The sequence below is a fragment of the Enterococcus ratti genome, assembly GCF_001886195.1.
GTDB lineage: Bacteria > Bacillota > Bacilli > Lactobacillales > Enterococcaceae > Enterococcus_B > Enterococcus_B ratti.
On sequence record NZ_JXLB01000009.1, the window covers coordinates 1 to 57,671 of the forward strand.

Here is a 57,671-nt window from a genome sequence, read left to right on the forward strand (position 1 = left end):
GCCGGCGTGGCGGAATTGGCAGACGCGCTGGACTCAAAATCCAGTGATCTTTCGATCGTGCCGGTTCGACCCCGGCCGCCGGTATTAACTAAGATGAATTCATCTTAGTTTTTTATTGGAAAATAAAATAACGTATTTTAGAATGGCGAATGTGGCGAAGTGGTTAACGCACCGGATTGTGGCTCCGGCATTCGTGGGTTCGATTCCCATCATTCGCCCTTTTTATTGGGGTATAGCCAAGCGGTAAGGCAAGGGACTTTGACTCCCTCATGCGTTGGTTCGAATCCAGCTACCCCAGTTTTTTAACGCCGGCGTGGCGGAATTGGCAGACGCGCTGGACTCAAAATCCAGTGATCTTTCGATCGTGCCGGTTCGACCCCGGCCGCCGGTATCACGCTCAAACGCAGACTTGCGTTTGGGTTTTTCTGTCTTTTTGTCAATAAAGATTGATGAGCTGGACAAAATCAAATCTGGGTCAGAATGCCCCCATTCTGTCTCAGATTTTTTTGTTATTTCAATTTGATTAATTAATTGATCAAAAGGATTCTGTTTTTCATGTTCTCAAATGATTTAAAACTGTAGGATATACGTTTCATTGTCTTTATAATTGAAACGTATATTTTATATGGTTATCCAAAAACGGTCGGAATTTACAAAAATAGCTGACGTATTTTTGCAAATTTAGGCTTATTTTGCAGAAGCTATTTTTGATTGGGTGACGGTGAAAAAGGGGATGCTTTGATCTATCTTTGTCAAAGCTATGAACGAGTAGTAAGAATGATCTGAGAGATAGTTCCTATTTTTTCTATTTGTAGCTTAATGAGAAAATAAGTTAAATAAAAGTACGTCTAGAAAAGGCTACTGTATAGATATAAATAAAAGAGTGTTAACACGATAAAATATTAAAAGACAATAAGTAGAGAGAACCAAAAATAGGGAGAGCCTCAAAAATAAACTGTGATTTACGAGAGTGTTCACTAAGATTTATTTACAGAAGCTGCTTTTGCTATTTTTTTAAAAAGAGAAAAGCAGCTTCTTATATATATTTTCCTATTCTTGGATAGCTTGTTGCTATTTTTTACGTAAAAAATGTGGAAACGTTAAAATAAGAATGTCTAAAATGAATACATGATTTATCTTATGCGTTTTTATAAAATTGGTGAAAATAATCGAGAAATTTGTTGCTTGAATAACAACCAATTAGACATGGCTTTGATTGTTTCAGTTGTCATGGGCATACATTGTTTTTCATCTAATAAAAATTGATTGGCTAATTTTTCTAAAAATACGTGATCGTAAATTACTGTACTTGTTTCGAAATTTAAACGATAACTACGGATATCTTGGTTTGCAGAGCCTATCATACAAATTTCATCATCCATGACCAAAGTCTTAGCGTGTAAAAAACCTTGTTCATAGACCAAGATTTGGACATTTTCTTTAATTAATTGTCGTGCGTAATATTGGGTTGCACGATAAATAAATGGATGATCAGGTTTATTTGGAATCATGATTTTTACTTCAACACCTGAAGAAGCAGCTATTTTTAAAGCAGCAATAACACTTTCATCGGGAACAAGGTAAGGCGTTTGAATCCATACTCTTTTTTTTGCAGCAGTAATCAGTTTGATGAAAGACAATTTAATTTGTTCACGTTCATTATTTGGACCGCTTGATACCAATTGAATGGAGGTATTCTCAGAGCTTAAGTCTTTGCTATGCTCTTTTTGAAAGAAATAATCAAGATGATATCCAACTTTTTTTTGTTCGGGAACAGATACGTTCCAATCAGTTAAAAAACGTAATTGTAATAAGGAAGCCGCGGCTCCATGGATTCGAATATGTGTGTCTCGCCAATAGCCAAATTTTTTTGTTCGATTGACGTATTGATTAGCGATGTTAAAGCCACCAGTATAGCCAATTTTTCCGTCGATTACTACGATTTTTCGATGGTCGTGGTAATTTAAACGAAAGCGAAGTAACGCTCTTTGAGAAGTTACAAAGGTGTGAACGTGCCCACCGTTTTTGATGAGCCGATTAAAATCTTTTGCTTTTGTGCCGTGAGAACCAAAAGCGTCATATAAGAGACGTACTTCTACGCCTTCAGCGGCTTTTTTTTCAAGCAGCGCCAAAACTTGTTGTCCAATATTATCTGTTACAAATGCGTAATATTCAAAATGAATGGAATGTTTTGCTTGTCGAATATCACTTAATAAAGAAGTCAATTTTTGTTGTCCATCTGTTAATAATGTTACTGAGTTGCGGCGGGTTAGCGGCATTCGATTTAAGGAAGAAAAAAAATCAACAAATTGTTGATGTTCTTGATTTTCCATGATTGGATCATAATGCTCAATTGTATCCTCTTTAAAATCTTGAAAATTTTCGAGTTCTTTTAAGTCGCTTTGTCTTAAGTAGAATTTTTTTTTGTCAGTGAGACCGCGACCAAAGAAGAGATAAAGAATAAAACCGAGTCCTGGAAGTGCAAATAGGACAAGCAGCCATGCCCAGATGGCTGCTACATCACGGGGTTTAATTAAAATTGTGACTAAAGCAATTAGTGCATTAATTATATAAAGACTAGTTAGGATAGTTGTGACCAAAATAGAATCCTCCTTAGATAGAATAACAATAGCTATTATAGCATGATAAATCCAAGAAACCTAAATTTAAGAGAACATAAATAAAAAATAAATTTGAAGATGTGCTTATTCTTAAAGTAAAATGGTTGCAATTTTTTATGTCTTCCTGTAGGATAATAATAGAATTGAATATCTCCTTAGGGGAGTAACCGACAACAGTCGTTGTGATAATATCAACAGTAAGTTAACCAATGGTTTTCTGGTATTGTATGAAATGGTGAGACCTAAGACAAATCTGTATTTGTCTTAGGTCTCTTTTTTCAGTTGGTAAGCTATTGGAACGAAAAAAATGGGGGATGGAATTTGGAAAATAAGAAACAAGCTCAGACTGCTGTCTATAAAGAATCAATTGACTCTTTAATGCAAAAAACACAGAGTTCAGTAGAAGGATTGAGTACGTCACTGGCGAAAGAAAAGCTTGAAAAAAACGGATTAAATCAACTAAAAGAAGCGCCTAAAAAGCCAACGTGGAAATTATTTTTAGAAACATTTAAAGATGCAATGGTTATTGTCTTATTGGTTGTTGCTCTGATTCAAATGGTTATGGGGGATTACATTGAATTTATTGTTATCTTTGCTGTGTTGATATTAAATGCTGTCATCAGTGTAATCCAAACAAAAAAAGCAGAAGGTTCTTTAGAAGCATTAAAAAATCTATCTGCTCCTGATGCGCGCGTGATTCGTGACGGAAAAGAAAAAACAATTCCTGCTAATAAACTAGTAGTAGGAGATATTGTTTTGTTAGACGCAGGAGATTATGTACCTGCCGATGGTCGTTTATTAGAAGCTGGTTCGTTGAAAGTAGATGAAGGAATGCTTACTGGAGAATCAACAGCATCAGAAAAAGAAGTCATAGATATTACACAAACTGTGCCAATTGGTGATCGTTTGAATATGGTTTTTAGCGGAACCATCATCACCTATGGTCGTGGGAAATTTTTAGTAACGGCTACAGGAAATAATACAGAAATCGGTGAAGTAGCAGGCTTGCTTGAATCAACAACTGAACAAGCTACGCCATTACAGCGAGGGTTAGATAAATTTAGTAAGAAATTAAGTTTAGCTATTTTGGCTTTGTCTTTAGTTATTCTTGCTATCCAGTTGTTCCGGATTTATTCAGGTGAAGGAACGGGGGATCTAACGGCAGATATTGTAAGTGCAGTTATGTTTGCAGTAGCAGTAGCGGTAGCAGCTATCCCTGAAGCTTTGCAGTCCATTGTGACCATTGTTTTATCTTTGGGAACCAATAAAATGGCCAAACGCCATGCTATTATTCGTAAATTACCAGCTGTTGAAACGCTCGGTTCTACAAGTATTATTTGTACCGATAAAACCGGCACGCTGACACAAAATAAAATGACGGTCGTCGACTATTATTTAGCAAATGGTTCTACAGGCGATTTTACAAATGAACCAGCTAAATGGACAGATGATGAAAGACGTTTAATAGAAATTAGCGTCTTAGCAAATGATGCTTCCATAAGCGAAGACGGAACGAAGTTGGGAGATCCGACAGAAGTTGCTTTTATTGATTTTAGTGAAAAATTGAATCAGCCTTACCAAGAAATTCGGAGTAATTATCCAAGGCAAGCGGAGTTGCCTTTTGATTCTGATCGAAAACTGATGTCAACTGCGCATACTATTAATCAAAAACAATATCTTTTTGTTAAAGGCGGACCAGATATTGTATTTGCACGCAGTAAAAAAGTATTGATAAATGGTGAAGTGGTGCCGATGACGGATGAATTAATGAAAAAATTCAAAGAACAAAATGAAGCTTTTTCAAACAAGGCGTTGCGTGTGTTGGCTTTTGCTTATCGTCCAATTGAAAATACAGAGTTATCCTTTGAAGATGAAAATGAGTTGATTTTAGTGGGCTTGCTGGCGATGATTGATCCGCCAAGAGCAGAAGTGACACGAGCAGTAAAAGAAGCTAAAAGTGCTGGGATTAAAACCATCATGATTACAGGGGATCATAAAACAACTGCGGTTGCGATTGCAAAGGAAATCGGTATTTTTGAAGAAGGAAATCAAGCATTGACAGGAACGGAATTAGACGAATTGACAGAAGATCAACTAAATGAAGTGTTAGAAAAAGTGACGGTCTATGCGCGAGTGTCTCCCGAAAATAAGATTCGCATTGTTCGTTCTTGGCAAAACAAGGGGCATATTTCAGCTATGACTGGTGATGGGGTAAATGATGCGCCGGCTTTGAAACAAGCCGATATTGGAATAGCCATGGGAACGGGAACGGATGTTGCAAAAGATGCAGCAGCGATGGTTTTAACCGATGATAATTTTGCTTCGATCGTTAGTGCCGTAGAAGTAGGAAGAAATGTTTTTGATAATATTAAAAAAGCTATCTCTTATTTATTTTCCGGTAACTTAGGAGCAATCATTGCGATCATTTTTGCTTTAGTTGCTGATTGGTCGAATCCGTTTACCGCTTTACAGTTGTTATTTATTAATTTAGTAAATGATTCACTGCCAGCGATTGCTTTAGGGACAGAAAAAGCGGAACCTGCAACTATGAATAGACCGCCAAGAGATCCAAATTCCGGTATTTTTACCGATAAAACATTAATTTCTGTCACCTATCGTGGCGTATTGATCGGTGTTGCAGTTATTTTTGCTCAATGGTTGGGGATGCAGCATTCATCAGAATTTGGTGTAGCTATGTCTTTTTCTACTTTAATTTGGTGTCGGACGCTGCAAACATTTCCTGCTCGTTCAAATACACAAACAGCCATTCAAGCCGGCTTTTTCTCTAATAGAAGTGTTTTACTAGCAGTTGTTGTATGTAGCGCATTGTATTGTTTAACGATCATTCCCGGTTTGAAAGAAGTCTTTTCCATTCCCGCAGCATTTGGTTTAACAGAAATTTTAACATGTATGGGTATTGCTTTAGTGACGATTATTTTGATGGAAGTCACAAAATTAATTCTTATTCAAGTGCAAAAAAATAAATGATTGGTGCAATTAAGTGAAAAACGATATTTTTTAGGAGTGAAGAAATTCACTCTTTATTTTGTATATTGTCAAAAGCAAAATGATGTAGGTAATGGTTAGTGTTCTTTTTTAAGAATTTGTTTTGTAATAAAATAGGGTACAAGTAGAGCCATCTATAGAAAAGTTAATAGTTTTAAAAAGTGAAAAAAGAATGAAAAGTGAATGAAGGAATCGTGGATAAATTTGGTTTTGAATAATAAATGAGAAAGATTGAAAAATTTTTTATTTTAAATAAAAAGCAGGTCATGGCAATGAATGGATTCATTAATTATAAAATACTTGATATATTTATTGATTCTAAAAAGTAATAAAAGGTAAAAAATTATAAGGAGTTTTAAAATGAATGAAGAAGATTGGAATGCATTTGCAGCTGAGTATTATCTGAATCAAAGAGAAGGAAAAACGACGATTGTCAAGGATGTCATTGACTATCTAAAAAGAGAAGATATTTTACCGACTGAACAAATAGTAGATGTAGCTGGTGGTTCTGGGCGTTACTTAGCCATGGCAAAAGAAGCAAAGATGTATGAATTAATTGATTTTTCAAGTGAAATGCTGAAGTTTGCTGCAAAAGAAGTAGTAAATTTAAGTATTGAAAATATTTGTTTGACGAAAAAAACTTTTTTAAGTTTTTTAGAAAATGCCAAAAAGTATGATCTTATTTTTTCGGCTTCAAATCCAGCGTTAGATCATCCAATAAAATTGGAAAAAATATACAGGAAAATGAAAAAAGCTTGTGTAATTATAAGGGTTGTCTATTCTAAAGATGATCTATTTGCACCACTGGAAGAACAGCTAGATATTCTAGAGGAGGATTATATAGTTTCATCAGAGATCATGAAGCTGTTTGAAACTTATTTGAAGGAGGAAGAAATTCCCTATAAAAGCAAAAAATTTACGTATTTATTAAAAGAAAAAATTACTGAATCATTTATGAAAGATTATTATGAAGAATATCTCGAAGATGCACGTTTTAATGAATACGTTAAGAAGTATTTTGATCAAAAAGAGCAAGTAATTAGCACAACAAAATTGACTTATCAACTATTGTTAATTTTACCGCAAGAACGATAAAGTGAGGAAAGAATGTTTTTCATTTCTTAAAATTGAACATTTCTAATTTGAATATCCATATTCTTGTAATGATCTTTTTTGTGTGAAGAGTACATTTTTGAAAAAGGTGGAACAATCAGTTATAAAACTGATTGTTCCACTTCTTGTTTTTGAAATTTTTTGTTGTTACAAAAGAAGCTTTCATTTTAAATAGATATTTTAGACTGTGATTATTTGAAGTGAATCAGGGGTTTTTTGATGAAGGAAAAGAAAACTTGTCTTGATTATTATTTATAGTAGCGAATGCCTTTTTCTACTTTAGTGATTGAAAAAGGTACATTTGAAGAATATTCTGCTTTTTTTCCTTGTTCAGGCAGCTTTTCACTAAATATTTCTTCGTACTGATCGATTGTGACGGCTTGTCTTGCATTTAGCATTTTTTGATGTTCTTTTATAAATAAGAAATCTTGATAGCCTTTTTCTAAATAACCAGTGAAAAATTCACTAACCGCCCCTGAGCCATAACTGAATAATCCGATTCGGTCTCCAGCTTTTAATTCTTGCGTATTTTCTAAAAGAGAAGTCAGACCAAGATAAAGAGAGCCAGTATAAAGATTGCCGATTCGACGGCTGTAACGAATGCTTTCTTCATAACGAGTGAGCAGGCGGGCTTGTGTTTTTTTATCTGTTTGATCTAAGATACTTTGTAAGGCTTTTTTCCCCATTTTTGTATAAGGAATATGAAAGCTTAAAGCATCGTAGTCTTCCAGTTTAAGACCCGTTATCTCTTTATGATGATTCCATACTTTTTGGAAAGATTCGATATAAGTGGCATTAGATAATGGTCCGTCAACCACTGGAAATTGACAATAAGTAGGACGCCAAAAATCATAGATGTCTTCTGTTAAAAAGACGCTATCGTCTTCAATCGAAAGAATATGCGGATCTTTTGTCACCATCATTGCTACTGCGCCTGCGCCTTGAGTGACTTCACCGCTACTGGCTAGGCCATAGCGAGCCATATCGCTTGCAATGACTAAAACTTTACGTTTTGGGTGGTTTTTGATATATTCTTTTGCCATGTGTAAGGCAGCGGTGCCGCCGTAACAGGCTTCTTTTACTTCAAATGCTCGAGCAAATGCTTGAATTTTTAATAAACGATGGATGATTACCGCACTGGCTTTTGAATAATCGATTCCTGATTCTGTTGCAACGATCACCATGTCAATTAATTCACGGTCTTTACTGGTTACAAGTTTACTGGCAGCATTTGCTCCGAATGTGACAATGTCTTCTGATACACGATGGATAGCCATTTGGTCTTGGCCGATTCCAATATGATACTTGGCTGGATCTGCTCCTCGTCTTTTAGCTAGTTCTGTCATATCTAGATATAGATTTGGAATAAAAAAGGAAAGACGGTCAATCCCTACTTTCATTTCAACACCTCTTTAATTAGGATAAAAGCTTACTTTATTAAGTTAACATAAAAATGTTAAAAGAAATATAAAAAAACAAATATTTAAGGATTGTTAAAATTTATTCTTAGTTTTTTTGAAGCTGTAACAGACTATTTGTTTTTAGTAAAAACAATGGTATATTTTTCTAGGAGGTGGCTGACTTGAAGGAAGTCGTAATTATAGATGCTGTGAGAACACCAATTGGAAAATATCGAGGAAGTTTAAGTTCATTGACAGCAGTTGAATTAGGAACCATTCTTACAAAAGAGCTGTTAAAAAAAACAAGGATTCCCAAAGAGATGATTGATCAAGTCATATTTGGAAATGTTTTACAAGCTGGAAATGGGCAAAATGTTGCTAGACAAATTTCTGTTAAAAGTAAAATTCCTGTGAGCGTTCCTGCTATGACGATTAATGAAGTCTGCGGCTCAGGGATGAAAGCAGTGATTTTGGCTCGTCAATTGATCCAGCTAGGAGAAGCTAAATTGGTTGTAGCTGGTGGAACGGAAAGCATGTCTCGTGCTCCGCTGCTTCAACAATACGAAGCGCAAACAGCGACTTATCAAGAAGAAATATCGAGTATGGTTAACGATGGTTTGACAGATGCTTTTTCCAATGCGCACATGGGGTTGACGGCTGAAAAAGTAGCAGATAAATTTTCAGTTACAAGACAAGAACAAGATCGCTATGCACTGGAATCACAAATAAAAGCAGCAAGAGCCAGTGAAAGTGGCGCATTTAAAGAAGAAATTATTCCTATTTCTTTGCCTGATCAAACAACGATCGAAAAAGATGAAGCGATTCGAGGAAATAGTACTTTAGAAAAATTAGCGACGTTGAAGACGGTGTTTTCAGAAAAAGGAACAGTAACAGCTGGTAATGCTTCGCCTTTAAATGATGGGGCTGCTGTTTTAATTTTAGCTTCTAAAGAATATGCGATTGAAAATAACTTACCTTATTTAGCGACGATTAAAGAAGTGTCAGAAATTGGTATTGATCCTAGTATAATGGGAATTTCACCAATTTTAGCAATCCAAACAGTATTAAAAAAAGCAGGTTTGTCAGTAGAAGAAGTGGATCGCTTTGAAATTAATGAAGCGTTTGCAGCTTCATCTATCGTTGTGAATCGGCATTTACAGCTTGATGTAAAAAAAGTAAACGTTGATGGCGGCGCAATTGCTTTAGGTCATCCAATTGGTGCAAGTGGTGCAAGAATTTTAACGACGTTAAGTTATGGACTAAAACGAATGAAGAAAAAATATGGAGTAGCTTCATTATGTATTGGCGGTGGTCTTGGATTAGCTGTTTTGCTTGAATCAACTCAAGAAATAGAAAAACAAAATGAGTTAAAAAAAAAATTTTATCAACTGACGCCTGAACAACGTCGAAAACAGTTGGTTCGTGAAGATCATATCAGTCAAGAACAAGCAGATAGTTTAAAAAACCGAGGATTATCTGAAGAAATAGCTAATCATTTGATTGAAAATCAAATCAGTCAAGTGGAAATTCCTTTGGGAGTAGCTCAAAATTTCCAAATTAATGGAATAAAAAGACAAGTTCCAATGGCTACAGAAGAGCCGTCTGTCATTGCAGCTGCTAGCAACGGTGCAAAAATTTGTGGAAATATTTTAGCAAAAACACCGCAACGATTGATGAGAGGACAAATTGTTTTGACTGGACAAATGCAATATCAAGAGGTTATCGAAACCATAAAAACAAGAAAAAACGAACTGATCGCTTGTGCCAACGAGAGTTATCCTTCGATTGTAAAACGTGGAGGCGGCGTAAAAGAAATGAATACTAGAGAATTTATGGGAAGTGACCACGTGTATCTTTCGATTGATTTTTTAATTGATGTCAAAGATGCAATGGGCGCAAACATTATTAATGCCATTTTAGAGGGAGTGACTCATCGATTACAAGAGTGGTTTTCCCAAAAAGAAATTTTGTTTAGTATTTTAAGCAATTTTGCAACGGAATCTCTGTCAACTGCTTGCTGTGAAATTCCTTTTGAACGCTTGGGGAAAACACAAGAAGAGGGAAAGAAAGTAGCAGAAAAAATCCAGCAAGCTTCAGAATATGCAAAATTAGATATTTATCGTGCTGTTACTCACAATAAAGGGATTATGAATGGTGTGGAAGCAGTGATTCTGGCTACCGGAAATGATACGCGCGCTTGTTCTGCTGCAATTCATGCTTATGCTTCAAAAGATGGCTTTTATCAAGGATTATCAGATTGGCAAATAAATGATCACAAGCTAATAGGAAAATTAAGTGTACCTTTAGCAGTGGCTACAGTTGGTGGAGCCTCAAGAGTTCTACCTAAAGCAAAAATAGCTCTTGAAATGTTGAAAGTAGCATCGGCAACAGAATTGGCACAAATTATTGCAGCTGTCGGCTTAGCGCAAAACTTGGCTGCTTTGCGAGCATTAGTTACAGAGGGAATCCAAAAAGGTCATATGTCATTGCAAGCAAGAGCATTAGCTATTACAGTTGGCGCACAAGGAAGTGAGATTGAACAAGTTGCAGCGTATCTGAGAAAGTCGACCCACGTGAATCAAGACACGGCTAAAAAATATTTAATGAAAATTCGTCGCTAAACGATGGTTTCAAAAAAAGCCAAGAAGTAAACGAACGACAAAGAACAACTTGGCATTCATGCAATAAAATCTCTGTTTAAAAAGAGAATAAGTTGTTAATGATTAGTTGAGTTTAGCGTTGATAAAAAGGCGTAGTTCCTTACTGTTGTGTGTAAAGTCAAATAAAAACGGAGTGAACGATAGTCACTCCGTTTTTATTTGTAACGCTTTTACTTAAAAAAGATATTATCTTTCTTTTAAAGAAGTTGCAGCAAACTGCTCGATTAATGGGATCAGTGTTAGCTTAATTTTGTACTTACGTTCTAAAGCTTTTTCAATTGTAAATTCGTTTTCTACTTTCATAGAAATTTCAGCTAGCTTACGTGGTTCAGCTGTTGTTTTTTCATAAATAACTACTGAATCCGTTTCTTTTGCTGTGTAAAATTTTGGATATTCAGCTATTGCATTTGAAAAATCAGTGAAAGACAAAGTAATAGGCTCAGTTATACGCTGTTTTTCAGTAATATTTTCTATTGTTGCATCTATTGAACCGGCAGGTGTTGTTTCATTTACTGCTGGTATAGCAGTTGTTGAAGCTAGTTGAGCTGTTGGTTCATTGTTTTTCAGACGTTGATCGTTCCAATACGAAACGATTTCAATCAATAAATTATCACGGAAACGTTCAAAAATCCCTTTTTCTCCTGAACGAATTCGTTTTAAGACAGTTGTAAAATTATCATCAATTGGCACATTGATACGCGTGCTTTGATTTGTTTGTCCCGCTAAGCCAATTGTTAAGACTTTACGATCTTTTGAATCAAGCATGACTTGTAACGGTAAGCCATAGCGACGTAAACTTTCATCTTCCAATGAATGGAATAGTTGATTTCTGATTCCATCTAAAGAAGGACGGAATTGGTTGAGTAATTTTTGTTTTTGTTTTTTCTTCATATATTCTCTCCTTCGCTCATCCCCTTACGATTATAAGAAAAAAAAGAAGAAATGAAAAGGATTAAATGAAAAAAACTTACATAGTATATGTATTGTCCTCTTAAAAAATGGTAATTTTTTTAAGAGGACAATAGAATAGTTTTAACTTTACAAATGAAAAAAGCTAACCGTTTCTTGCAAAATAAGCCTGCAAGTTTCAAGAAACATTACTTGAAACTTGCAGGCAAAAGCAAATGTCATTTTTCATTTTTTATTTATGTTTTTTGGAATCAATGCAAAAACGGGTAATTCAGGTGAATAAATTACTTCATGTTCTTGCCATGTCGTGACCATAAGTGAATGATCAAAACGTTTGGTTAGCTCTTGCAGCTTTTGTTCATGAGTCCAATGACGTACAGGAAAATGTTGAATATTATCCGGTCCAATCAAAAAAAGAAAATCAGAATGAAAGGTACGGGTAATTTCTTCGGGCAGCGCATTTAAGCGTTCAAGCGGATTCATCATCAGCAAATTCCTTCAATCAAAATTGCGTGGTATCTGGATCTTTTGCTTTGCCGACTACCCCATTGAATTGGTCGATTTGTTTCATTTCGTCTTCAGAAAGTTCAAAATCAAAGAGTTTTGTATTTTCTTTGATGCGACTAGGAGTAACTGACTTAGGAAGCGGTAAAAAGCCATGCTGCAAAGACCAACGTAAAGCAACTTGTGCAATGCTTTTATTGTATGCTTTAGCAATTTTCTGCATTTCTGGTACTTCAAAGATTTTTCCTGTTCCTAAAGGACTGTAAGCTTCAAGAATCATCTCATGCTTTTGCGCATAGTCCACTACTTTAGGTTGTAGCTCACCTGGCGCTAAGAAAATTTGGTTGACCATCGGCATGATTTTCGCTGTTTTTGCTAATTCATCCAAATGATGCGGCAAGAAATTGCTGACGCCGATAGCTTTTATTTTACCGGCTTTGTATAGTTCTTCAAAAGCACGCCAAGTTTGTGCATTTGCTTCTTGCCAGTTTTCACGAAAAGCAATGGGGTTCGGCCAATGGATCAAGAAAAGGTCTACATAATCTGTCTGCAATTTTTTTAAAGATTCTTCAAAAGAAGCCATAGCTAACTCATAACTGTGATTGGCATTCCATAGTTTAGTGGTTAAAAAAATCTCTTCTCTTGGGATTCCGCTTTCTTTGATGGCTTGGCCGACACTTTCTTCGTTTTTGTATCCTTGGGCTGTATCGATGTGACGATAACCAACGGCTAAAGCTTCTTTAACAGAAGAAACAGCGACATCGCCGTCTGGCGTTTGCCAAGTACCAAAGCCTACAACAGGAATTTCATAACCATTTGATAAACGATAGGTGTTTGTTAGTGAATCCATACGCTCAACTCCTTAATTTTTAATTCATTCTAAGTGTAGCGCATTTAAAAAAAAAAGAAACCTATTTTGTTTAAAAAGGGAACATTTTTATTCAAAAAGAAAAAAGCTGTTTTTCCTTCTGGCATTTTTTAGATATTTTCCGTAAACTAGATCAGAAAGGAATGAGCGTATGGACATTTATTTAAAAAAAGCAATTTTGCATATTATTGATCGTGAAACGGGGACGCCAGTTTTTTCACAAAAAGAGTTAGATCTGACAAAGGAGTTTATTCGAGAATTTTTGCAAAAGAAAATCCAAAAAATTTCTTCTGTGCAAACGAAAACAGGTCAATTGGCCTCAGATGGCATAGTGGTTAAACAATTGCGCCAATGTCAAGAAAATTTTATTGAAGCAAGCAAAGCAATCGTTCAACGTTGGTTTGAGGTTTACCAAGAAAGCGAGGAAGCTCCGAGTGCTGACGTATTTATCGTTTTGTATGAAATAGATACAATTATGTACTTAGCGTTGTTGAAAGTCAATTATCGCGAGTCTTATACTCATTTTGTAGAAGCAGATGAAGCAGGAATTGATAATCGACTGATTTTAAATCGTGCAATTTTAGGGTCAAAAACTCAAAAGGCAGATGAGGCATTTGCGGTTGATTTAACGAATCTTACGTATGAATTGATTGAAAAAAAATATAAGTTTTCTGGTAAAAAAGAATTTTACTTTTCTAATAAAGTTATCGAAAGTGTTCCTGCGCCTTCTCTTGAAGAGAACGTCAAGGTGATTCAAAAAGTAGCGAAAAGTTTAGGAAAAAAATTTGAAACAGAAGAATTTGATCTTGTGGCTGATTTGAAAGAAGCGGTTTATGATACGATTGAAGAAAAAGGTAGATTGGATCATGAAATGATTGCTGAAAAAGTTTTCAAGGAAAATGTCACAGCAAAATTGGCTTTTCAAGAAGAAGTTCAAGAACAAGGCTTTGTAGCAGAAGCCTTGCCTGTCAAAGAAGTACAAGAAATTTCTGAAAAAAAATTTGGGAAACAAAAATTTAAGTTATCTAATGGGATAGAATTAATTGTGCCGGTTGATGTTTATCGAAATCCCAATTTGATTGAATTTGCAAATAATCCAGATGGTACTATTTCAGTGCTGATTAAAAATGTAGAGGAGATATTGAATCGCTTGTAACAAATAAAGGGGACTTGTTGAAACGAACAATAAGCTACTTAGTTAAATAATTATTGCTATCTAAAGAACAGGCTAAAAAACAAGAGAGTAAAAAGAGAATTTTACAAAAATATTTGTCTTGAAAATAATGTGAGGTTCTTTTTTAAAATTCAACTACTTTTTTCAAAGTGATTATTTTAGCTTTCACCGTTACTTGATGGAAGGGTTCTACATTCTACTCGTCTCGTTTTTTTGTAACTGTAGCTGTAAAAAAACGTGAATGAAGGATTAAGAGGAATTAAAAAGTATACTTTTCATTTTATTTTATGCGACTTTTTTCTTTGTCTAATTGATTAATTGCCTTTTTTGGTACCTCAGATTTAGAAATTTCTATCCAGCTGATGACGCCTTTTCTAGGATTGACTTTCAGTTTTAAATAAGCATTTAATTTTAGTGGTTTTATTCGAGTTTCCTTTAAAATCACCCGTTTATATTTGCCTTTTTTTGTATAAGCTGATTGCACGTACGTGTAACGTTTCACGTCACGAGTATCGTAGTTTTTTTCGGTTGTTTTATCTCCAAGTGTAATGATTTTTGTATAATAAATTGTTCCTCCGTAAAAATAATGATATGCAGCAAAACTTCCACTAATGAAGACAACGAGTATAACGAGCAAGGTGATAAGTTTTTTCATTTTTCTTTTCCCTCTTCCCTCTTTTCTTTTTTCTCTATTATTTCTTATTTTTTTTGCTTCGTCTATAAAACAAATAAATTTTTATAAATAATTTTTTTCTTTACTTTTTATTTCTTAAGTGTGTTTTGAAAACAGTAGTGAGAGGTAAAATCATACGATGTCTTGTAAAGCGAGGCGGAAAAAAAGAGCTAAAATTTACAAGAGATTGATTAAAAGTTGAATGAGATAACTTTCGTAAATGTTAAAGAGAAATCTACGTGCATTGGAGAAAAGGAGTGCAGTATTAAAAATAGCATGTGTAAGGAATGAAAAAAACTCTAAGTAAGTGTCAGCTAAGCCATTTAGCTGCGTTAATTTTGAGGAGAGTCAGTGATGAACATTAAAAAAATAGTACGCAATGGATTAAAACGCTTAGGAAAAATGCATGTTTTTCATTATTGAGCATGAAATTTTATTTGAAAGGAAAAAAGGGGAATGAAATTTAGTGAAGAACTAAAAATTGATTCAGAGGCTCTATGGAACTTATATGCTTTTCTGTGGGATGGTCTGCGTATACGGATGAATTTCAGCGATTAGTAAAGGGAATTTTTCAGTCACTAAAAGTGATTACTGTCTGGCACGACCAAGAGTTGATTGGAATTATTCGTAGTGTAGGGGAGGAGAAACTATTGGTTCGACAAAAAGTTTTATTAACGTAAGGAAGGACCAAATAATTTGATTTTGTTTCGATTGATTGTCATAAAATTGTTTGCTGCTATAAAGAGTATTAATTCTTAAATGAACTGTTTGAATTTATTATTGTTTAGGGGCTTGTTTTTCGATAGAGGAGATATTTTTACAATAAGAGCTCTGAGTTGACTTTGACCAACTTTGACGTATAATATAAGTTGTTCAGTACTTACAAAAAGTAAGTTGAACAGATTTTTTTTGAAATGTAACAAAAGAGTCTATAATAAATATTAATGAGCGTTATAAAGCTCTAAATTATTAGGAGGTTTGTTAATTATGGCAAAAGAACACTATGACAGAAGTAAACCACACGTAAACATTGGAACCATTGGACACGTCGATCATGGTAAAACTACGTTGACTGCTGCAATTACTACAGTATTAGGTAAAAAAGGCTTAGCAAATCCTCAAGATTATGCCAGTATTGATGCAGCCCCAGAAGAACGTGAACGTGGAATTACAATTAACACTGCCCATGTAGAATATGAAACAGATAAACGCCATTATGCGCATATCGATGCACCGGGACATGCTGATTATGTAAAAAATATGATTACTGGTGCTGCACAAATGGATGGGGCAATCTTAGTTGTTTCTGCAACAGACGGGCCAATGCCGCAAACGCGTGAACATATTTTATTATCTCGTCAAGTTGGGGTAAAATACTTGATTGTATTCTTGAATAAAATAGATTTAGTTGATGACGAAGAACTAATTGATCTTGTAGAAATGGAAGTGCGCGAATTATTAAGTGAATATGGTTTTCCAGGTGACGATACACCTGTTATTAAAGGTTCTGCATTAAAAGCATTGCAAGGTGATGCAGAGGCTGAGGCTGCAATTATGGAATTGATGGATACGGTGGATGACTATATTCCAACACCTGAACGTGATACAGATAAGCCATTATTGTTACCGGTAGAAGATGTCTTTTCAATTACTGGACGGGGGACGGTAGCTTCTGGGCGTATTGATCGAGGGGCTGTTCGAGTGGGAGATGAAATTGAAATTGTTGGGATCAAACCAGAGACACAAAAAGCAGTTGTGACTGGAGTAGAAATGTTCCGTAAAACGTTAGATTATGGAGAAGCAGGAGATAACGTGGGTGTATTATTGCGTGGAATCCAGCGAGATGATATTGAACGTGGACAAGTGATTGCTAAACCGGGTTCTATTACACCGCATACGAAATTTAAAGCAGAAGTTTATGTGTTGACGAAAGAAGAAGGTGGACGGCACACGCCGTTCTTCAATAACTATCGTCCGCAATTTTATTTCCGTACAACAGACGTTACGGGAACGATTACCTTACCAGAAGATACAGAAATGGTTATGCCGGGCGATAATGTAACGATCGAAGTAGAATTGATCCATCCAATCGCTGTTGAAAATGGAACGACGTTTTCGATTCGTGAAGGCGGACGTACTGTTGGTTCAGGTATCGTTACGCAAATCGAAGCATAAAAAAGCGCTCTAAAATATAGGGTACTATCAGATTGCTATAAACGATGGACTTATTAATTAGAAAGTGTGGACAATTCTTTATTTTTAAGAATTGTCCACACTTGTTTGTTGCTAAAAAAAGAGGAGGGGGCATTAAACTTTAAATCAGCAGATAGTTATTGACTAGTGAAAACCATCTATCAATTAAAATTTTTATTTTTGAAGAGACGGCTACCATCAAGAATTGTATTTTTTGTTTAACTAATAGTAAGGTAAGATATATATAAATAGTTTGAATAGTTTCAACAATTTTAAAAGACATAAAGAAAATTGTCCATTTTTTTAAACATCCATCGTGTGTTTCAACAGTTCTTTCTTTTAAAAGCAATGAAAAATATATGCAAAAAAATCTACTTTGTCACTTTTACTTTTAAAAAGACTACATGACCAAGAACAAAATGTTTTCTTAAACTTGAGTCTTCAATTGTGTAGTCAATTTTACGCACGAAAAAGAAAGTTTTGGTTCCTATTTTCTTCTTATCCATCTTTTTAAACCACGTCTTTTATTTGATGAAGGTTCCACAGACGCATTGTCAATAATTAGCAATGCAATCATAACGTAGGCAATCCAGCTGCTTCTAGAATATAAAGTATAACGTGAAACCCAATTCGTAGCATATTTGCTTTTGTATTCTCTAAGTCCATGAAAAGAGTAAAAATGTGAGCCAAATTCATAAACGAGATAAGCAATTCTCTCTTGTAAAAAACTTTTTCTGGAAGTTCCTACATTGGATAAAGGAGCCATGCCAAGGTTGAACCAATGTATTTTTTTTTCTTTCATATAGTTAAATAAATGTAAGAATAAGAAATCCATACTACCAGAAGGAGCTTTTTTAGGATCATAGCGCATTAAATCGATTGTTCCTATTTGATTGTTGGTATAAGTAGGCATAATCGTAGCAAAGGCAACAATTTCTTCTTGATCGTTTTTTACGACTGCAATTGGTGCTCGCTGTAAATAATCTTCAGAGAAAAAGCCTAATGAAAAGCCTTTTTCTTTTCGTGAACCTAGCCAATTGTCAGAAATAGTTTTAAATATAACCATTTGTTCAGCAGAAAACGGTGGTTGTAAGACATCAAAAGTAAAACCTTCTCGTTCGATCCGATTTAAGACTGCACGAGTACCTTTCATTTTTTTTCCTGAAGTTGTGAAATGATTTAAGTTTACATAGGCTTCTTCTCCCATTTTAATAAAGTCATAGCCAAATTCATGTAAGATCATCACCATTTCTTCGCTGGTCTCATAAAAGACTGGTAAGTAACATAAACGATCCGTTTCTTCAATGAATGCTTCAATTGCTGCCGGAAAATCTTCTTTTTTTCCGGAAGGATCTCCCATTACGATGCACTTGTTGTTATAACAAGAAAACTGTAACATCACCGTTTCAACTTGGTCTTTTTCATAAATAAACATTCGTTTATCTTTTAAGAAAATCAACTGACTATCTGAATTTCCCCCAAATGTATTTAGCAGCGTGGACGCTTTTTCCTCGTTAAAAGTTTCACCGACTTGCTGTTTTTTTCCTTGTAAAAAGCGGACAAAAAGGATGATGATAAAACTTACTGCAATGATGGCCAGTAAACCAGACAACCAAATCTTTTCAGAGGGAAATAAAAAGAATGAAATAAAATAATGCTTTCGATGAGGAAAAGTAGGCAAATTATAGACACCAATGATGATATAAAGTAGCGATAGGGCCCCGATGATTCCTCCGTCGATTGTCAGCCATTCCCAAGAATAAATGATTTGTTCGCGAAAAAGTTCGTTTTTAGAAGCGAAGACGATTAACAAAAGCACCAACAAAAATATAATTGCTGTAATGCTAAAATCAATGATTGTTACATATGCACATGCAAGAAAAATCAATGAAATGGTTGGCCAATAAGCTCTTTTGACTCTAGCAGCAATTCCGCGTCCCATGATCACAAATAAAAAACCTAATAAAATACTCGGAAATTGCATAATAAGATGGAGTCTCAATGGATTTAGACTGTGCAGCCAGCGAAATTCTGTAAAAGCTTGCGGGATAGTCGCGGAAAGAACCAGCATGATCCCTGAAAAATATAAAAGGATGACAACGATTTTATGAGCTAGCTCGGTGGCAAGTTGTTTTGGAATTCCAGAGTAGCGTTGGTCGAAAGTTGAACCAATCGTTTTAAAGAAAAAGATAATTCCGATCAAAAATGGAATAATATAATAAAATACACGATATAGCAAAATCCAAACGACTACTGTTTCTTTTGGAACACCGATGGCGGATAACCCAATGATCATCATAATATCAAAACTTCCAATTTCACCGGGAATCATTGATACAATTCCGATAACTGAAGCAGCAATAAACAACGGAATGGTTTGCCACAAATCGACGTTAATATCCATAAGCGAACCTACTGCAAGAAAAGTAAATAAGACGCCAGACCATTCTAAAACTGAAACAAAAAGTAATTGACATTGTGTTTTTAAAGAAAGTCCGCCAATATATCCATCTTTTTTCAACGTAGTAACAAGAAAGACAATGGGAAAGTATAAGCCACCGCCAATTAACCAAATCCAATATTGTTTAATAAAAGGCGAAACAGGAGTAAAAAAAACCATAAAAAAGGAAATTAAGCTGTAGATAGAAAGACCAGCCATTAAAAATAAAAATATTTTGGATAAAGCCTGCATGAGCTGTTTGCTGTTTTTTTTATGGCCGTATAATTCAGATCGCAAACCGATACTGACAAAGCCACCGAATCCTGCGACGTTATTGATGGTATTGATCAACCAACTTGTTTCAAATAGATAATTTTTTTTAGGTTTTTGACCCAATAACTGATTGAGGATGATGTCATAACCAATCATTGGCAAAACTGATAATAAACCGATAAGCAGCATCAAAACTGTCTTCCACACGGGAATTGTTTCAAATGTTGCGGCTAATTGTTCTGCCGATAATGTTTTTCCTATTCGAATCAATTCGCTTATGATAATCACGATTACTGAAATTAAAAATATCGTTTTAAAGAGACCGAGATGGTTCTTTACCCATTGCAAGGTTTGCTTTAACAAAAAATCACCTACTATTCTTTTTTATTCAGACAAAAAATCAAGAACTTCTTGATTGAAACGTCGTGGATCTTTTCTGGCTAATTGATGTCCTTGTTCTTTTACGAGAACAAAAGAAGCATTAGGAATCGTTTTTGCCAAATATAGAGAGTGTTTCAATTTGATAACATCTTTTTTTCCTACAATGATCAGCGTTTTGCATTGAATTTTTTCTAAATCAGCAGTCGAAAGACCAATATCTGTTAGTAATAATTTGATCACCAATAAATTTTTTTTAAAGGAAGGGCAAACTAAAGAGAATAGCCACATGCCCATGTAATGCAAATAACTAAGAAATCTAGCAGAAAACAATACTCCCTTAACTAAGGTATTCCCTGAATTTAGTATCAGTCGTTGTACTTTTTCAGGATAATAACTTGAAAAGACTAAGGCGAGATTTGCTCCATCACTAAAGCCAAGAATGTTCGCTTTTTTAATCCTTTCTATTCGCATGATGGTGTAAAGGTCTTGTGCCATTAAACGAAAAGACAGCGTATTGGCTTGATTCGTTGAGCGACCATGACCACGACTATCAATGAGATAAACGGTATAAAATTGTTTAAAGACAGGTACTTGTTCTGAAAAAAAGCGACTGCTGCCATCATTTCCATGAAGCAAAAAAAGTGGTGCGCCGCTCCCAATTTTTTCATAATAAATTTGTGTTCCATCAGTCATTTTTGCATATTTCTTTTCTTTTTTCACATAATCACCTACTGCTTAAAGTATAACGATAATTCTCCTATAAGAGCAATTGTTTTTCTCAAAAAACAGCGATCAATTTCGTAAGATAGCAAAAATATTTAAAAATTTCATTTTTTATTAAGGAAAGTAGTAAAAACTTACTAAGAAATAGCCAAGAGCGGCAATACATAGTAAGATAAAAAAAGACGTCAAAATAACTAGGTGAATGTTTATGAAGAAAAAAAGAAAATCTGTTTTTCAGAAAATACTCTCTGTATTCGTTGTGATTGTGACTGCCGGGCTATTAATTTTTCTAGGAAAGACCTATCAATCCATCAAACGTGTAGAAAAATATCAACCAGAAATAACAGCAGCTGTTAAAAAATATCAGATGGAGAAGTATGAATCGTTAGTAAAGGCAATTATTCTGACTGAGTCAAAAGGAAAAGGTGTAGATTTGATGCAAAGTTCAGAAAGTACCTATGGAAAAGCAAGTATGATTGATCAACCGAAAAACAGCATCAATCAAGGCGTAAAATATTTAGCAGAAATGATTAAAGAAGCGAAAAAACAAGGATGTGATCTCAGTACGGCCATTCAATCCTATAATTTTGGTAAAGATTATATTGTGTATGTTAAGAAACGCGGTGGAATAAATACATTGGAAATAGCAGAGGAATATTCAAAAGATGTATTAAGTCCATTATTAGGAAATGAAGAAAAAACAACTTATCGCTATTGGCGAATTCAATCGCTGCTTTATAATGGTGGATATCTCTATCATAATGGCGGCAACATGTTTTATTCAAAAGTAGTAAGTGTGAATGAAGATTTCATTGATTTATACGAGAAAATATGGAAATAAGGTTTGAACAAGTAAACTGAACAGATTTAAGCGTTCTTTGCGGATTCTAAGTGTTAAAACCAATGAAAAAAAGAGCTCTCTTTGTTACATGTTTTCTTTTTTCCTCAATTAGTTGATAGTACAAAATAGGATGAATGGTAGGAAAAATAGACCAAATTACGCGCTCTTTTTTTAAGAATGTGCTACTCTTTCATAGAATTTTACAACCTTTCGTGTATCAGAGCTTTGAACGAGTGAGCAATAAAAAACATGGTTCAAAGAAATTCGGTTAAAAAAGAGTCGAACTAGCATCAGAATTTTTTAAGCAGTATAAATTTATAAAAAATGTGTTGTTTTTAACGGTAGAAGAAGCTAGACTTAAAGATGTTGATTATTTTTTGAAAGTTGGCGAAAAATGGAGAATAAAGAAATAAAAGGACTTACTCAGAAAGAAGTGAATCAAAAAATTGCTTATGGTCAACAAAATGACTATCAAGAGGATGCCTCGAAAAGTACGAAGCAAATCTTTAGCGATAACATCCTAACATTATTTAATTTTTTGAATTTTGGTATCGGAGTATGTTTGCTATTTGTAGGTGCTTACTCCAATATGGCTTATCTTGCTATAATTGTAGTAAATATTGTTATTGGTATTTACCAAGAAGTACATGCAAGAAATCTAGTAAGAAAACTGTCAATTGTTTCGCAATCAGAAGTTCGAGTCATTCGTGATGGTAAAGAACAGTCAATTGCAACAAAAGAATTAGTTTTGGATGATATTGTTAAAATTGGAGCTGGAGAACAGATACCGTCTGATCTACAAGTGATTTCGGGGCGTGCCGAAGCAAATGAAGCATTATTAACAGGTGAATCAGATTTAATCGTAAAAACAGCCGGCGACGAATTACTCTCTGGTAGTTTTTTAACAAGCGGATTAGTCTTTGCAAAAACAATTCGTGTTGGGGCAGATAATTATGCGGTTCAATTGACTAGTGAAGCAAAAACGCATAAAGCAATTCACTCAGAACTGGTGGATTCGATTCGAAAAGTTTCAAAATTTACTAGTTTTGTTATCATTCCGCTAGGAATTATTTTATTTTTAGAAGCGCTGTTTATTCGAGACGCTTCTATTAAGGTTTCTGTCATTGCTTCAGCAGCGGCTTTACTAGGAATGCTTCCTAAAGGGTTGGTTCTTTTGATTAGTATTGCACTGACTACTGGTGTGACTAAATTAGCCAAAAAAAGGATTTTAGTACAAGATATGTATTCTATTGAAACTCTCGCTCACGTAGACACCCTTTGTTTAGATAAAACAGGGACAATTACGGAAGGAAAAATGAGTATTCAACATGTAGAAGCACTTCATTCAGAATATGAAAAAGCAATTCCGGAAATTATGGGTACTTATCTGGCAGAAAGCAGTGACAATAATCTTACGATGCAAGCGCTCAGAGAGTATTTTGATTTATCCAATCGCTATAACGTCACGAAAAAATTAGCTTTTTCTTCGGATCGAAAGTGGGGAGCAATGGAATTTCCTGAATTAGGTGTGATCTATATTGGAGCGCCTGAACGCTTAGTTGAAACAAAACGATTGCCAGAAAGTTTAAGAGCAGCTCAAGCGAAAGGATATCGCGTATTAATGTTAGGAGTCGCTGCTGGCCAACCATTAACTGAAGAAGCCCCTCAAGGAGTCGAACCCATTGCTTTATTTGAAATTGATGATCCTATTCGTAAAAATGCAGAAGAAACTTTGACTTATTTGCATGCAGAAGGGGTGGACTTAAAAGTCATTTCAGGTGACAATCCGTTTACTGTTTCAAATATTGCTCGACGTGCGGGGTTGCCCAATTATGATGCCTACATCGATCTTTCAACTGTGACGCAAGAAGAAGACGTTCGCAAATCTGCACATCAATATACGGTATTTGGTCGAGTTAGTCCTCAACAAAAAAAAATCCTAGTAAATGAATTAAGAAAAAGCGGGCGTACAGTCGCGATGACAGGTGATGGTGTCAATGATGTTTTGGCATTACGAGAAGCAGATTGTAGTATTGCAATGGCTGAAGGAGATGGAGCAACACGACAAATTGCCAATTTAGTATTGCTGGATTCTGATTTTACTACTTTGCCAGAAGTCCTATTTGAAGGACGACGTGTAGTCAACAATGTCACGAAAGTGTCAGGAGTTTTCTTCATTAAGACGATTTATTCCTTCGTTTTATCCATTTTATGTGCGATAACTGCAATAGGATTTCCATTTATTCCTATCCAAATCACTTTGATTGATTTAGCGATTGAAGGATATCCTTCTTTCTTCTTATCATTTGAACAAGATAAAAGGAAAATTACCTATCGTTATCTTCCAACTGCTTTAATTAATGCTTTACCAAATGCTTTATTAGTTGTATTGAATATTGCAGTTGTTTATATGTTAGGAAAAGTTTTGCCTTTTACGTTCTTACAAACAACGACTTTAATGTATTATTTATTAATTGGAATTAGTTGTATGGCAGTAATCAAGGCTTGTTATCCTTTTAATTCGTTACGTATTTTTTTGGCAATTACGACTGTTATCGGTATCTATGTAGCCGCTATGCTTTTTTATCATTTATTAGAAGTTAATCTCGGATTAGGAACAGCATGGCCATACTTTATAGGAATTATGTTCATGAACATTTTGCTGCGACTCCTTTATTGGAAAGCTAACATTCAAGATTATCTATTAGATAAGTTTGCAACAGCGAGATGATCCGTGAGCATAGAAGAAGTAGGAGAAGAAAAAGGATTATACTTGAAAAAAGACAGAATTATGATAAAATGAAATACGTATAATTGTGTCCTTTAAAATCGCACTGATATCCGTTAGTGCGATTTTTTACCGGTTATTCTCCTGAGGCCTCTTTCAAACAGATGCCAATTAGTTCTTACGGGGGGTGAAAGAATGGCTCGGCGAATTCCTCAAGAAGTTATCGAAAATATTCGTGGTCAAACGAATATCGTTGGAGTAATTGGACAATACGTTCAATTAAAAAAGTCTGGCAAGAACTATTTAGGCTTGTGTCCGTTTCACGAAGAGCGAACGCCTTCTTTTTCAGTTGCTGAAGATAAACAGATTTTTCATTGCTTTGGTTGTGGAAAAGGAGGGAATGTTTTTACATTTCTTCAAGAATTAGAAGGACTTAGTTTCCCAGAAGCGGTAGTAAAAGTGGCTGATTTTGAGCAAATTCCATTAGAAGAACAGTGGCGAAAACAAACTTTCCCTTTAGAGATGAGTGATTCCATCAATGGGAAGTTGATGGCGGCGCATGAAAAAGCTGAAGATATTTATCATCACATGCTACTTCATACAAAAGTAGGAGAGCAAGCGTTAAATTATTTATTGCAACGAGGATTAACGCTAGAAGTAATTGAAGAATTTAAGATAGGGTTTGCGCCAAATGAACGAGCATTTTTGAAACAAGTATTTCAACAAGAACCGTACGACCAAAAAGTTTTGGAACGCTCGGGTCTGTTTATTTTACATGAAGATGGTAAACTATCTGATCGTTTTTATCAACGAGTGATGTTTCCGATTCATAATCCTCAAGGAAGGACGATTGGTTTTTCTGGACGATGGCTTGCGTCGAAAAATGGAAGAGAAAAAGATCAACCCAAATATTTGAATAGTCCTGAAACGGAGTTGTTCAATAAAAGACAGCTGTTGTTTAATTTAGATAAGGCGCGGAGTGCGATTCGAAAAAGCGGTGAGATGCTGTTATTTGAAGGATTTATGGATGTGATTGCAGCTTGGCAAGCGGGCATAAAAAATGGCATAGCTTCCATGGGAACAAGCTTAACGAATCAACAGATCCAGCATATTGAGCGATTAACGAAAGAACTGGTTTTTTGTTATGATGGCGATAAAGCGGGTTTTGAGGCGACAAACAGAGGAATTGAGTTGCTCAGACAAACGAGTCGACTGCCGTTGTCGATTATTATTTTTCCAGAAAGACTTGATCCGGATGAATATTTACGCAAGTATGGAAATGATTCGTTTCATGAATTGATTTCTCATGGTCGTGAAACAGTCTTTACTTTTAAGTGCCGTTATTTGAAACAAGAAAAAAATTTAGAAAATGAAAAAGATAAAATTGAATATTTAGAAGAAGTAATAAAGGAACTTAGTCAGGTAGTTTCACCGATTGAACAAGATATGTATCTTTCACAGTTGTCTGTTGAATTTCACGTTAGTCGAGAAACCATGCAAAAACAATTACGTGAACTTCGCAGAAAAAATCAAACGAAGCAATTCGAACACTCAAGGGTAGTAAAACCACAGATTTCACGATCTATAGTAACAAAAAAAAGACCGTTAACGCAGGTGGAAAAAGCAGAGCAAATGCTTTTATATCGTGTGTTTAAGGAAATTTCTGTTCGCAATTTTCTTAAAGAACAGCAGTTTCAGTTTGCTCATGATACATACGCAGAAATTTATTTTTTATTTGATGCGTTTGTATCCCAACAGGAAGAATTTAAACTTGCAGATTTTTTAGACTTTTTGCAGGATGATAATTTAAGGCGTTTAGTGGTGGAAATTGAGTACTTGCGTGTAGCAGAAGAAAGCTCGCCAAGAGAAATCCAAGATTTGTTGCGTGTAATTGGTCATTCTAGTTTAGCTGAGGAAATAGCAATAAAAAAGCAACAGCAGCAAGAAGCCAGAAGGACTGGCAACAAACAATTAGAATTGGAATTGACAATTGAAATCATGAATTTAATAAAACAGTTAAAACAAGCCGAGTAGCTACTCAAGGGGGGCCTTCTTTTATGGCAAATGTAACAGAAAATAAAAAGTACGAAGCAGCACTAGCAGCTTTTATCAAAGAAAATAAACCAAAAAGGCAAGTAGTATATGATGATCTTTCAAATAAACTGGCAACACCATTCACATTGAATGCAGACGAAATGGATAAATTGATTCAACAAGTGGAAGATGCGGGGATCAGTGTGGTTGATGAAAATGGTGATCCATCCATCTATAGTTTAAGAAATGCAGAAAAAAAAGCAGAGCAAGCTAAAACAGATGATTTATCTGCGCCAACTGGAGTAAAAATCAACGATCCAGTTCGTATGTATTTAAAAGAGATTGGCCGTGTGTCCCTTTTAACTGCGGAAGAAGAAGTAGCGTTAGCTTTAAAAATCGAAGAAGGTGATCAAGAGGCAAAACAACGTTTAGCTGAAGCAAACCTTCGTTTGGTGGTTAGCATTGCGAAAAGATATGTCGGTCGTGGCATGCAGTTTCTTGATTTAATCCAAGAAGGAAATATGGGACTAATGAAGGCTGTTGAAAAATTTGATTATCGTAAAGGGTTTAAATTCTCTACTTATGCAACGTGGTGGATCAGACAGGCAATCACGCGTGCGATTGCTGACCAAGCTCGTACAATTCGTATTCCTGTACACATGGTAGAGACGATCAACAAATTGATTCGCATTCAACGTCAGTTGTTGCAAGATTTAGGAAGAGAACCGACACCAGAAGAAATTGGTGCAGAAATGGATCTTCCTACAGAAAAAGTACGAGAAATACTAAAAATTGCGCAAGAACCAGTTTCTTTGGAAACTCCTATCGGTGAAGAAGATGATTCTCATCTTGGAGATTTTATTGAAGATCAGGAAGCAACAAGTCCGGCAGAACATGCAGCCTATGAATTATTGAAAGAGCAATTAGAAGACGTGTTAGATACGCTAACTGATCGTGAAGAAAATGTTCTTCGCTTGCGTTTTGGATTAGATGATGGACGCACAAGAACTCTTGAAGAAGTAGGAAAAGTTTTTGGGGTGACTCGCGAACGTATCCGACAGATTGAAGCAAAAGCATTAAGAAAGCTACGTCATCCATCACGTTCCAAACAGTTAAAAGATTTCTTAGAGTAAACTAAAAGGGTTGTCTGAAGAGTTTTTTATTGTTGAAAAGTTGGAGATAAAATATCCTCAAAAAATGTATGCTCAAAGATTATAAAGTTTTCAATTGAACGGGTATAAGCCGAGATTTACGAAAATTGTTTTTCAAATTTTTGTGAATTTTGGCTTATTTTTGAAGCAAACTTAAGAAAAAAGTGTATTTTTATTCTACTTTATATAAAAAGTAAAAGAATAGGGAAAGCATTTACTTTTTTGTAAATAGCGAGTTGTGGAAGAAACAATTAAACGAAACGTTCTGAAAATCTTAGGGCAATTGATTTATTTTTAGAAATTTCTTTTGAATGGATAATTTGATGGCAATAGCCTATTGGCGAAAGTTTCAGAATATGGTAGATTAAAGGGTAGCGTAAACCTAACAAAAGGAGCCGATCACTAAGTGATAAAAAAATGTCCAACGTGTGGATCGGAAAAAATTCAAGGAGAGTTAATCTGCCCCGATTGTGGTCATCAAATCCAAGAAGACGATCAACACACGAGTGAAGAAAAAAAGAATCTTGATCAAATGGATTCTTCAAAAGAAGTTTTTCCAGATACGGAATTAAATGATCCAATTGAATGGTCAGAATTAACTGATTTGCCATTGGAGTCGGTGATGGAGTTGTTTAAAGAGGATTCAACTGTTAATGAAGAGCAAAAAACAGATCAGAAAAGTATTAGCGAGACAAATACAATTGCAAATCAAAAGCATGTAAGTAAAATTGAAGAAACAAATTTGAAGGAATCAGTTGAAGCGCCGCCTGAAAATGAAATAAAAACGAAACAGCAAAAGCAAGTCGCAGATTTGAAAGAGTTTGTTGATCAAGAAAACGAAAATTCTATTTTATCTGCATACATTAAGGCACATAGAGAGGATACAACTGAAGAGCATGCAGAAGAATTAATGCGGATGATCAAAGAAGAGCTTGTTTCTAAAGCTTCAAAAGAAGCACATTCTCAACAGATAAAACTAGCAGTGAATCGGACAGAATCGAATTCTGAGCAAGAAAAAAAGGTGGGATCAAAAGCACGACGTGACTTACTCAAACCGTCTTCTCAAGTTGATAAAGATACAAGAAGTAACAAAACGGAAAAACTCGTAGAGCCAAATGATACAGTGGAGTCAACTGATAAAAAGAGAAACAGCTTAACCAAAGAATCGCAAATAAAGATAGAAGAAGCTGAAAATTTTTCTTCAGTAGAAAGAAAAAGCGAGAAGGCTGCTCCTATTTTGGAAAAGGACTATTCGCAAACGGACTCAAAGAAATTCTCTGATGAAGCAAGTTGTGGCGGAAATTTATCTTCTGAGGAAGAACACTCAGACGAGCCAAACAATGATTTATTGATGAAAGAAACGAAGCCAACGGAATATGTTGCGTCAGAAATATTGCCGAAGAAGTCAAAAAAAGGGCTGTATATTACTTTAGGGGTTGCCTTATTGTTTGGGCTTGGGGGATGGGCTTATTATGATCATTATCAGAATGTTCAAGCTCAAATTGTCGCTCAAGAAGAGGCACAAAAACGAAAAGTGACAAAGTTAAGTCAAGCGTTGGCTGCTTTTTATACGGACGATTCTCGTCAGTTTATTTATACTTCTATGATCAATCAAGATTTATCTAAGCTCCGAATTTCTTTAAATGAAGTAAAAAAGGCAAAAGAATATACTGAACTAGTAAAAATTTATCAGGATATCCAAACAAAAATCAAAGAGATTCAACGAATCAATGAGTTGTTTACCGCTCCTGTTATTTTAGACGATCATTTGGCTAAAGAACCTAAGCTAAAAGAAGATAGAAAAGTTCAATCAATGACAACAGTTGATACTGCTTTTGGTCAACTGATTAAACAAGCAGAAGAAGAGGCCGATAAACAATACAAGCAGCTACAAGTAGCTAAGGAAAAACTAAAAACTATCTACAATAATAAAGTAGACAACGTCACTAGAAAACAGTATGATGAAGTAAAAAATGAAGTAGCAAAAGTTAAAAACGAAAAATTAGCTGTTTCTTTAAACGATTCATTAAAAAAAGTAGAGGAACAGTTGACTGCAAAAGAAAAAAAGGAAGCACAACAAAAGGAAGAAGCAAGAAAAGCCAAAAAAGCGGTTGAAGAAGCTCGAAAAAAAGAAGAGGCTGTTCCACAAGCAGACGCACAGATTTTACAACAAACAAGAACTCCTTCTACTGTAAATTCAGGGAACCAACCCATTTTGTCAACTAGAGAAAGTGATGTCTCAGATACCGGAAATCCTGCTTGGAATTGGGCACCGGGAGTGAAACAACGTGTGATTGACACTTGTATTCAACGCGGGTATATCGTTGAAGGAGACTATACACTTGAAAAAGCTAGAATTGAAAATGGAGAAGGTTATTATAACCTTTATGCTACATCTACAAAATCTGCTTTAATGAATGGAATTGGCGAAAGTGCTTTGCCATTTTACATCGTGACAATTAATTGTAAAACGGGTTGGTTTGCTGGAAATGGGAGTCAATAACTTGTGTTTGTGTCGTATTTTTCTTAATACTCAGGCATAGTCTATTGGATATTTTGAATCAGAGGAGCGCCTAGTATGTTCCTTTGAATAAAATAGACATAAGCCTGAGTTTTTATTGTTGGCATAGAGCTTCATCTACTAATCAAAATAGACATTATGTTATGATAGCAAAGAAATCATCTTTCCTAAAAAAGGAGAAATAAAATGAATGAGTTATTAGCAACGATATTTACCGGCATGGTAATTGATGAAAATGAAAAAAATTATTTTGTTCAAAAAAACGGACAAACGTTTGGTCTAAGTAAAACAGAAGGTATACGTAAAATTGGAGAAGCTGTTGAAGGGTTTGGCTATCAAAATCAAAAACACGAAAACCGATTTACTACGATCCTTCCTAAAAGTCGAAGAGGTCATTACGCTTTTGGTACAGTCACTTCATCAAGAAAGGATTTAGGTGTTTTTGTCAATATTGGATTGACGGACAAAGACTTTGTGGTTTCGTTAGATGAATTACCAACAATGACAGAACTTTGGCCTAAAAAAGGTGATCGGTTGATGGTGTCTTTAAGAGTAGACGGGAAAAATCGTGTTTGGGGAAGTTTAGCAGATGAGAAAATTTTTCAATCGCTAAGTAAACGTGGCACGGAAGAATTGAAAAATAAAGAGATTTCTGGGATTGCTTATCGTTTGAAATTAACGGGAACGTATGTTTTAACGACAGATTTTTACATTGGATTTATTCATCCTTCTGAGCGTTATAAAGAGCCTAGATTGGGCGAACAAATAAATGGTCGAGTCATTGGAGTAAGAGCAGATGGCGTATTGAATCTTTCTTTAAAACCAAGAGCTCATGAAACAATTACAGAGGATGCCCAAATGATTTTAACGTTTATTGAACGTTCGGAAGATAAGCAAATTCCTTTCACAGATAAATCTGCTCCAGAAGAAATTATGAATGCGTTTGGTATTAGTAAAGGTGCTTTTAAACGTGCAATCGGTAATTTGCTGAAACAAGGGCTGATTGTACAAGAAGCAGGTGTAACCAGACGAATAAGAAAATCTAATTGAGAATGGCTTGCAAGTTTTCTTTTGCTCGTTTATAATAATTATAATTAAAAAAGAGATTTCTAGTTATTTAATTGTAATTATTATAAATTGTTGGGACTGAAAATATGGTTATGAATGCGATGGCAGTAATGAAAAAAACGAAGCAGCAGTTACATGAATCGGGATTTAAATTGACACCGCAAAGAGAAGCGACTTTACTTGTACTGTTAGAAAATGAAAAAGAACACTTATCTGCAGAAGAAGTATTCTTTTTAGTGAAAAAAAAGAGTCCGGAAATTGGTCTTGCCACCGTTTATCGTACGTTAGAGATATTAACTGATTTAAAGGTTGTTGATAAGGTAAATTTTAATGATGGTGTTGCACGCTACGATTTGAGAAAAGAAGGTGCAAAGCATTTTCATCACCATTTGTTGTGTTTAAAGTGTGGAACGATTGAAGAAGTTGAAGAAGACTTATTAGGCGAAGTCGAAGAGGTAGTAGAAAAAAGGTATCATTTTTTAGTTAAGGATCATCGTTTGACATTTCATGGTATTTGTAAGGAATGCTATATGAAAGAAAAAGAAAGTAAAACCGTCTGATTGATAGACGGCTTTTTCTTTGCTATCTGTAAAATAGACTATCGAAAATGAAAGTGATCTGATATGATAGAAGAACACGAGGTGGATTATTATGAAAGAAGAGATTGATGATTATCTTCACTATTTGACGATTGAACGTGGACTGTCACTAAATACTAGGAAAAGTTATGAACGAGATTTAGCGCAATACCTTCAATATTTAGAAGAAAATCACATTTCTTCTTGGCAGGCGGTTGATCGCTATGTCGTCATTCATTATTTAGAAAAACTGCATGGTGAAAATAAAGCACCGGCAACAGTCACAAGGATGATTACTAGCTTAAGAAGATTCCATCAATTCTTACGTCAAGAGCGAGTAACGGATCATGATCCGATGCAATACATTGATACACCAAAAAAAAGACAAAAATTACCAAGCACGTTGACGCTATCTGAAGTTGAGAGACTTATTGAAACACCAGATGTCACTAAAAATTTAGGACTCAGGGATCGAGCAATTCTTGAAGTGATGTATGCGACAGGGATGCGAGTGAGTGAATTGATCGGGTTAAAGTTAAGTGATCTTCATCTATCTCTTGGATTAGTGCAAACGGTCGGTAAAGGAGATAAAGAAAGAATCATTCCTTTAGGGGATTATGCGATTAGATGGGTGAAACGATATTTAGAAGAAGCAAGACCACTTCTTGTGAAAAATCCGAATGAAACGCATTTGTTTGTGAATCATCACGGAGCTGGATTGTCGCGGCAAGGTATTTGGAAGAATCTTAAGCAATTGGTACGTGAAGCAGGAATTAATAAAGAAGTGACGCCGCATACTTTAAGGCATAGCTTTGCAACGCATTTACTAGAAAACGGGGCGGATCTTCGCACGGTTCAAGAATTATTAGGACATGCTGATATATCTACTACTCAGATTTATACGCATATTACAAAGAAAAGAATGACGGATGTTTATAAGCAACATTTTCCAAGGGCGTAGTTATAGGAAGGTGAAAGAATGTTAACACATTATCGAAAAGAAAATCGTAAAATTGCAATGGGATTATTGAGTTTTCATAAGAAATTAACAGATAAAACTGATCTGCTCAAAGAAATTAATACGTATGAAACAGAAGAAGGATATGAACTTTTTTTCTTTACTCCAGAAGGTTCTACAAACATTCAAGGAATCATTGGAGTTTATTGGGGAGAAGACAAGAAATTAATTGTTCATGATGTTGCCTTAAATCCTTCTTATCGTGGGGATCAGATGGGTTTTCAAATGCTTGATGAACTTCAAGAAAAATATCCAGATTTTTTAATACAATCAACAGAAATTACCCAATCCTATTTAACAAAATGGAGCAATAGGAACAACAAGAAAGAGTGAGTAAGTTGATAGAAATTAGCATCAAATTAGATATATTTGAAGGACCGTTAGATTTACTTCTTCACTTAATTCAGCAGATGGAAATTGATATTTACGATATTCCTATTGCAGCGATTACCGAGCAATATATGAATTACATTCATACAATGAAAAAATTTGAGCTTGCTGTGGCGGGAGAATATTTTGTTATGGCGGCAACATTAATGGCGATTAAAAGTAAAACTTTATTACCTGTTCAAGAAATTTTAGTGGAAGAGGATGAGTATTGGGAAGAAGATCCTCGTGAGGAATTAGTGAATCAACTATTAGAATACCGAAAATATAAATATGCAGCCGAACAATTAATTGAAAAAGCGCAAGAAAGAAGCTTATACTACACAAAGGAACCTGTTTCATTAGCTAATTTCATAGGAAAAGAAAAAACTTTAAAGCGAGGACAAGTAAAAAAACTAGATTTATTTCAAGCAATGGAAAGAATTTTAGAACGAAAAAAATTTTCTAAAAAAGTAGAAAAGACTATTACACCAGATAATACGACGATTGAAGAGCGAATACTTTTTATTGAGGAGCGCCTCAATAAAAATGTTAAGGGATGCTCTTTTGATTCTTTCTTTGATGCTCCGACAAAAATAGAAGTTGTAACGACGTTTATGGCATTACTAGAAATGATGAAAAACGGTCGAATTATTGCACAGCAAAAAGGAAATTATGAATCAATTATGCTTTATCTAGTAGCAGGAGATACCAAAGATGATAAAACTAAGTGAACTTGAAGCGATTCTTTTTATCGTTGGCGAAGAAGGAATTAAACGGGAAGAAATCTGCTATCTTTTATCGATTGATAAAGAAGAAACACTGGCAGTATTAACGAGACTGAAAGAAAAATATGAAAATGATCCTTCCAGTGCTTTGCATGTTTTAGAAACAGAAGAACGGGTCATTTTGACGACGAAAAAAGAGTTAGCTCCCTTATTAAAACGTTATGCGCAAGGAACATCAAATATTTTATCGCAAGCGGCAGTTGAGACGTTAGCAATCATCGCATATAAGCAACCAATTACCCGTGTAGAAATCGAACAAATCCGTGGAGTTCAAGTTTCAGGGGCTGTGCAGCGGCTGACTGCTTATCGTTTAATTGAAGAAAAGGGTAGAGTAGATGGCCCTGGACGTCCGATTTTATATGGAACGACTCCTTATTTTTTAGATTATTTTGGACTTAAATCATTAAAAGATTTACCAGATATACAAGAAATGGAATATTCATCAGATGAAGAAGCTCCACTAGACTTATTCTTTGATGAAATGAATGAAAAGGAGTGATTATAGTGGAACGACTGCAAAAAGTAATAGCGCATGCAGGCGTTACTTCAAGACGTAAAGCAGAAGAATTTATTTTAGCTGGACGAGTGAAAGTCAATGGAAAAGTGGTCAAAGAATTAGGAATGAAGGTCGGAAAACATGATGTGATTGAAGTCGATGAAGTGCCAATTTATCAAGAAAAATCTGTTTATTACTTATTGTATAAACCTAAAGGAGTCATTTCATCAGTGATGGATGATAAAGGACGTAAAGTGGTGACAGACTTGCTTCCTACGGTTAAAGAACGTATTTATCCAGTGGGGCGTCTTGACTATGATACTTCTGGTATTCTTCTTTTAACAAATGACGGTGATTTTGCCCAACGTCTAACTCATCCTAAGCATGAAGTCGATAAAGTGTATGTAGCAAAAGTAAAAGGACTTGCAACTAAAGCATTGCTAGCTCCGTTAACGAAAGGAATTAAAATTGAAGGCAAATGGACTTCGTCGGCAAAATATCAAATTGTGTCTGTTAACCCAAAGACAAATCATAGCTTAGTGGAATTAACAATTCATGAAGGTAGAAATCATCAAGTGAAAAATATGCTTCAAGCAGTCGGACTGCCAGTTCAAAAATTAAAACGAGAAAAATACGGTGATTTGACACTTCAAGGACTACATCCTGGCGAATATCGTGAATTAAATAAGAAAGAAATCAATCAGTTGTTAAATCGTTCGAAATGATTACTTACTTATTATAAGAATAAATGATTGCATTTTTTTTTAAGCGATGTATAATGAAAAGGAAAACAAAATAATAAATGGTTCGTCTTCAGGGGCAGGGTGTAATTCCCGACCGGTGGTGATAGTCCACGAACTACTTGTTAAGTAGCTGAATCGGTGAAATTCCGATACCGACAGTATAGTCTGGATAAAGAAGATAGAGCTTATTTGACGCTGCTTTTTTGCCAAATAACTCTGACTCTCCCTGTAATACTGGAGAGTTTTTTTATTTGTAAAAAGCCGTTGAATAGTTCGCTGAAGAGGAGTCCTAACAGGAGGATTTCAAATGAAGAACACCCGTGTACAAAAAATGGTTGCTGTGGCATTGTTTGCAGCGATCGGATTGGTTTTGCAATACGTTGCATTTCCTATTATGCCGACTTTTGGCTTTTTGAAGATTGATTTTAGTGATATTCCGGTACTACTTAGTATGTTTTTATTTGGACCGATATCAGGAGTAATGACAGCATTTTTACGTTCACTTCTCCATTTAATCACAACTGGTTTTTCTCCAGATAATTTGGTGGGGGATACAGCGAGCTTTTTAGCAACGACCATTTTTACTTTACCTATTTTTTATTTCTTCCATAAAAAAATAAATGTTGGAAAAAATAAAGTTTTCGGAATGATTGTTGGCACATTTGCCATGACTTTATTCATGAGTATAGCGAATTATTTTGTTATTACGCCATTGTATCTCATGTTTTTAGGATTAACAGCTAGTCAGATGCTAGGAATGTCGTTAACGAGCTATGTATTGATAGGAATTGTACCTTTCAATCTAATCAAAGGATTTATTGTAAGTATTGCTTTTTTGGTACTGCATGCAAAGCTATTACCTTGGTTAAGTCGCAAACAGCATCAATTAGCAAAGCGTCATACAGCAATAAATAATAAATAATGAGAAGAAGCAAGGCAGTTCTAGTAGAGGACATCTAAGAAATGATGTCAAAATAAACTAAAATAGACGGGACAAAAGAGTGGCGAGAAAAAGAGATTCACTTATTTTTGTGAGTCTTGGTAAATGTTTTTGAAAAAACTGCTTTTGTTCCTGCCAGTTGGCTGTGTGTTTTATTTATAGAGAGTAGAAGATACAAATATTTTCTTCTCTTTTTTTATGAAAAAAATTCATTTATTTTCGATTTGTAAACGTTTTATTAAACGTATCTGAGTATTTCATTTTTTTATGTATAAAAATGTATTTTTTTTATTAAAATGTGATGTTTTTAGCTTTTTAAATGATAAATAGGTTGATTAACGGAAAGAAAGAAAACGCTACAATTATCTTGAAAAAAATTTTCTAATAAAATTAATAGAAAAAGGAGTGAAAATAGCATTTTTTGAATAAAATTTTTCGAATAATAGGTTATTGTTTTAGTTATTCCGTTCTTTTTGATAAAATAACTAGTGGAATCAATCATAAAAGATTCTAATGAAACAAGGAAGGAAGACGAACATGGAACAAACAAAAAAGAAGAATTTTCAAATGCCTTCAGCGTATACGGTCTTATTCATTATTATTGCAATTATCGCTGTATTAACTTGGTTTATACCAGCTGGACATTACAGTGTCGATGATGCAGGCAACATCATTGCTGGATCATATGAACGAGTGAAACAAAATCCTCAAGGGTTATGGGATATTTTTATGGCGCCAATCAACGGCATGCTCGGTGTACCAGCCGGAGAATTAACGAAAGAAACTCCCGCTGCTATCCCGATTTCTTTCTTTATTTTAGTCGTTGGTGGATTTTTAGGTATTATTAATAAAACAGGGGCGTTAGACGCTGGCATTGCTTCTGTTGTTAAACGATTTAAAGGCAAAGAAAAAATGTTGATTCCAGTATTGATGCTATTGTTTGCATTAGGTGGATCCACTTATGGGATGGCAGAAGAAACAATTCCATTTTATGCACTATTGATTCCTGTTATGATGGCAGTAGGGTTTGATACCGTTGTGGCTGTGGCAATCGTTTTAGTCGGTTCACAAGTTGGCTGCCTTGCTTCAACAGTCAATCCGTTTGCGACAGGTGTTGCTTCTCAAGCTGTTGGAATTTCCATGGGTCAAGGAATCGGGTTGCGATTTTTGATGTTTGTTGTGTTACTAGCTATTTCCATTTTTTATGTTTATCGTTATGCTTCTAAGATTGAAAAAGATCCAACTAAATCACTTGTTTATACTCAAAGAGAAGAAGATATCAAGCATTTTGATATTGATTCAATCAGTCGTCAAGAAACAATCACAAAAAGGCAAAAACACGTCAATGTCTTATTCTTTATTACGTTTGGTATTATGATCATTAGTTTGATTCCTTGGACAACTTTGAATGCCAATTTTACGATTTTTGAATCTTTGACAAAATGGTTAACGGGATTACCAGTAGTTGGAACCGTATTAGGTAAAAACATGCTTCCGCTCGGTGAATGGTATTTCCCAGAGATCACTATGTTATTTTTAGTGATGTCAATTGTTGTTGCCATTACTTATGGGATGAAAGAGTCAGATTTTATTTCAGAATTTTTAGCGGGTGCTTCAGATTTGATCGGAGTAGCAATCGTCGTAGCCGTTGCTCGTGGAATTCAAGTTGTGATGAACAATGGATTAATTACAGATACGATTCTTCACTGGGGAGAACAAGGCTTAAGTTCATTGGCGTCAAGTGTATTCTTAATTCTTACATTTATTTTTTACATTCCAATGTCTTTCTTGATTCCTTCAACTTCTGGATTAGCAGCTGCTACGATGGGAATCATGGGACCAATGGGCGAATTTGCTGGTGTAAGTAAAGACTTGGTTATTACCGCTTATCAATCAGCATCCGGTTTGGTAAATTTGATTACCCCAACTTCAGCAATCGTTATGGGTGCTGTAGCCATCGCTCGTTTTGATATCTCTGTATGGTGGAAATTTATAGGAAAATTAATCGCTATTTTATTTATTGCAATTTGTGTAATCTTAGGAATAGCAGCGATGTTTTGACCAAGGTCAACGAAAGGAATCTACCAAATAAACACTGTTGAGGTTCACGGTTGACTGTTTTACAGGATTCAAGCTCTTGTATCTTTATTATTGGGTGAAAACTAAGGTTGTGTCTGTTGTTTTGACATGACCTTTTTATTACATTAGGAGGGTGAGAACATGAAACAATTTGTAACAAAGCAACATCATGAACAAGCATTAGAATCTTTAGGTGAACTGATTCGGATTCCTTCAGTTTTAGACGAATCAGATACAGGAAAAGGGCATCCTTTTGGAACAAAAGTCATTGAAGCTTTGGACAAAGTTTTAGAAATTTGTGAACGTTTAGGGTTTAAAACATTTAAGGATCCAGAAGGGTATTATGGTTATGCAGAAGTAGGAACGGGCGAGGAACTGTTTGGGATTTTATGCCATATGGATGTGGTACCGGCTGGTGATGAAACCAATTGGGATTCTAATCCCTTTGAACCAACAGTAAAAGATGGTTGGTTGATTGGAAGAGGATCCCAAGATGACAAAGGACCTTCGATTGCTGCAATGTATGCGGTAAAAGCCTTAATAGATGCGGGTGTTGAGTTTAATACGCGTATACGCTTTATATTTGGAACAGATGAAGAAAATCTATGGCGTTGTTTAGATAAATACAATGAAAAAGAAGAAGGTATCACACAAGGATTTGCTCCCGATGCGGAATTTCCATTGATTTATGCTGAAAAAGGGCTATTACAAGCTTATTTAATTGGTCCCGGAACGACAGATTTTTCAGTAAAAGCTGGTGGCGCGTTGAACGTTGTTCCAGATGCAGCCCCTTACGCTGGTGAAAAATTGGCGGAAGTAAAAGAAGCATTGAAAAAACATGGCTTTGATTTTGAAGATAAAGGTGAATCCATTGTCGTTCTTGGAAAAAGTATTCATGCAAAAGATGCAGCAGAAGGGGTAAATGCGATTTCACGTTTAGCCATCGCACTTTCCGAAGTATTCGATTTTGCACCTATCAATTTTTTAGGTCAATTGGTTCAAGAAAATGCAACTGGTGAAAAAGTAGTAGGAAAAACAATTGATGAACAATCTGGCGAATTAACTATGAACTTTGCAAGTTTAGAAATTACGCCGGAACAAACAAAAATAGGTGTAGATATGCGTATTCCAGTAACCTTTAAAAAAGATGAGTTAGTGGAAAAATTAGCAGCAGTCGTTAAGAACTATGAATTAACTTATGAAGAATTTGACTTTTTAGATTCACTTTATGTACCATTAGATAGTGAACTAGTGAAAAATCTTTTAGGTACCTATCGTGAGATCACAGGTGATATGACTGAGCCATTTGTCTCAGGAGGAGCTACTTTTGCACGTACGATGAATCAATGTGTTGCATTTGGAGCAATGTTTCCAGATACGCCAGACTTTATGCATCAAGCAAATGAACGGTGGGAATTAAGTAGTATGTATAAAGCCATGGAAATCTATGCAGAAGCGGTTTATCATTTGTGCAGTAAATAAGGATTTGTTTCATACGCTTGTCTTGTTTAATCTGTGAGTAGGAAAATCGTTAGACGAAAATACGCCGATAAACAAACTGAAGGTTTTTAAAAGCAACACTTGGATGGCTTTTAAAAAACCTTCAGTTTTTTTGATGAATGTTATAAGCATGAAACTAATTTCTCCACTTCTAATCGTACATCTTTCTTGATTTTATATTAAAGAAAAAAGTTGCAATTTTATCGTAGTTTATTTAGTGTAGAGTAATTAGATGGGAAATGAGAAGAAAAGTGTGTAAAAAAAGAAAAAGATACGAGGAAACGCTATTTTTAGATCAAGCGGTAGCGTCAGGATAAAAAGTTGACTCGTTTTTAAAAAGAGAGTACTAGTTTCAACAAACGAAAGTCAAAGAAAACCATGTTTGTTTTAGTAATTGCAAAAAAACAGAGACAGGCAACTGTTGACAAGCAAGTGAATAGGAGAAATAAAATGAGAAAGTTAGACTATGGATTTATTTAACTGCTAGTTCATGCAGTTTTTTAAGCGACTATGGGAATTTTCTTATGATGAGAATAAGAAAAAAACAGATTTAATTTGTTCAAAGTCCCTAGCTTTTTCATAACCGTTCGAATAAAATTGCTCTTACTGGACATTTTTGATAAGCTTTTTGTAAAACTGCTTCTTCTTTTTCAGAAATAAACTGTTGACGTGCTTCAGTTTCTTGAGCAAATAAAACGATTCCTTCTTCATCATAATCAAAGATATCAGGTGCTTCAATTTGGCAAAGGCCACAAGCAATACAGCGTTCGGACACTAGTTTACATAGTAGAGACATTTTTAACCATCCTATTCTTAAGGGGAGTAACATGACTGAATTTATTTTATCCTTATTTTCAACAAGAAACAAGTTGAGAATATCAGTACTTTATATCAAATACTTCATGGGAAACGTACGAGTTCAATATTAATCTATAGTTTTTTGAACCATCTATTGTTTGTCCATGGTAGCTTGCCTGAATTAAAACAAGAAGAGTTTTCAAGAGTAATGAATCAATTAGTAAACGAAAAGTTACTCAGTATATCAAAAAACTATGGGAGAATTACGGCTTTAGGAAACAAGAAACATCTTCAATCAGAAATAAACTTGAATGGTCTTTGTTTTAGTCGATACGGAAGAACAGCGAGTACTTGTTGGCGTTTAATCAAATTTGCTGTACAAGTTGTTTCTTATTTAACTTATAGCTGTTCTGACTATTTGCCGATAGAGACAAGCCCTTACTATACTTTTCAAGTTAAAAGATGGATTGTCGATATGAAGTTAGACCGATTTGAACTGGCAAGCAAGTTAAGCCGAGAGCTTGAGGAATTATTTTTAGATATGCCGACAGAAATGGCCGACTTTCTAGCAAACCAATTTTCCGGCGTACAAGCACCGGGATTATTGTCTTACCAACTAACAGAAATAAAGGATGAAATGCAGCTTAAATTATACGAAGCCAAAAATATACATTCTTTATTAAAAAAAATTGAAGAAAAGAAACCATTGGTTCTTTTTTATCTTATTCAACCTTTACTTATACAAAACTATAATCAAAGTATGTTAATTACAAGAAAACTTGTTTTAGAAGGACATTCTTTGGAAGAAATTATGAAAATTCGCCACTTAAAAAAAGGAACAGTGACAGATCATCTAATTGAATGGCAACTTTATTTTGATGATTTTCCTTATAAAACAATGATTTCAAAAAAAACGTTGAACCGATTAAGTCAGTTTACAAATGTACAGACATTGGAATATCGTCAACTAAACGAACAAGCATCTTTAGATTATGGCGAGTTTCGATTTTATCAAATAGGAGTATTGAAAGGGGAACTGTTGGATGGAATTGAAGGATGAACTGAAAAAACATTTTGGATTTTCTTCGTTTCGTCCCGGACAAGAAAAAATTATCTGTTCGTTATTAAATAAGCAAGATGTCTTAGCTGTGTTGCCTACGGGAAATGGAAAAAGTCTTTGTTATCAATTAACAGGATATTTATGTGAGGGAATGGTCATTGTGGTTTCACCTTTACTGTCATTGATGGAAGATCAAGTCATTCAACTTCAAAAACGAGGCGAAAAGCGAGTGATAGCATATAATAGTTTATTATCCAAAGCAGAACGATATGATGTTTTGAATCATTTATCTGACTATAAATTTTTATTTTTGAGTCCGGAAATGTTGGTACAACAAACGTTGTTGGAGCTGTTGAAAAAACAAAAAATTGGATTATATGTGATTGATGAAGCTCATTGTGTTTCACAATGGGGGATTGATTTTCGTCCAGAATATCAACAATTAGGAGAGATAAGAAAACAATTGGGTTTGCCAGTTACGCTGGCTTTAACTGCTACAGCTACAACAGTCGTTCAAAAAGATATTGAAAAAGTACTATTCCAAACGCCACCCGTTTGCGTGACACATCCTATTAACCGAAAAAATATTGCTTTATATGTAAAAAAAACATCACATAAAGAAGAAGCATTAGAAAATTTAATGAAACAAGCGCAAGGAGCCATGATTATTTATTGTGCTACCAAAAAAGAAGTGGAACGCTTGTACCAATTGTTTCGTTTTCGATTTGCTGTTGGTTACTATCATGGTGATTTGGAAGCCTCTCAAAGACGGCAGCTGCAACAACAATTTAGTCAAAATAAACTCCAATTTTTGATAGCAACGAATGCGTTTGGTATGGGGATTGATAAACCAGATGTCCGTTATATCGTTCACTATGATTTACCTGCCAGTCTTGAAAATTATATGCAGGAAATTGGACGTGCCGGTAGAGATCAAAGACTTAGTGAAGCCCTTCTTCTATATAAAGAGGGGGATGAATGGATCCATTATTTTTTTAATCAGATTTCCAAAGAACAGCGTCAAAGTTTTGAACTTTATTTACAGTCTAATATCGCAGAGCTAAAGCCCTTTGATGAAATTCAGCAAAAATGGTTAGAAATGATTGAAAAAAAACATAATTCTAAAGAGTGGTTGGAGCAATTAAAATTACAAGAAAGAAAAAAGAATGAACGTCTACAGCAAATGCTTTACTATATCCACGCAACTACTTGTCGAAGAGTCATGCTTCTTGATTATTTTGGCGAAAAACTGCTTGAAAAGCCTGAGAAATGCTGTGATGTGGATGGTGCTGTATTAAGTATTCAAACAACAAAAGAGAGAAACAAAATAGAACAAAAAAATTGGTCCGATATTTTACTAAATTTATTTAAAAAAAATAATGGATGATAACTTTTTAAGACAATAAAGTTTGGGCTATGGTATAATATTTACGATAGAAATTAGGAGGTAATAAGGTGAGTAGAAAAGATAGACATCGTTCATCAGAAAATAATGAAGTACAAGAACCATGGGAACAACCAATTTATGATACGGAAGATGAAACTGCTTCAAGAAGTTCTCAACGTCAACAAAAGAAAGGCAATACATTATTTTTGTCTCTCTTTTTAATATTGTTAGTTTTATGTATTGCTATTCCGGCAGGTGCTTATTTTTGGATTAGAAATGGTTCTACAAATACATCCAGTGCTACATCGACCACTACTACTTCGTCAGTCGAAAGTACTGCTACCGAATCATCAACAAAAGAATCAAGTACTAAATCGCAAAGTACGACTGAAACTCAGTCAATAGTGGAAAGTACGCTTCAAAGCAGTACGATTGTTTCAGAATCAACTATGCCAACGACTACAACCACCACAACTACTTATCAACAAGAAACACAACCGACAAGCAGTGTGGAAGAAGTAACTACGCCGACTTCTTCGGCTGCAACAGATGGTACGACCGTCACTGTACAAGCAGGAGAAGGTCCTAAACAAGTAGCTGAGCGTGCAGGAATCACAATTGATCAATTGTTTGCATTAAATGGATTAGACCCAAATAACTATATGATCTATCCCGGTCAGCAATTAAAAGTCAAATAATTTTAGCCGCAAGTTGCGGCTTTTTTTTTGAAAAAGGAGTTATATCATGAAGCAAATCAGTATTGCAATAGACGGACCTGCTTCTTCAGGGAAAAGTACTGTTGCAAAAATTTTGGCAAAAGAATTTAATTATATTTATACGGATACGGGGGCGATGTATCGTGCCGTTACGTATTTAGCCATCAAACATTATATACCATTTACGGATGAAAAAGGATTGGTTAAATTAATTCATGATTATCCGTTGTCTTTTGTTCAACAAATAGACGGACAACATGTTTTGATAGGCGATCGAGACGTAACAACAGCAATTCGCCAGCCAGATGTGACTCAAGCAGTTTCTGAGGTCTCTGCTCATCGGAAAGTGAGAGAAGCGCTTGTTGAGATTCAACGTAAAATTGGAGAAAACGGTGGGGTCGTTATGGATGGAAGAGACATCGGCACTTCTGTTTTACCAAATGCAGAAGTAAAAATATTTTTAGTGGCCAGTGTGACGGAACGTGCGCAAAGAAGATATAAAGAAAATATTGAAAAAGGAATTCCAACAGTATTAGAGCAGTTGACGAAAGAAATACAAGCAAGAGATTATTATGATTCCACAAGAAAAGTTTCTCCGTTAAAACAAGCGACTGATGCCGTGCGTATTGATACTACTGGAAAAACAATTTCAGAAGTTGTGCAAGCAATTAAAGAAATTGTAAAAGAAAAAGGGTATTTTCTATAAAAAAAAGAATTTTAAAATTTGTATTTTTGATGTAAATCAAACGAAATCGCTTTATTTTTTTTAGATAATCAATTAAACTAAAAACAGTACCGTTGTTACGGCAGAATGTTGGTTAGGAGGACAAATGTTATGACAGAATTTGAACAAAATCAAGCAGAGAATCGTCAATCAATGGAAGATGCGATTAATAGCGTTCAAGAAGTGAACGTAGGAGACGTGGTGACAGGTGAAGTCTTAGCAATTGAAGATAAGCAAGTTATTGTAGGAATCCAAGGTGCTGGAGTAGAAGGCGTTGTTCCTGCAAAAGAATTATCTACTTCACCGGTTGAAGACATCAATGAAATTGTAAATGTGGGAGATATTTTAGACCTCGTTGTGATCAGTACAATTGGTAAAGATAAAGAAAACGGCAGCTACCTGCTTTCAAAACGCCGTTTAGATGCAAAAAAAGTTTGGGAAAAGATTGAAAAAGATTTTCAAGCGGGAAAAGTAATTGAAGCACCTGTAACTAGTGTGGTGAAAGGCGGATTAGTGGTTGACGTAGGTGTACGTGGATTCGTTCCTGCTTCAATGGTGGAAGATCATTTTGTGGCTGATTTTTCACCGTATAAAGATCAAACTTTAGCATTTAAAATTATTGAAATTGAACCATCAGAAAATCGTTTAATTCTTTCGCATAAAGCAGTAATTGAAACGGAAAAAGAGAAAAAGAAAAAAGAAATTTTAGCAAACATTCATGAAGGAGATGTTCTTAGTGGTCGTGTAGCTCGTACCACTGACTTTGGTGCTTTCATTGATTTAGGTGGGATTGATGGATTGGTTCATGTTTCTGAAATTTCTCATAGTCATGTAGCTAAACCGAGTGATGTATTAGTTGTTGGAGATGAAGTAAAAGTAAAGGTTCTTTCAATTAATCTTGAACAAGAACGTGTCTCTTTATCGATTAAAGAAACCGTGCCTGGTCCTTGGGAGAACATTGAAGAAAAAGCACCCGTTGGTTCTGTTTTAGAAGGAAAAGTAAAACGTTTGACAAGTTTTGGCGCTTTTGTAGAAATATTTCCGGGTGTTGAAGGTCTTGTTCACATTTCACAAATTTCACATAAGCATATTGCAACACCGCATGAAGTTCTTCATGAAGGCGATGAGGTAAAAGTAAAAGTTTTAGAAGTTAAACCTGAAGAATATCGTATTGCGCTTAGCATTAAAGCATTGGAAGAAAAAACTGCTTCTGAAGCAGAACCAAAAGATGTAGAAGCTTATGAGCTACCAGAAGAAAATACTGGATTTGCGATGGGCGACATTTTAGGGGACGCTTTAAAAGAAGAAGTAGAAGAGATAACGGATGATTCAAAAGAATAAAGGTTTTAGCAAAAATAATTGAACATCTTCAAGTTTTTAATTAAAAGATCAATCGAAGCAATGAGCTTTGATTGATTTTTTTCTTTTAAATTTGTATATGTTTTTGTTTTTTACAAAATACTTATATAAATTTATCGAACAATGCTTGAAACTTAGTAGAGCATTGGGTACACTAAGTAAGATTGGAAACTTGTAAGGAGGTAAAAATATGGCAAATCCAACTATTGCAATCGTTGGTCGCCCAAACGTTGGTAAGTCTACGATTTTTAATCGTATTGCTGGTGAGCGTATTTCAATTGTCGAAGATACTCCGGGAGTAACACGTGATCGTATTTATGCTAAAGGTGAATGGTTAGGTCGAGAATTTAGCGTGATCGATACAGGGGGAATTGATTTAAGTGACGAACCATTTATGGATCAAATCAAACTTCAAGCAGAAATCGCAATTGAAGAAGCTGACGTGATTATCTGTGTGGTTAGCGGACGTGAAGGAGTTACCGATGCAGATGAAGTTGTAGCAAAACTATTGTATCGTAGCAATAAACCAGTAATTTTAGCGGTTAATAAAGTAGATAATCCTGAGATGAGAAATGAAATTTATGAATTTTATTCATTAGGATTGGGCGACCCTTATCCAGTATCTGGTAGTCATGGATTAGGTATCGGTGATGTATTAGATGAAGCAATCAAATTCTTTTCAAATGAAGAAGAAGAAGAGGAAGAAGATGCAATTAAATTTAGTTTGATTGGCCGTCCAAATGTTGGAAAATCTTCATTAATCAATGCGATTTTAGGAGAAGAACGTGTCATCGTATCGGATGTGCAAGGAACGACAAGAGATGCGATTGATACACATTTTGTTTCTGAAAGTGGACAAAAATTTTTAATGATTGATACTGCCGGTATAAGAAAACGAGGGAAAGTCTATGAAAATACAGAAAAATACAGCGTTATGCGTGCCATGCGTGCTATCGACCGCTCTGATGTTGTTTTAATGGTTCTTAATGCAGAAGAAGGCATACGAGAACAAGACAAACGTGTTGCAGGTTATGCCCATGAAGCAGGACGTGGTGTGATTATTGTAGTGAATAAATGGGATCTTGTCAAAAAGGAAACAAACACCATGCGTGACTTTGAGCAAGAAATTCGTGAAGCCTTCCGCTATTTAGATTATGCACCAATTATTTTCGTTTCAGCTGTTACTAAACAGCGTTTAGGACTGTTGCCTGAAATGATCGAAGAGGTAAGTGTGAACCAAAACTTGCGTGTACCGTCTGCGGTCTTAAATGATATCATCATGGACGCTGTTGCAATCAATCCGACTCCGACAGATAAAGGCAAACGATTGAAGATTTTCTATGCCACACAAGTCGCAGTTAAACCACCAACTTTTGTTGTTTTTGTGAATGAAGAAGAATTAATGCATTTTTCTTATGAACGTTTCTTAGAAAATCAAATTCGCAAAGCCTTCACTTTTGAAGGAACATCTATTCGCATCATTCCAAGAAGACGAAAGTAGGGATTTTACCATATCAACAGATTTTTTTCAAAAAAAATAGATAGATTCAATTATTACGTTTTTATGACTAAAAAAAGCAGGGGAAAAATGGTAAAAACCTTGCTATTAAGCGGTTTATATGATATCGTGATAACAGAGTATTGAACTTGATCAATATTTCTTTTAAACTTCTGGACCACTCAGAAGATTTTTAACTAAACTGATGTTTACATCATATCTCTTTTTGAGGAGGTGAATCTATCCATGGCAAACAAAGCAGAATTAATCGAAAAAGTTGCTTCAGCTACTGATTTAACTAAAAAAGATGCGACTGCAGCAGTCGATGCTGTATTTTCAACTATCCAAGATGCTTTAGCTAACGGCGAAAAAGTTCAATTAATCGGTTTTGGTAATTTTGAAGTACGCGAACGCGCAGCTCGTAAAGGACGTAATCCACAAACGGGTGAAGAAATCGAAATTCCAGCTAGCAAAGTACCTGCGTTTAAACCAGGTAAAGCATTGAAAGATGCTGTGAAATAAACGTCTAAAAAAGCGCTTGTGGCTCTAAAGCTACAGGCGTTTTTCTTTTTTTATTTTTATAAAAAAGAATGCGTTTTAAGTATGAAGAAACGTTTATTGAATGAAAGTGTACATAGCTAGCTTTTTAATGAATTTTCAAAGATAGATTTACTTTCATGTATAACACAGACTGTATATTATGAGAATGAAGTATAGGCATTATTAAAGTATGTAAATGAGAAATTTTTTAGTATTCAATAAAATCGACCTATCTTTTTTCGAATTGACTTACTGATGGTAAAATAAAAGAAAGGAGTCTTTCAGTAAAAAATGTAGGCAGTTACAGCTGCCTACAACGAATAAGAAAAGGAGGGGAGGCAGATGGAGCTTGATTATCAAATTCAAAATGAAAAAACAAAAATCTCTTACGGTGAAACGTTAGTTAGTCAGTTAAAAAGAATCACGATCAAGCAGCCGATACTGTTTTTAACGAATCAGCGGTATTATGATTTATTTGCAGTTAAAATTAATCAACAGTTTCTTAATCCTAACGAAATTGATTGGTATATTTGTGCCAACACACAATGCAATCATTTAACAGAGTTGAGTAATTTGCTTGCGTTTGCAAAACGTTATCCTGAAAATCAATCTTTTCTTATTATTGGATTTGGAAATGAAGGAATTATGGACTTGGCGGGTTTTTTCCAAAAGCATTCTCCACTTTTATCAACGTTATGGTTGATTCCTGTTTCCATTCGGTCTATGGCACGCGCATTGACTCCCCAACGAATGATTTTGCAACTTCCAAATAGGCTCGTTTTGCAAACACATAATCTTCCAGAACGAATTGTGTATGATCAGACAATTAGTGAAAATCAAGTAGAAGGAAAACGAATTGATTTTTTGATATTTATTTGTTGTGGATTAGTTTGTGATTATCATTTTTTACAAACTCTTTATAAAAACTATCCAACGATACGTCAGTTAACAAATCTTCCTTTTACAGGAATGCTGGAAGAAATGATCACTTTTTATCAAGTGAATGCTGAAAATCTTTCAAATTATGGTAAACTGTTTGAACAGGCTTTTTATTTAACAGAAAATGGTCATTTATTGTCTGCCAGTATGAAAAAACTTTTAGGTATTTTATTTCATCTTGTATGGAATATAAAAATAACTGATGTTCCCTTTCAATTAAAAAATTTCTTTATTTGGCTAAAACATCTAAATTATCCGATTGAGTGGCCTGAACGCCTTTTAAAAACAGATTATTTAGCAAATGTTTTGCAGCTGGCAGAAAAAAGTAAAAAAATTCTTGTTTTGAAAAATATTGGTATAATAGAAAATCATCAAATACCTAATGAACAAGAGTTAATTCAAATGATGACGTGTTATGAACAGATTATTCGTGAGATTAGAGGGGTTTAAGTTTAAATGAATACAAATAGTGAAAAAATGCTGCAAGCGTTAGTTAATGAAGATTTAATAAAAGCGCAGTCTTATCTAGAAAAAGCGTTAAAAGAAGATTCGACAGATGTATTAGCTTCACTAGGTGAAAAGCTATTAGCACTTGGCTTTTTAGAAGAAGCAAAACGCATTTATGAACAATTACTTAGTCAGTATCCTGAAAACGATGAATGGAATATTCCGTTGGCTGAGATTGCTATTGAAGACAACGAAATGGATCGAGCGTTTGAATATTTAGAACGAATTTCTAAAGAAAGCAAGGAGTATCCACAAGCATTAGTGGCTATTGCTGATTTGTACCAAGTAATTGGCATTCCGGAAGTCAGTGAAGCAAAATTGAAAGAAGCCGCAGCATTGTTGCCAGAAGAATCGTTGATTCAATTTGCTTTAGCTGAACTTTATTTTTCTGTTGATCGTTTTAAAGAAGCCGCAATGATTTATGAACGATTATTAACAATCGGCGTGGATGAATTTTCTGGTGTTTCTATCCAAGAGCGTTTTGGTCAATCGTTAAGTATGCAAGGAGAGTTTGAAGCGGCAATTGAACCATTAGAGCAAGCGTTAAAAGAAGGACGTACGGATGATCGGTTGTTTCAATTAGCTTTCGTTAATTTGCAATTAAAAGAAAATGAAAAATCCATCAATTATCTGCAAGAATTAAGGGAAGTCAATCCGCAATATCAATCACTTTATCTTTATTTAGGTCAAGCGTTACGAGAAGAAGAATTGATTGAAGAAGCTCAAAAAGTGTTAGAAGAAGGAATTCATGAAAATCCTTACCAAGTGGAGCTGTATCATCTAGCTTCAGAAAATGCTTATCGGTTGCATGAAAAAGAAAAAGCCGAAAGATTTTTGCAAAACGCTTTAGAGGTAGGAGAAAAGCAAGATGAAACGTTGCTAACGTTAAGTAATTTGTATTTAGAAAATGAACGTTATGAAGAAGCTATTTCTATCATTGAACAAATGGAGGAAACGGATAATCCATATGCCGAATGGAATTTAGCACATGCTTATAATGAATTAGAAGATTTTACTAAAGCGGCTGTTCATTATGAACAAGCTTCTCATGAATTAGAACATGAACCTGATTTTCTAAAAGAATATGCCTTTTTCCTACGAGAAGAAGGACAGCTAGCTAAAACTAAAGAGTTGCTTATACGTTATTTAGAACATGAACCTGGAGATTTGGAGGTTCTGTCCCTATTAGATGATCTAGTAAAGAGGTGAGTACAATGTTAATAGATGTAAAAGAAAAAAAAATTTTCTTAAATTGGATGGTGAATCATGTTTCCTTTAGTCGAAGAGAAGTTTTTTGGATTTTAAATTATCTTGCTAATCATGAGGCTATATTAAACAATGTTCATTTTATTGAAGGTGTAAGCCAAGCAAAACGTGGGTTGAGGCTTAGTGATTTATCTTTCAAAGAAGAGCCGATAAAGTTATTTTTAGAGGGAAAAGAATTTACGGATACGGATCAAATTTTTCATGAAATTCGTTTAAACTGGAAAAGACCTTTATATGTAGAATGCTTTTTTGAAAATGCTTGGCAGACAAAAGAGTATTTAATGGTCTTAGAAGAGAATCCTTTTGTCTCATGGAATGATTCGGTCAGTGAAGAAGACATAGAAAAAGTTGAACGTTACTTCAAAGAAAAAGAACAAGAAGCACGTTTGAAAATGCTTTATACACAAATTGATCAAGCACTTGAAGAAAATGATAAAGACGCTTTTCTTCAACTGTCTGATGAAGTGAATCAACTGATTGTAAGGTGTAATTCAGAAAATATGAAACAGCAATAAAAAAGTATAAAGTAAGTAAAATGAGCACTTTTTCTTTTCAATAAATAAGACTGTGTTTTGACCTGAGTATTAAGGAAGAAATGAGTGAATTAGCTGATTTGAATGTTTTCAACTTAATGCTTGGGGGTATTTGTAAACGAGTTTTTTAGAAGTGAAGCAGCTAGTGGAGAGTTACTTAGGTGACTCTCTTTTTATTTCATTTGCTTGACGGCGTTGCAATAATTTAATTTGTGGCTTAAGATAAGTAAAACCTTCTCCTTCAACTTCATGAACGTTAATAATGGATAGAAACGCTTTTTTATCTAAGTGATGGACAATTCGCTTGACTTCATTTAATTCACTTGAGCTAACGACCATGTAAATAATTTTTTTTTGAATGACCAGAAACTCCTCCTTCTCCAGTTAAAAAAGTGACACCGCGTTCTAGTTCCGTCATAAGAAGTGATGCAATTTCTTCGTTTTTAGTTGAAACGATGATTATTCCTTTTGCTGAATAGCCGCCGTCTAAAATAGAATCAATGACTCGACTGAAAACATAAGAAACAATTAATGTATACAACATGCGTTTCAAATCAATATAAGAAAGAGAAGCAAATAAGACGATGACGTCTAACGCTAACAGTGAACGTCCCATAGAAATGCCATAGTATTTTTCTAAAATACGTGCGATAATATCACTTCCGCCGGTTGTTCCGCCCATCCGATAAACAAGACCGCTTCCGGTTCCTGCAATCACCCCGGCTAACAATGAAACAATTAATAAATCATGCTGAAGATTGATTTGTAAAGGAACGCGTTGCCATATCCACAAAAAAGTTGACAGAAAGATCGTTCCTAAAATCGTATAGACAAAAGATCGCTTTCCTAAAATTTTTCCTCCAAGTAAAATTAAAGGAATATTGATTAAAAGTGTAGAATAGGCGGGATCAATGCCAAATAAAGCACGCAAAATTAAGGTGATTCCTGAAACTCCTCCTTCTGCTAAATTATTGGCAATATTTAAATAAACAAGTCCAAAAGCATAAATACTTGTGCCAACAATAATCAGAACGACTTCTTTTAATGTTTTTATTGAGACCACGCAATCCCTCCTTAATTGAGATAGATCTTTTCAAAAGATTACATTACTTAATGTAGCATGGAATCCTCCTTTTCTCAATCGCTCTTTTCTAGGATTTATCAAGAATTTTTGGTAATATGTAATATAAAGAAGAAAGGCGGAGAAGAAATAATGAATGAGCGTTCTTTAAGCAGCATGCAACAAGAAGTAGATGAGTATATCCAACAATTTAAAGTAGGCTATTTTTCCCCATTAGCACAGATGGCTCGTTTAACAGAAGAGATCGGTGAATTGGCTAGGGAGGTCAATCATACATATGGCGAAAAAAAGAAAAAAGTGACTGAACATGAAAATTCAGTAGATGAAGAATTAGGTGATGTCTTATTTGTCATTTTGTCTATGGCAAATTCGTTAGAAATTGATTTAACGGAAGTATTTGAAAAAAATATGGAAAAATTTAATCGAAGAGACCACAATCGATTTGAAAGAAAAGCAAAAAAGAATAAGTAGAGAACAAAAGAGGGGAAAAAATGAAATTAAAAAAATTACCGCCAGAGTATGAAAAAGCGATCCCTGTATTGAATAAATTAGAACAAGCAGGGTTTCAAGCTTATTTTGTTGGTGGAAGTGTCAGAGATATTCTTTTAAAGCAAGAAATTCATGATGTAGATATTGCTACTAGTGCATTTCCAGAAGAAGTTAAACAGCTTTTTCCAAGAACTATTGACATTGGTATTGAACATGGCACGGTACTAGTATTAGTGAATGAAGAGCAATATGAAATAACGACATTTCGTACAGAATCTGCTTATCAAGATTATAGACGCCCGGATCATGTAGAGTTTGTACGCTCACTTGAGGAAGATTTGAAACGGCGTGATTTTACGATTAATGCGTTTGCTTTAAAAGAAGATGGTCAAATCATTGATTTTTTTGATGGTTTATCCGATTTAAAGCGCCAAATACTGCGAGCAGTAGGAAACCCTAAGGAACGTTTTCACGAGGATGCTTTGCGAATGATGCGCGGGATTCGTTTTGTCAGTCAGTTAGGATTTAAGCTAGAACAAGAGACGGCAATTGCGATTCAAGAAAACCACCCGTTGCTAGAAAAAATCTCGGTGGAACGAATCAATGTAGAATTTATTAAAATGTTGTTAGGAAAAGAACGCTCCGTTGGCATAAAAACGTTTGTTGAGACGCAGTGCTACATTTATTGTCCGGGATTAAGAGAATATGGTGAAGCGTTGTTGCGTTTTTCAGACTTGCCGAATGAATCATTAAAAACTGAAAGTCAGGCGTGGACTTTATTAATCGATCAATTAGCACTTCAAGAAAATCAAGTTCGTTTTTTCTTAAAACAATGGAAATGTTCCAATCAAATGATTAAAGAAGTGCAGTTGTTGGTTTTTGGACTTAATCGGCGAAAAAAAAGGCTGCTGGATGCACAGACTTTGTATCATTTAGGAAAAGAAGCGGCATTAAAAGTAGAAGAACTGATGTTTTATTTTGGTGAAATGCCCCAACTAAAAAAAGTCGCACAACAGTATGACCGACTGCCCATTAAATCAATGGGAGAACTCGCAATTGATGGAAAAATGCTTCTGACTGAAAGTGGCAAGAAACCTGGAAAATGGATTAGTGAAGCGCTACAATTAGCTGAAGAGGCGGTGGTTGCAGCAAAAGTGGTGAATAAAAGCGATGAATTATTTGTTTATTTAAAACAAAATAACACTTTCTGATTCAATTTTTTCAACGAATATTTTATAATAAAAGATGAGTTATACTGGAAAATTTAGTTTTTTTAATAGAATATATTTTTTAAACAACAACTTTCGATGTGACGTAAGTAGGAAATTTATGCTAATATAAGAGTGCATTAGAATAAATGACGTCAAAAGGAGATTTTTTTATGAGTAAAGAAATGACAGCGCTAAAATTTTATTTCCGAAACGGCGAGACGTGGACAATTGATCGCCGTCATATTGGTGATCTATGGATCAAGCAGATAACAACAAGTTTTGGGCGCATCAACGGCAGTGAATTTATAGAAATTCATCCATGTGCTGGTTTTAAAATTGAAATTTTTCATGAAGGTGACTCTGTTGCAACCCATGACATTAACTTGGGTGGATTAGAAATGGGCATGTTTCATCGTGCATTAAAATATGAAGATATTGAACGAATGGAAATCCTTTATCGTAACGGTACTCCGGATCTTGTTTATTTTCCTTATCTTGATAAAGGAACAGAAGGATTGGACAACAAATATCAGTCAACGAAGATAAGTGAAAAAACTGGGAATCTTTACATTGTTATCAACCCAGAACAACGTGTGGAAGATATCTACGGCGAATATTTTGAATAAATTAAAGCAACGCTAAAAAAGGAGTGTTAATTTTGGCTCAGCTCCTTTTTTAGCTTTTTTCAGTACTTGCTATTTTAGTTTTTTTGGAATAGAATAGGGTACTGAAATTTAAGCAAATTTCGTACCTTTTTAAAAGCATCTACTCTTGTATAAGAAACTTGGTGTACATAACTTTTTTACGAATAGATGCTTGATGATAGCAAGCGAAGTTTGCATCTAGGAGAACTAAAAATGAGAAAGAGTTTTGAAGTACAAAAAAAACTATTGCAAGCTCGTTACGGCACATTTACTGTGGAAGATCGTCGCCAAATTCTTTGCAAGCTACGTAAAAGAAATATTCTCATGTATCGCCAACTTGAACGGTTAAAACATGACTTACTTCGTTTGGAATCAAAACGAGTGCAATGTGAATTAGAAGGAAATGCCGTTCAAGCAGAAGCAGTAGAAAATAAAATATTAAAAAAGAAAGAACAATTTCTAAAGGTGCTCGCTCAAAATAAAAAATAAAGGGGATGGACCATGGAATTTGCCGAGTTAGTAATCGTATTTGCAGTAACAATCACGCTATCTAACATAGCTAGCCGCATTTTACCAACGATCCCAGCTCCACTGATTCAAATATTTCTTGGAATTATTTTAGGGTTAACCAAATGGGGGCAATTGATTAACTTTGAACCAGAACTCTTTTTGGTCATGATCATTGCTCCGTTACTTTTTCGTGAAGGAGAAAAAGCAGACGTTTCGTCCATTCTTAAAAACTTTGATACGATTTTATTTTTGGCTTTTGGTGGGGTCATTCTCACGTTAGTCGGAGTGGGAATCACGTTATCGTTTTTATTGCCGAGTGTTCCTTTAGCTGCTTGTTTTGCATTTGGTGCAGCGCTTGGACCGACGGATGCTGTTGCAGTAAGTTCTTTGTCCGGTCGAGTAAACATTCCTAAAAAAGCCATGCATATTTTAGAAGGAGAGGGGCTATTAAATGATGCCTCAGGTGTTACAGCCTTCCAGTTTGCTTTGGCAGCGTTGATTACGGGTTCGTTTTCTGCAGTCCATGCGGGATGGAGTTTAGTTTTTTCCAGTATTGGCGGAGCAGTCGTAGGTTTTTTACTTGTATGGGTCAAAAGAAGAGTGATCAATTTGATTGAAAAAGCTTCTGCTAGAGATGTAACGGGTTATCTATTAATTGAATTGCTGTTGCCGTTTTTAGCTTATGTGCTAGCAGAAGTAGTGAACGTTTCAGGAATTATTGCCGCAGTAGTAGCAGGGATATTGCAAGCTTCCGGATTTAGAAAAATCTCAGTGTTTGATGCGGAATTGTCGAGTTTGTCTGATAGCACATGGACAACGATTACCTTTACACTTAACGCATTAGTATTTATTTTTTTAGGAATTGAGTTAACACAAGTTTTTTCTCCTGTATGGGGCGACGGTCTTTATTCAAATTGGCTGCTTTTATGGACGATTTTACTGATCTCTGTTATTTTATTTGTGATTCGGTTTATTTCAATTGGTCTTTTTTATCTATTTAAAAATAAAGGAGAAAACGTAAAAGGACAATTGAATGAAATACTAATTTTGACTTTTGGCGGTGTAAAAGGAACGGTTAGCTTAGCCACGATCTTTATTCTGCCTTTTTCGATCAATAATCTATTTTTTTACCAACGTTCGTTATTGCTATTTTTAACTGCTGGTGTTATCTTAGTGACGTTGATTGTAGGAATGATTATTTTGCCTATACTGACAGAAACCGAAAAAACAGTAAAAATGGATCTAAATGCGTTGATGATTTTGGAAGATGTGGTAGAAGTATTAAAAAATGAACTGAAAACTCTAGAAAAAGATTCAAAAGAATATTTAGCGACAGAAGCAGTTATTGAAAATTATCAAGACCGCATACGTGATTTATACTTAAAAGGTCTTTCAGAAGATGAAAAACAAGAAGTACAAGAAATTCAAGCATTAATTTTGTCGATTGAACGGGATGGATTAGATGAAAGTTATCGTTCTGGACAGCTTTCTTCAAGTGGTTATCGCTTTTATTCGCGTTTTCTTTCAAATTTTGAACATTCAATTACTAGTCAGTTTCTCTCATTTGTTGGTTTCTGGTTTATTTTTGTTCGGCGATTGATTCGGATCATTTTACATCCCAAAATGTTTTGGCAACGACAAAAAGCAGATCGAAAAACATTGATTTCAGAAAAAGACATCCAAGGAATTCGCACAACCTATCAAAAAAATACCCAGCTAATTATAGAAAGCTTAGAAAACTTAACCGACGTATATAATGAAACAACGGTAGACTTTTTTATTCAACAAAGAAAAATTCAAGGAATAAAAATGGTTTCTGGCAACTTAATTTCTGCTTGGATGATTCAGCAAGACAGTCTTTATTCTAAAAAGATGTTACGAGGTTATTATCTTGAACGTAAAATCGTTGATGAATATGAAGAAGCAGAAAAAATTACAACTTTTTCTGCAAATCGTTATCGAAAAAATATCAATTTGCTTGAATCTTATACGATGAATCAACCAATGAATGATTTTTCCTATCGGTTTGTGTTACGTGCAAGAAAGCGTTCAGTTTCTGCTAAGAAATTGAAATAAAGAGCGTGCGGGTTGCGGGGACTTTCTTATCAAGCGAGTGTTACTGTACTTTAAAATAGCAACAAACAGTCAAGAGTTATTGATTGTTTGTTGCTATTTACGTAATAATACAGCGTTGCCAGCCAAAGTTTTCAAAAAACTCTTTCTTTTAATATAAAAAACATCTGTTATTAATTTATTTTATGATACAATGACCAAGATGAGGAGGGAATGGATTGAAAGAATTAAAAGTAACTGACCTCAATAAAACCTATGGAGAAAAAGAATTGTTTCATCAAATTTCTTTTTTGATTCATGAAAAAGATCGAATTGGTTTGATTGGAACGAATGGAACTGGAAAAACAAGTCTATTAAATGTTTTAGCCGGTGTTGATAGTGGAGAAGGCGATGGACAAACGTTTTTTTATCCAAGTGATTATCGAATTGGCTATCTGTCGCAAACAGCAGAATTTTCTGATGAATTGACAGTTCTTCAAGCTGTATTTCAAGGAGATAGTTCCTTGATTCGTACGGTAAAGGAGTATGAAGAAGCTCTAATGGCGTT

45 protein-coding genes, 4 tRNA genes, 3 pseudogenes and 1 riboswitch (1 of these 53 running past the window's edge) are annotated in these 57,671 nt (G+C 34.9%); of the genes and pseudogenes, 41 read left to right on the forward strand and 11 right to left on the reverse strand.

All coding sequences use genetic code 11. From position 1 onward, the window contains the following. The 4 genes from RV14_RS05505 to RV14_RS05520 all read left to right on the forward strand — a co-directional run bounded on the left by RV14_RS05505 (window position 1) and on the right by RV14_RS05520 (window position 391). A tRNA-Leu gene (locus RV14_RS05505) sits at window positions 1-84 on the forward strand. A gap of 61 nt (window positions 85-145) precedes the next feature. Beyond that, window positions 146-218, forward strand: a tRNA-His gene (locus tag RV14_RS05510). 8 nt (window positions 219-226) lie between these two features. Further along, window positions 227-298, forward strand: a tRNA-Gln gene (locus RV14_RS05515). Window positions 299-307: 9 nt separating this feature from the next. Continuing rightward, window positions 308-391 (forward strand) — tRNA-Leu (locus RV14_RS05520). Window positions 392-1,148: 757 nt separating this feature from the next. Here the strand turns inward: RV14_RS05520 and cls are convergent. Continuing rightward, window positions 1,149-2,600: a cardiolipin synthase gene (cls, locus tag RV14_RS05525; RefSeq protein ID WP_071855300.1), complete on the reverse strand. Its 1,452-nt coding sequence runs from the start codon at window positions 2,598-2,600 to the stop codon at window positions 1,149-1,151. A 342-nt stretch (window positions 2,601-2,942) separates the two neighbouring features. Between cls and RV14_RS05530 the strand changes: the two genes are divergently transcribed. Both RV14_RS05530 and RV14_RS05535 read left to right on the forward strand, forming a co-directional pair. Then, the gene (locus RV14_RS05530; RefSeq protein ID WP_071855301.1) at window positions 2,943-5,609 is read left to right on the forward strand and encodes a cation-translocating P-type ATPase; all 2,667 of its coding nucleotides are present in this window, start codon (window positions 2,943-2,945) and stop codon (window positions 5,607-5,609) included. Between the two features lie 378 nt (window positions 5,610-5,987). Then, window positions 5,988-6,722 (forward strand): class I SAM-dependent methyltransferase, encoded by a 735-nt coding sequence (locus RV14_RS05535; protein ID WP_071855302.1) that lies wholly within the window; start codon window positions 5,988-5,990, stop codon window positions 6,720-6,722. A 266-nt stretch (window positions 6,723-6,988) separates the two neighbouring features. On the opposite strand, the gene RV14_RS05540 is transcribed toward RV14_RS05535, so the two are convergent. After that, entirely contained in the window at window positions 6,989-8,140 is a 1,152-nt protein-coding gene (locus RV14_RS05540; RefSeq protein ID WP_071855303.1) for a hydroxymethylglutaryl-CoA synthase, read from the reverse strand. 182 nt (window positions 8,141-8,322) lie between these two features. On the opposite strand from RV14_RS05540, the gene RV14_RS05545 reads away from it, so the two are divergent. Continuing rightward, window positions 8,323-10,761: a hydroxymethylglutaryl-CoA reductase, degradative gene (locus tag RV14_RS05545; RefSeq protein ID WP_071855304.1), complete on the forward strand. Its 2,439-nt coding sequence runs from the start codon at window positions 8,323-8,325 to the stop codon at window positions 10,759-10,761. A 225-nt stretch (window positions 10,762-10,986) separates the two neighbouring features. Here the strand turns inward: RV14_RS05545 and RV14_RS13030 are convergent. The 4 genes and pseudogenes from RV14_RS13030 to RV14_RS05560 form a co-directional block, all read right to left on the reverse strand. Continuing rightward, a pseudogene (locus tag RV14_RS13030) lies at window positions 10,987-11,232 on the reverse strand (hypothetical protein); the annotation flags it as partial. A gap of 101 nt (window positions 11,233-11,333) precedes the next feature. After that, window positions 11,334-11,691: pseudogene (locus RV14_RS13035) on the reverse strand (hypothetical protein); the annotation flags it as partial. A 243-nt stretch (window positions 11,692-11,934) separates the two neighbouring features. Continuing rightward, window positions 11,935-12,192 carry a hypothetical protein gene (locus tag RV14_RS05555; protein WP_071855390.1) on the reverse strand — a complete coding sequence of 86 codons (258 nt, stop codon included), beginning with the start codon at window positions 12,190-12,192 and terminating at the stop codon, window positions 11,935-11,937. A gap of 19 nt (window positions 12,193-12,211) precedes the next feature. Continuing rightward, window positions 12,212-13,063 (reverse strand): aldo/keto reductase, encoded by an 852-nt coding sequence (locus RV14_RS05560; protein WP_071855306.1) that lies wholly within the window; start codon window positions 13,061-13,063, stop codon window positions 12,212-12,214. A gap of 169 nt (window positions 13,064-13,232) precedes the next feature. On the opposite strand from RV14_RS05560, the gene RV14_RS05565 reads away from it, so the two are divergent. Then, window positions 13,233-14,237 (forward strand): nucleoid-associated protein, encoded by a 1,005-nt coding sequence (locus RV14_RS05565; RefSeq protein ID WP_071855307.1) that lies wholly within the window; start codon window positions 13,233-13,235, stop codon window positions 14,235-14,237. A 298-nt stretch (window positions 14,238-14,535) separates the two neighbouring features. Here the strand turns inward: RV14_RS05565 and RV14_RS05570 are convergent, their stop codons facing one another. After that, window positions 14,536-14,910, reverse strand: a complete 375-nt coding sequence (locus RV14_RS05570; RefSeq protein WP_071855308.1) for a YxeA family protein — start codon at window positions 14,908-14,910, stop codon at window positions 14,536-14,538. 515 nt (window positions 14,911-15,425) lie between these two features. Here RV14_RS05570 and RV14_RS05575 point away from each other — a divergent pair. After that, complete coding sequence (locus RV14_RS05575; RefSeq protein ID WP_071855309.1) at window positions 15,426-15,608, forward strand: hypothetical protein; 183 nt, start codon at window positions 15,426-15,428, stop codon at window positions 15,606-15,608. A 307-nt stretch (window positions 15,609-15,915) separates the two neighbouring features. Beyond that, window positions 15,916-17,103 (forward strand): elongation factor Tu, encoded by a 1,188-nt coding sequence (tuf, locus tag RV14_RS05580; RefSeq protein WP_071855310.1) that lies wholly within the window; start codon window positions 15,916-15,918, stop codon window positions 17,101-17,103. Window positions 17,104-17,608: 505 nt separating this feature from the next. On the opposite strand, the gene mprF is transcribed toward tuf, so the two are convergent. Together mprF and RV14_RS05590 are read right to left on the reverse strand one after the other, a co-directional pair. Beyond that, a complete protein-coding gene (gene mprF, locus RV14_RS05585) occupies window positions 17,609-20,197 on the reverse strand; it encodes a bifunctional lysylphosphatidylglycerol flippase/synthetase MprF (protein WP_071855311.1) in 2,589 nt (862 codons plus the stop codon). Window positions 20,198-20,218: 21 nt separating this feature from the next. Beyond that, entirely contained in the window at window positions 20,219-20,935 is a 717-nt protein-coding gene (locus RV14_RS05590) for an alpha/beta fold hydrolase (RefSeq protein WP_071855312.1), read from the reverse strand. Between the two features lie 211 nt (window positions 20,936-21,146). On the opposite strand from RV14_RS05590, the gene RV14_RS05595 reads away from it, so the two are divergent. The 15 genes from RV14_RS05595 to RV14_RS05665 all read left to right on the forward strand — a co-directional run bounded on the left by RV14_RS05595 (window position 21,147) and on the right by RV14_RS05665 (window position 39,771). Next, the gene (locus RV14_RS05595; RefSeq protein ID WP_071855313.1) at window positions 21,147-21,779 is read left to right on the forward strand and encodes a lysozyme family protein; all 633 of its coding nucleotides are present in this window, start codon (window positions 21,147-21,149) and stop codon (window positions 21,777-21,779) included. 394 nt (window positions 21,780-22,173) lie between these two features. Continuing rightward, the gene (locus RV14_RS05600; protein ID WP_071855314.1) at window positions 22,174-24,510 is read left to right on the forward strand and encodes a cation-translocating P-type ATPase; all 2,337 of its coding nucleotides are present in this window, start codon (window positions 22,174-22,176) and stop codon (window positions 24,508-24,510) included. Between the two features lie 192 nt (window positions 24,511-24,702). Continuing rightward, on the forward strand, window positions 24,703-26,541 hold the full coding sequence (gene dnaG / locus RV14_RS05605) for a DNA primase (RefSeq protein WP_071855315.1): 1,839 nt from the start codon (window positions 24,703-24,705) through the stop codon (window positions 26,539-26,541). Window positions 26,542-26,564: 23 nt separating this feature from the next. Continuing rightward, window positions 26,565-27,674, forward strand: a complete 1,110-nt coding sequence (gene rpoD, locus RV14_RS05610; RefSeq protein WP_071855316.1) for an RNA polymerase sigma factor RpoD — start codon at window positions 26,565-26,567, stop codon at window positions 27,672-27,674. Between the two features lie 424 nt (window positions 27,675-28,098). Continuing rightward, complete coding sequence (locus RV14_RS05615) at window positions 28,099-30,195, forward strand: cell division site-positioning protein MapZ family protein (protein ID WP_071855317.1); 2,097 nt, start codon at window positions 28,099-28,101, stop codon at window positions 30,193-30,195. A gap of 204 nt (window positions 30,196-30,399) precedes the next feature. Next, complete coding sequence (locus RV14_RS05620; protein ID WP_071855318.1) at window positions 30,400-31,263, forward strand: CvfB family protein; 864 nt, start codon at window positions 30,400-30,402, stop codon at window positions 31,261-31,263. A 104-nt stretch (window positions 31,264-31,367) separates the two neighbouring features. Beyond that, window positions 31,368-31,841, forward strand: coding sequence for a ferric iron uptake transcriptional regulator (gene fur / locus RV14_RS05625; RefSeq protein ID WP_071855319.1), 474 nt, complete (start codon window positions 31,368-31,370; stop codon window positions 31,839-31,841). A 91-nt stretch (window positions 31,842-31,932) separates the two neighbouring features. Beyond that, window positions 31,933-32,820 carry a site-specific tyrosine recombinase XerD gene (gene xerD / locus RV14_RS05630; RefSeq protein WP_071855320.1) on the forward strand — a complete coding sequence of 296 codons (888 nt, stop codon included), beginning with the start codon at window positions 31,933-31,935 and terminating at the stop codon, window positions 32,818-32,820. Between the two features lie 18 nt (window positions 32,821-32,838). Further along, window positions 32,839-33,210 (forward strand): N-acetyltransferase, encoded by a 372-nt coding sequence (locus tag RV14_RS05635; protein ID WP_071855321.1) that lies wholly within the window; start codon window positions 32,839-32,841, stop codon window positions 33,208-33,210. Next, a complete protein-coding gene (locus tag RV14_RS05640) occupies window positions 33,207-33,977 on the forward strand; it encodes a segregation/condensation protein A (RefSeq protein WP_174544639.1) in 771 nt (256 codons plus the stop codon). The genes RV14_RS05635 and RV14_RS05640 overlap by 4 nt, the downstream gene beginning before the upstream one ends. Next, window positions 33,961-34,530, forward strand: coding sequence for an SMC-Scp complex subunit ScpB (gene scpB / locus RV14_RS05645; protein ID WP_071855323.1), 570 nt, complete (start codon window positions 33,961-33,963; stop codon window positions 34,528-34,530). The genes RV14_RS05640 and scpB overlap by 17 nt, the downstream gene beginning before the upstream one ends. A gap of 5 nt (window positions 34,531-34,535) precedes the next feature. Beyond that, window positions 34,536-35,252 carry a pseudouridine synthase gene (locus RV14_RS05650; protein WP_071855324.1) on the forward strand — a complete coding sequence of 239 codons (717 nt, stop codon included), beginning with the start codon at window positions 34,536-34,538 and terminating at the stop codon, window positions 35,250-35,252. 80 nt (window positions 35,253-35,332) lie between these two features. Continuing rightward, window positions 35,333-35,454, forward strand: a riboswitch (FMN riboswitch). 123 nt (window positions 35,455-35,577) lie between these two features. Further along, entirely contained in the window at window positions 35,578-36,192 is a 615-nt protein-coding gene (locus RV14_RS05655; RefSeq protein WP_071855325.1) for an ECF transporter S component, read from the forward strand. Between the two features lie 555 nt (window positions 36,193-36,747). Then, entirely contained in the window at window positions 36,748-38,271 is a 1,524-nt protein-coding gene (locus tag RV14_RS05660) for a YfcC family protein (protein ID WP_071855326.1), read from the forward strand. Window positions 38,272-38,430: 159 nt separating this feature from the next. Then, window positions 38,431-39,771, forward strand: a complete 1,341-nt coding sequence (locus tag RV14_RS05665) for a M20 family metallopeptidase (protein ID WP_071855327.1) — start codon at window positions 38,431-38,433, stop codon at window positions 39,769-39,771. Between the two features lie 595 nt (window positions 39,772-40,366). On the opposite strand, the gene RV14_RS05670 is transcribed toward RV14_RS05665, so the two are convergent. After that, window positions 40,367-40,585, reverse strand: coding sequence for a ferredoxin (locus RV14_RS05670; RefSeq protein ID WP_071855328.1), 219 nt, complete (start codon window positions 40,583-40,585; stop codon window positions 40,367-40,369). A gap of 210 nt (window positions 40,586-40,795) precedes the next feature. Between RV14_RS05670 and RV14_RS05675 the strand changes: the two genes are divergently transcribed. From RV14_RS05675 to RV14_RS05720, 10 genes are all read left to right on the forward strand, one after another. Continuing rightward, a complete protein-coding gene (locus RV14_RS05675; RefSeq protein WP_342714685.1) occupies window positions 40,796-41,647 on the forward strand; it encodes a helix-turn-helix domain-containing protein in 852 nt (283 codons plus the stop codon). Next, window positions 41,631-43,034 (forward strand): RecQ family ATP-dependent DNA helicase, encoded by a 1,404-nt coding sequence (locus tag RV14_RS05680; RefSeq protein WP_071855329.1) that lies wholly within the window; start codon window positions 41,631-41,633, stop codon window positions 43,032-43,034. The genes RV14_RS05675 and RV14_RS05680 overlap by 17 nt, the downstream gene beginning before the upstream one ends. Before the next feature lie 68 nt (window positions 43,035-43,102). Then, on the forward strand, window positions 43,103-43,732 hold the full coding sequence (locus RV14_RS05685; RefSeq protein WP_071855330.1) for an SAG1386/EF1546 family surface-associated protein: 630 nt from the start codon (window positions 43,103-43,105) through the stop codon (window positions 43,730-43,732). A 46-nt stretch (window positions 43,733-43,778) separates the two neighbouring features. Further along, window positions 43,779-44,456, forward strand: coding sequence for a (d)CMP kinase (cmk, locus tag RV14_RS05690; protein ID WP_071855331.1), 678 nt, complete (start codon window positions 43,779-43,781; stop codon window positions 44,454-44,456). Between the two features lie 129 nt (window positions 44,457-44,585). Then, entirely contained in the window at window positions 44,586-45,815 is a 1,230-nt protein-coding gene (gene rpsA / locus RV14_RS05695; RefSeq protein ID WP_071855332.1) for a 30S ribosomal protein S1, read from the forward strand. 208 nt (window positions 45,816-46,023) lie between these two features. Then, window positions 46,024-47,334: a ribosome biogenesis GTPase Der gene (der, locus tag RV14_RS05700; RefSeq protein ID WP_071855333.1), complete on the forward strand. Its 1,311-nt coding sequence runs from the start codon at window positions 46,024-46,026 to the stop codon at window positions 47,332-47,334. Between the two features lie 243 nt (window positions 47,335-47,577). After that, window positions 47,578-47,853, forward strand: a complete 276-nt coding sequence (locus tag RV14_RS05705) for an HU family DNA-binding protein (RefSeq protein ID WP_002290178.1) — start codon at window positions 47,578-47,580, stop codon at window positions 47,851-47,853. Between the two features lie 360 nt (window positions 47,854-48,213). After that, entirely contained in the window at window positions 48,214-49,260 is a 1,047-nt protein-coding gene (locus RV14_RS05710; RefSeq protein ID WP_071855334.1) for a hypothetical protein, read from the forward strand. Window positions 49,261-49,266: 6 nt separating this feature from the next. Next, window positions 49,267-50,526 carry a tetratricopeptide repeat protein gene (locus tag RV14_RS05715; RefSeq protein ID WP_071855335.1) on the forward strand — a complete coding sequence of 420 codons (1,260 nt, stop codon included), beginning with the start codon at window positions 49,267-49,269 and terminating at the stop codon, window positions 50,524-50,526. A 5-nt stretch (window positions 50,527-50,531) separates the two neighbouring features. Then, on the forward strand, window positions 50,532-51,098 hold the full coding sequence (locus RV14_RS05720) for a YpiB family protein (protein ID WP_071855336.1): 567 nt from the start codon (window positions 50,532-50,534) through the stop codon (window positions 51,096-51,098). Between the two features lie 171 nt (window positions 51,099-51,269). On the opposite strand, the pseudogene RV14_RS05725 reads toward RV14_RS05720, so the two are convergent. Beyond that, window positions 51,270-52,179 (reverse strand): annotated as a pseudogene (locus tag RV14_RS05725) (YitT family protein). 147 nt (window positions 52,180-52,326) lie between these two features. Here RV14_RS05725 and RV14_RS05730 point away from each other — a divergent pair. From RV14_RS05730 to RV14_RS05755, 6 genes are all read left to right on the forward strand, one after another. Then, complete coding sequence (locus tag RV14_RS05730; protein ID WP_143139740.1) at window positions 52,327-52,668, forward strand: nucleotide pyrophosphohydrolase; 342 nt, start codon at window positions 52,327-52,329, stop codon at window positions 52,666-52,668. Window positions 52,669-52,688: 20 nt separating this feature from the next. Then, window positions 52,689-53,897, forward strand: a complete 1,209-nt coding sequence (locus RV14_RS05735; RefSeq protein WP_071855338.1) for a CCA tRNA nucleotidyltransferase — start codon at window positions 52,689-52,691, stop codon at window positions 53,895-53,897. Between the two features lie 170 nt (window positions 53,898-54,067). Next, a complete protein-coding gene (locus tag RV14_RS05740) occupies window positions 54,068-54,523 on the forward strand; it encodes a hypothetical protein (protein WP_071855339.1) in 456 nt (151 codons plus the stop codon). A gap of 231 nt (window positions 54,524-54,754) precedes the next feature. Further along, window positions 54,755-55,030 (forward strand): hypothetical protein, encoded by a 276-nt coding sequence (locus RV14_RS05745; RefSeq protein WP_071855340.1) that lies wholly within the window; start codon window positions 54,755-54,757, stop codon window positions 55,028-55,030. A gap of 12 nt (window positions 55,031-55,042) precedes the next feature. After that, entirely contained in the window at window positions 55,043-57,127 is a 2,085-nt protein-coding gene (locus RV14_RS05750; RefSeq protein WP_071855341.1) for a cation:proton antiporter, read from the forward strand. Between the two features lie 215 nt (window positions 57,128-57,342). Further along, window positions 57,343-57,671, forward strand: partial view of an ABC-F family ATP-binding cassette domain-containing protein gene (locus RV14_RS05755; RefSeq protein WP_071855342.1) — the 5' end (the start) only. Its footprint extends 1,555 nt past the window's final position; 329 of the gene's 1,884 nt are visible here — the first part of the coding sequence; it begins with the start codon at window positions 57,343-57,345; the stop codon falls past the right edge of the window.

What these genes read in the sequence shown, in the direction of transcription:
- cmk (WP_071855331.1), top strand. Translation starts at nt 43,779, where the DNA reads ATGAAGCAAATCAGTATTGCAATAGACGGACCTGCTTCTTCAGGGAAA.
- RV14_RS05660 (WP_071855326.1), top strand. Translation starts at nt 36,748, where the DNA reads ATGGAACAAACAAAAAAGAAGAATTTTCAAATGCCTTCAGCGTATACG.
- RV14_RS05715 (WP_071855335.1), top strand. Translation starts at nt 49,267, where the DNA reads ATGAATACAAATAGTGAAAAAATGCTGCAAGCGTTAGTTAATGAAGAT.
- RV14_RS05740 (WP_071855339.1), top strand. Translation starts at nt 54,068, where the DNA reads ATGAGTAAAGAAATGACAGCGCTAAAATTTTATTTCCGAAACGGCGAG.
- RV14_RS05575 (WP_071855309.1), top strand. Translation starts at nt 15,426, where the DNA reads ATGGAACTTATATGCTTTTCTGTGGGATGGTCTGCGTATACGGATGAA.
- xerD (WP_071855320.1), top strand. Translation starts at nt 31,933, where the DNA reads ATGAAAGAAGAGATTGATGATTATCTTCACTATTTGACGATTGAACGT.
- RV14_RS05560 (WP_071855306.1), bottom strand. Translation starts at nt 13,063, where the DNA reads ATGGATTCACTAACAAACACCTATCGTTTATCAAATGGTTATGAAATT.
- RV14_RS05635 (WP_071855321.1), top strand. Translation starts at nt 32,839, where the DNA reads ATGTTAACACATTATCGAAAAGAAAATCGTAAAATTGCAATGGGATTA.
- RV14_RS05620 (WP_071855318.1), top strand. Translation starts at nt 30,400, where the DNA reads ATGAATGAGTTATTAGCAACGATATTTACCGGCATGGTAATTGATGAA.
- RV14_RS05600 (WP_071855314.1), top strand. Translation starts at nt 22,174, where the DNA reads ATGGAGAATAAAGAAATAAAAGGACTTACTCAGAAAGAAGTGAATCAA.
- scpB (WP_071855323.1), top strand. Translation starts at nt 33,961, where the DNA reads ATGATAAAACTAAGTGAACTTGAAGCGATTCTTTTTATCGTTGGCGAA.
- RV14_RS05670 (WP_071855328.1), bottom strand. Translation starts at nt 40,585, where the DNA reads ATGTCTCTACTATGTAAACTAGTGTCCGAACGCTGTATTGCTTGTGGC.
- rpoD (WP_071855316.1), top strand. Translation starts at nt 26,565, where the DNA reads ATGGCAAATGTAACAGAAAATAAAAAGTACGAAGCAGCACTAGCAGCT.
- fur (WP_071855319.1), top strand. Translation starts at nt 31,368, where the DNA reads ATGGTTATGAATGCGATGGCAGTAATGAAAAAAACGAAGCAGCAGTTA.
- dnaG (WP_071855315.1), top strand. Translation starts at nt 24,703, where the DNA reads ATGGCTCGGCGAATTCCTCAAGAAGTTATCGAAAATATTCGTGGTCAA.
- RV14_RS05735 (WP_071855338.1), top strand. Translation starts at nt 52,689, where the DNA reads ATGAAATTAAAAAAATTACCGCCAGAGTATGAAAAAGCGATCCCTGTA.
- RV14_RS05750 (WP_071855341.1), top strand. Translation starts at nt 55,043, where the DNA reads ATGGAATTTGCCGAGTTAGTAATCGTATTTGCAGTAACAATCACGCTA.
- der (WP_071855333.1), top strand. Translation starts at nt 46,024, where the DNA reads ATGGCAAATCCAACTATTGCAATCGTTGGTCGCCCAAACGTTGGTAAG.
- RV14_RS05675 (WP_342714685.1), top strand. Translation starts at nt 40,796, where the DNA reads ATGAATCAATTAGTAAACGAAAAGTTACTCAGTATATCAAAAAACTAT.
- rpsA (WP_071855332.1), top strand. Translation starts at nt 44,586, where the DNA reads ATGACAGAATTTGAACAAAATCAAGCAGAGAATCGTCAATCAATGGAA.
- RV14_RS05705 (WP_002290178.1), top strand. Translation starts at nt 47,578, where the DNA reads ATGGCAAACAAAGCAGAATTAATCGAAAAAGTTGCTTCAGCTACTGAT.
- RV14_RS05540 (WP_071855303.1), bottom strand. Translation starts at nt 8,140, where the DNA reads ATGAAAGTAGGGATTGACCGTCTTTCCTTTTTTATTCCAAATCTATAT.
- RV14_RS05535 (WP_071855302.1), top strand. Translation starts at nt 5,988, where the DNA reads ATGAATGAAGAAGATTGGAATGCATTTGCAGCTGAGTATTATCTGAAT.
- tuf (WP_071855310.1), top strand. Translation starts at nt 15,916, where the DNA reads ATGGCAAAAGAACACTATGACAGAAGTAAACCACACGTAAACATTGGA.
- RV14_RS05570 (WP_071855308.1), bottom strand. Translation starts at nt 14,910, where the DNA reads ATGAAAAAACTTATCACCTTGCTCGTTATACTCGTTGTCTTCATTAGT.
- RV14_RS05680 (WP_071855329.1), top strand. Translation starts at nt 41,631, where the DNA reads ATGGAATTGAAGGATGAACTGAAAAAACATTTTGGATTTTCTTCGTTT.
- RV14_RS05565 (WP_071855307.1), top strand. Translation starts at nt 13,233, where the DNA reads ATGGACATTTATTTAAAAAAAGCAATTTTGCATATTATTGATCGTGAA.
- RV14_RS05745 (WP_071855340.1), top strand. Translation starts at nt 54,755, where the DNA reads ATGAGAAAGAGTTTTGAAGTACAAAAAAAACTATTGCAAGCTCGTTAC.
- RV14_RS05655 (WP_071855325.1), top strand. Translation starts at nt 35,578, where the DNA reads ATGAAGAACACCCGTGTACAAAAAATGGTTGCTGTGGCATTGTTTGCA.
- RV14_RS05665 (WP_071855327.1), top strand. Translation starts at nt 38,431, where the DNA reads ATGAAACAATTTGTAACAAAGCAACATCATGAACAAGCATTAGAATCT.
- RV14_RS05555 (WP_071855390.1), bottom strand. Translation starts at nt 12,192, where the DNA reads ATGAATCCGCTTGAACGCTTAAATGCGCTGCCCGAAGAAATTACCCGT.
- RV14_RS05595 (WP_071855313.1), top strand. Translation starts at nt 21,147, where the DNA reads ATGAAGAAAAAAAGAAAATCTGTTTTTCAGAAAATACTCTCTGTATTC.
- RV14_RS05710 (WP_071855334.1), top strand. Translation starts at nt 48,214, where the DNA reads ATGGAGCTTGATTATCAAATTCAAAATGAAAAAACAAAAATCTCTTAC.
- RV14_RS05720 (WP_071855336.1), top strand. Translation starts at nt 50,532, where the DNA reads ATGTTAATAGATGTAAAAGAAAAAAAAATTTTCTTAAATTGGATGGTG.